This window comes from Pseudomonas moraviensis subsp. stanleyae, from assembly GCF_036283065.1.
In the GTDB taxonomy this organism is placed as follows: Bacteria; Pseudomonadota; Gammaproteobacteria; order Pseudomonadales; family Pseudomonadaceae; genus Aquipseudomonas; species Aquipseudomonas stanleyae.
Genome location: NZ_JAADJI010000014.1, coordinates 1 through 51,846, shown reverse-complemented (window position 1 = coordinate 51,846; position 51,846 = coordinate 1). Strand labels below are relative to the sequence as shown.

Here is a 51,846-nt window from a genome sequence, read left to right as displayed (position 1 = left end):
GTCATCCGGTTTGAGGTAAGGGCCGCGCATGACTTCGTCGTGATCGCAGTACCAGGTTTCTCGAACCCAAAGGCGATCGCCTCGCCGCCCGTAAGGGCAACCACCGTACATAGCCAGCTCCGCCGCGCACTCCTCCTCAGTCGCACCGAAAGCAGCGAACCCCCAGCGCGGATGGTCTTGAACCACTGCGATCCACTGATGTTCCGGTGAGTCAGATTTGCTGCGGCTCGGGATCTGATTGCCTTTGACTAGCCGGCGCGTGACCGTCTTCTGCCCGGACAAGATCGAGCGAACCATCGCTCCGTTGAAAAGGATAGGGCGCTCTTTGTGGAAGGGTTCCGGCGCCGGGCGGGGCTTGGCCATTTTCGCCTGGCATCGCTTGCAACTGACAAGATCGCGGTTGTGGGTACCGTCCCACTCGACTTCGGATTCTTCATTCAGGCCGCAGGCCGATAGCGACCAGCGCTCGTTGTCCTGCGTGCAGCCGGAGTCGACTATGAGGTGGTTTTTCCTGGGCATGCCGGTTCCTTGCCGCTATAGCGGCTGACTTTGAAGGGGGAGGGAGTTAAGGCTTGGCGTGAATTTCGAGGAGGTGTTCGACTTGGTTCGACATCTGGCCGCCGTCCTGCGCGGCTTCGACAAGTTCGAGCGACCAGTCTTCCAGCCAGTTGCGCGGTACGCCGATGATCTGGGTGTCAGGCACGTCGGGGCAGTCCAGCGGCCACGCCGTGAGAACCTTGTCCCCTTTGTACGTCAGCAGGGGCTCGCCGGTTTCTTTATCCGTCCATTTGCCGTCGGCGTCCAGCATGGCGAAGGCCAGCACTACATCGCGCTCACCGTCCCAGTTGTCGATGTGACGCACGGCGTAGAGACCGGGCTTGTAGTGCGGCGGTTCAGTATTCGCGCCGACCTGCTGGATAGCGGTCAGCTCATCAATCCGCTGATCAGCTGCGCTTCGCCCTTCGAGCGCTGCAGCGATGCGCTCGCGGTAGGCGTCGGTGAACCGGTAAGGGTTGTCGACCAGCGCCTGCAGCATTCCTGACAACTCTTCGTTCCGCTGCTCCGCCGCCCGTCCATTGTCGAATTCAGCACGGCGTGACTGCTCAAGGCTGTGCAGTCGTTCGTCGCGATCGTTCAGCAGCAGTTGCAGGGCGTCACGCGCGGCGGTGACCCGGTCGAAGTCTTTCAACAGTTCCTGCGCAATATTGTGAAACTGTGCCCGCGACATCGCGCTGGCCATGGATATGGCGATCGGCGCTTGAATCACGTTTCTCGTTATTTCGCTCATCCTGCAATCTCCATCGATACCAGATCATGGGCATTCAAAACCTTCATGCCGAGCTCCTTGCCGATATGAACCTCAAGGCTGGCGCCTCGGGAATCCTGCCAGCCGGGCAGGGTGGCCACGGTGTCGCATTCCATGAGGGCGGCGATGTCTCGGCGCATGCATTCGCTCCAGGTCCCGGGGTCTGGGTTCAACTCGGCGGGGTTGATGACGCTGTGTCCGGCGGCGCGCAGGGTGGCGGCCGTGGAGTGGAACAGCGGGAAGTTCAGGTCCAGCATGTTGGTCATGGGACCGCTGAGGTAGATGCGCTTCATGCTGCCACCTTCGGCGTGTAGGTCAGCGTGCCGTCGAGGATCGCTTCCTTGATGGCTTCGAACTCCCAGGCGTAGTACTGGGATTCGACGTAGACGCGCATTTCGCCGTAGTCGTGCTGCTTGCGCTGGATGAACGCTTCGGCGGCATCGCGAGTGAAGTGGCTGTTCACGATTTCCCAGTGCTTGTTCCAGCCGGTCACGGTGTGGTCATCGCACTCGGCGAGGTATTCCCACTGGTCGTACTCGTCCATATCTATAAAGCTGCATTCCCGATCAGCCATCAGTGCTTGGTCGATCTCTGCGCGCTCTTCGTCGTCGAGGTCGTCCCAGTATGCTTTCGGGCTGAACCACGACCGATCCTCAAGGCAGACAACCCGACCTTCGGCGTAGTCGATCTCGTAGCCGTAATCGATTCGCTTGGTCTGCACGGTGAAGATGGCGGCCGCAGTGTGGTGCCATTTAACGCCGCAGCCGTTGCAGTGATAACGAAGGCGTTCGACGAAGTCGTTCCAGGTCGAAGCATCAAGCGCGGCGCCGGTCGCCAATGTCGGCAGCGGCTCGGCGTTTTGGTTTTCTGTGGGCATGGGGCGTCCTATGCCGGGGCATGCCCGGGCGGTGGAGGGTGGGTTATGCGGCTTCTGCTTGTCGCTCGGCGGCTCGCCATGGGTCGTTGGCCCGTGCCAGTGCGGCCATCGGCGGAGGGCTGACGCTGTTGCCGCACATGTGAACCTGCTGGGTCTTGGTGAACGGCTTGCCGTCGGCGCCGTGGCTGATGATGTAGTCGGCGGGAAAGCCCTGAGCCTTGTACAGCTCGGCCGGTTGCAGCATCCGTAGGCAGATGTCGACGATCACGTAAGGCGTGCCCTTGATGGTCACGGTGACCAGTCCCAGCCGATCCTTGGTGGTGATGGTTGGCGCTGGCGCGTCGGCGGCGCTCATGTTCTCGGTGCCGTAGTAGCTGATCAGGAATGCAGCGACCCGCAGCGCACCGGCTTCAACCTCTGGCGAGAGCTGCAGCTCGACCAACGAGCTCTTGCCGCCACCGCCTGCTGTGATGGTTGGCGCGGGTTCGTTCACACCCTGGCCTACGCTGGCGCCGAACTGGCGTTCCATGAAGGCAGTGACCAGTCCGTGATGAGTGCCGCCGGCGCTGATGGTGTGCAGCGGATCGGCGGTGTCCCGCGCATCGCAGTTGCCGCGCAGGTGCACCAGGTTCGCCGTCACCAGCTGCTGCTGGCTTCCGGTGTTGGTAACCGTGGTCATCGGATCCTCGATGCTCTTTGCCGCCGTGGTGTTGAAGCCGCCATTCATCTGGGCCATGAACACCGTTGAGATTCCCATTGCGTGGGCAGCGCCGGCGGGACGCTTGTAGTCGCCGCCGCTGGTGATGGTCGGCAGCGGCTCGTCGAGCGCTTTGCCTTCATCCGAGAACCGGAATTTCACCAGGTGAGCCGCGGCGAGCGCGCGGTGGCCACGCGTCATCAAGGTGCCGAGAGGCTTGTCCGCCGCTACTGGGTTTCCGGCATATACCGGGCCACCGGCGCCGACGAGCACCGGACTGATCAGCGTCAGCTCGCCGCGATTCGCGCACGTCACAGTCGGCAGCGGGGCATGTGGATCGTTTACGCGGTCGCTGCCTTGATGCGTTGCTGGCGCGATGATCGGACTGGCCATGGCGAACGATCCGCCACGCGGCCAGGACGTTACAGTGCGCAGCGGTTCATGGGCAGACTGGACACTTTCGCCGGACCAGTTCGCGATCGGCACGATGAATGGGTCAGCGGCATCGATGACGAATTTCTTCATGCCTTTGGCGATCCGGCGCAGGGTGGCGGGCGCCAGCGGCTTTGCCCGGTCGAAAATGCTTTTGCTCGGGATGGTCCAGTCGATGCACTCGGCGGCGGTGCGCCACTTCTGCTGTCCTTTGACCGGATGCTTTGCGTGGGTCGGCTCAGGCCAGACAATCGGCTGACCGTCGCGGCGGGCGATCATGAACAGCCGCTCCCGGCTGGTCGGCGCACCGAAGTCGCAAGCCTTGATGACCCGCCATTCAACGACGTAGCCCAGACGCTGCAGCTCGGCGACGAACACAGCCCAGGTCTGCCCGCGACGCTTCGGGTCAGGCACCAGGAACTGCTGGTGAACCGGTACGACTTCGCCAGGCTCGGCAATGGCGCCGCCCAACTTCATCACGCGGCCGGTCGACTTGCAGCGCTTGGCGATCAGTGGCCCCCACTGAAGGATCTGTTTCACGTTCTCCAGGCTGATGACGCGAGGCTTCTTCTTGCCAGCCCACTTCAACCCGATCCACGACAGGTTCCGGATCTCACGCTTGCGTGGCTGGCCGCCGGCGGCCTGGCTGTGGTGCGTGCAGTCCGGCGACATGTGGAACCAGCCTACGGCCTTGCCGCCGCATTCGGTGTCGGGGTCACCGTCAAACACGTCGGTGGTGAAGTGCACGGCGCCCGGGTGATTCACGGTGTGCATGCTGATCGCTTGCGGGCTGTGGTTTTTCGCGACGTTCACCGCGCGGCCCAGCCCCATCTCCAGCCCGGTACCGGCACCGCCGCCACCGCAGAAGAAGTCGACAACGATCTCATCGTCCTGAGTGCTGAAGCCGAGTCCGTATTGAGTTTTGAAATCGAAGGGGTGTTTCTTCTGTTGTGCGGACATAGGGGATCCTCGCCGGCTGGCGTGATTCGTAGAAGTGGGGTATTTGTGTTGGGTCCCGGCATGGGGCCGGATTAAGGAGTCGCGATGGGGTTGTACAAGTACGTAACCGCCGACACGGCAAAAAAAATCCTGAAAGGAAGCATCCGATTCACCCAGCCTAAGGCTTTCAACGACCCATTTGAATTACTTCCACAGTTTATTGTTCCTGAAAGTACGCAAGAACATGTCGGGAGTTTTAAGTTTTGTGTAATCAGCCCTAGAAGAAAAGGGTTGGATCGCAGCCATACGCCGGGGGATGATCAATTTAGAAGCGATATCAACGCAAGAGATATAGCGGCTAAACTAAATTCAACGCTAGGGATTCTATGCCTAAGCCGTAATATTGATAGTTTGCTGATGTGGGGGCATTACGCCGGTGAGTATTCCGGTGCTGTTATAGAGTTTGATGAGGGGCACGATTTTTTCACTGGATTGAATCCAGTAAAATACCAGAAGCGAAGACCGATATTTAATCTTTCGGATTTTTACGATCAACCAGTCCCAATCGCAGATCTTTGCGTGAAATCCAATTCATGGTCGTATGAAAAGGAGGTTCGTTTGGTGAGGTCTGCTGAGGATCTAACAGACACTGGTAAGGCTGTGAATGGCTATCCAGTGCTAACCTTGGGCATACCTTTGGAATGCATTAAGGCTGTATATATCGGTGAGAGGATGAGTCTCGAGAATCAAAAAGAATTGTGGGGTCTAGTAAGAAATACAAATATTTCGCTTAGCTTGGCAGCGGTGGCAAACTGGGATTATTCCTTTAGATATGAATTAATTAAATATCCGGGGCCTCTGACCACTTCGCCAATAATAAGCCCAAGAACTGCGCATATCTTTAAAGATGACCCCAGCCAGTTTGGTGAGATGGCTAGATGGATAATCGAGAATCATAAAATGTCTGCGTTTGTTAACAAAATTTGTTGATTCCTGCATTATGCTTCGACGCCCGTTTTGGCAAAGCTTTCAAGCTGTCGCGACTGCTTGTCGGTGATGAGAAATTCAGGTCGCGACAGGGTGGCGAAGCGGGCGGACTCTGCGGAAGGTGCGCCGGCGAGATTGATCAGAAAGGTCGACACCGTCTCCTGCCATTCCTCAAAACCGTGGCGCTCGCCGAGAACCTTAAGCGCGTCATCCAACGCCTTCGAAACAATCAGCGTCCGCTTCTCGGCGCCGATCCGATCGAGCAGCGCCTTCTCCTTTGCTCGCTTGTCCTTCTGTAATTGCGCATTGCTCTTGGCCATGGCCTACCTCTTCAATTCCGCTGGCCGGCAAGTCCAGCCAGGTCTGTCGTTTGCGTTGTTGGATGCGAAAACGTCTCACGCTGCTACCTTCACCTGATGCCAGGCGCCGGCGGCGTAGAACAGCTTCGCGGCTTGGGCTTCGTCCATCGATATCTCGTCGGGAATGGCGATCCAGCCCGATGCGACCAGATGGTTCGGGTTCGCGCTGTTGCGCAGCTCCAGGTAGTAATGCTCGATGGCATCGGTCAGGCGCTCTACCTTGTAGATGCCCTCCGGCGAGATCTCCACCGACTTGATGTACTCGGCGCCGCGCTCGTCTCGACACATGGCGGCGATGTAGATCGTCCAGCGGTAGGAGAAATCGAAAATCGCGTTGGCGATCGCCAAGCTGCGGATCTGCTTGCAGCTCTTCCAGTTCGCCATGATCTGGCTGCCGCTGGGGTCGATGTTCACCACCGCGACGTGGTTGGTGCGCAGCAGCGCCCGGCAGCTGCGCTCAGCCCGGGCGAAACCGTTGTTGGGTTTGCGTTTCGACTTCATAGCGAGTCCGCCATTTTGCGCAGCGCTTTTCGTTCCGCCGCTGATATTGGCTTCGGCCGCCGCTTGAGGACCGTTTCAGGGTCTATTTTCTTCGAGCGGGGCGGTGGGAGCGGATTGCGGGGCGGGCTTTTCAGTTGGTCGATCCGCCCGCCGGCGGCAAGATACTGCGCGATTCGCTCAGCGATCGACTCGGCATCCGGTCGGTGCTGCTCGACGAGGTTGAGGTGGTTGCTGATCATGCTGCAATCCCCAGTACTTGGTTCATGCGATCCTCAAGGATCTCGTAGAAGGTTTTCACCCGCTCCGAGAGCTTGCGGATCATTGCTTCGTCGCGGTAGGCGCGCTTGATGAAAAGCGGCATGCCCGGCCAGTAGCAGACGAAGTCGATCCACTCGCGTTCTGAGACCCACAAGCCGCCCTGGCACTGGGCGACGTGTTCCTTCGGAATCTCGCCGGACAGAATCACTTCCACCTGAAACTTCGGCAGTTTGGTTTTGATTTCCGTCAGACCTGTAGGCCCGACAAGCGAATCGGGCGAGTAACCGGCGCCGTGGTTGAGGATAATCGCCACCTGCTTGGTTTCAACTTCCTCGCGCTGCTCATAGAGCTTCCGGGCGACACGTTCCAGCTCATGGCCGCGCTCAGTGTGGCGATTCCCTTGGAAAGGATCGGCAGCCTCGCCGGTGATGCGCTCACCGATAAGCGTGTTCATGTAGGTGAAGGCACCGGCGCCGAAGCCGGCTTCGCCTTTGCCGTTGACCAGCAGGCATTCCAGCTCAGAGCAGGTGACGATGCCCAGTCGCAGAGCCAGCCATTCCTGCGAGCCCTGCTCGACTTCTGTGATGATTTGCATGGCCGTTACCCCGCTTGCTGGGCCGCTTTGGCCGCTCTTGAGATTGAGTTGTTCAGACCTGCCACGACGCCATCGAATGCGGACTTAGCTATCTGTCCGGGGTCGCCATACATTTTCTCGAAGTTGGCATGGACAGCCTCGCTGCATTTATCCAGCAGCGCCTGAATCTGCCGCGCCTGGGCAGGCGTGACCAGTTGTTCAGATGACTCGACATATCCGTCGTTGTCGTTGTCGTCTCCGCTGGTGATGTTCAGCAGGGCGCACATCACATACCGCTTTCCATACGTTGTGGTCGAACCAACCGACTGAACAGCACTGCGCCCGGCGCCAGTATCAAGGGGCAGGATCATTGTCGTTTCTTCGCGGTGCCCGGCCTTGTGCATCAGGATTCCGGTGACGCTCACACCGTTGGCCTGGTTCACAATCTTGAAGGAAACGCCAAAGCCGAACTTAGCCATGACCGGACGAACCGCGTAATTGATGTCGTCGAGGTCGGCGTACATCTTTTTCGTGTGGGTGTTCTCGGTGCGCTTTTCGACAGAAGGCATTTCACACTGCATTTCAGCGAATGCTGCGTTGAAGGCTTCGAGCGCACTTTTGGCTTCCATTCGGTCTTGAAGCTTGATCAGGCGTTCCAGCTTGTCCATGTCGCACCGTGGGTCGAGAGCAAGCCGACTGATGGTTGCCAGCATGCTGATCTCTTGGGGCGGATGGGCGAGCATTTGGCTTTCACGCTCTGGAGGCATGATGATTTCGGTAGACATAGCAACCTCAGTAGCTGATTGAAATGGCGGGGATCTTGCGCTGGGCGATCAGGGTGATTGCCTGCTTGGCGCATTCCTCGGTCATGCCGCCTTCGATGAAGGCGTCCAAGGCGGCGCGGTTGATCTGCTTTTTGTGTTCCAGGTCGGCCTCGCGCGCCTGCTGCTGGCGGAGGATTTCGGCAGCCGCTGCATCGGCGCGGCGGCGCTCGTCGGCACGCGCTTGCTCTGCGGCCTGTTCGGCGCGTTTTGCTGCGGCTTGGCGCTCCTGCTCGGCACGTTGCTCGGCGGCGATGCGATTCGCTTCCGCCTGCTCTGCCGCCAGTCGAGCCTGCTCGGCCTGCTGCTCAAGCTGGAGGCGCTGACGCTCGGCCTGTGCCTCTGCTTCGCGGGAAGCTTGCTCGGCAGCACGTTGCGCGGCGGCAGCCTGATCAAGCAACTCTTGCTCGCGTCGGGCGGCGGCTTCTCGTTCGGCCTGTGCGCGCTGCTCAGCTTCACGACGGGTACGCTCTTCAGCTTCCCGGGCGATCTGTGCATCCCGATCGCGCTGAGCCTGTGCTTCGGCTTCGGCGCGCAACCGGATCAATTCGGCCTGCTCGGCTTCGTACCGCGCTCGCTCGGCGTGCAGGGTGCGCAGCTTGATCAGCGTCTGGTCTTTCACCTGAGCGGCTTCGGCCAAAAACTCTTCCCAGCTATCGCCGATTTCCAGCAGTTCGAGGTCGGCGATGAGGCTGGCCAGGTGGTCGGACGTTGGCGCCGTTTCGAAGATGGCGAGATCCTTGATGCGCTGGATCGCGTCGACGTGAGCGTCAGTCCGGGCAATCTCGGCCTGCTCCCAGTCCGTCAGCGGCTGGCGAGTTGCGTCACGCAGCGCGTCCATCTTGTTCACGAATTCGCGCAGCTCAGCTTCGACGACCTTTGGCATTTCTTTCAGGCGTTTGAGGTAATCGCGGCCCGGCTTTTCCACGGCTGTCTTCGACTTGCTGACCTTTGCTGCCAGAGAGGCGATACGCTCGCGGCCCTTACGAGTGGTCAGGTCTGGAACCTCGGCGGCGACCTCAGCGGCTACCGCGTCGAAGAACTGGCCAAGGCCGCCAGCAACATAGATGGCCGGTGCGTTTTCTTCGCTGATGTCGTCGATCTTGATGACTTGCTGTTGTGCGGACACGGGGAATCCTTGCCGCGACGTGCGCAGCGCTTGAAGTTGAAAGTCAGGAGGTGATGCGATCGGCGAGGGCGCCGAGCAGCATCAGGAAGGTGTAAATCGCGAGAACTCGAAACGACCCGCGCCGAATCAGCAGGCGGCGCGCCCGCTGAAGGCTGGTCATCGGAACACGTTGTAGGTGGTGGAGCGCGGCACCTGGCAAGTGCCCGAGCCGTCTTTCACGATGCCGTAGGCGCCTGCACCGGCAACCAGAAGCACAACGAGAATCCAGTAGACGAGATTCATGGTCGAGCCCTCACCGCGATGCGTCCGCCTTTCATGGTTACCGACAGGCGCTGCGGGAGGCTGTCGACCAGATCCTCGCGCTTACGGCCGATCACCTCATTGAAGGGCAGGCCGAAGCCGAGTATCGCGATGCGGCGCTCGATATCGTCGAGCTGCTCATCGACCAGCGTTTTCACCAGAGGGGTTGTCATGCCGAAACTCCTTTCAGATGCGTGTTGCGCTCGACGAACTTGGCGTCCAGCGCATCCCGATAACGATTGGCGGTGCGGGCGTCGATGATCTCGGCGAACTCCGCCATTTCAATCATGCCCATGACGAAGGTGCGATCCGGCATCGGAGTGCAGGACTTGCGCATCTTCGCGATCTCGAGGTCCAGCCGGGCCAGTGCTACCTGATTGCTCATAGCTCGTTGTCCTCGGCCTGGGCGATCAGCGCGTCATCGACAAGGGGTCGAAGTAGGCCCTCCGCGATTTCGCCGAGCTTGCCCAGTGGGTGGTCGCTGGGGCCGAGCAGCTCGGAGGCGGCGACCTTGTCAGCGTGGCCGCGCTCGGCGGCGATCAGCAGGTAGCCAAGCGAAGCCGTGGTGACCTCGCAGTCGGCAAGCCGTCCATTTGCATACTCATCAACTGCCAGAGCGAACTGGGCCAGCGTGACGCCCTGAGCCGGACGCATGCGGCGCTGCACCTTCGCGTCGCAGCCATGCCGAACCATTTGTTCTACGGCGTTGTAAAGCCACTCAGCCCGAGCAACTTCGCGAGGGCTTTCGCTCACCGGAGGCGGCAGGCGGTTATCGAATTTACTTTGTGCGAGCGCGGTTGCGTTCATGGTTGCCTCCAGAGTGGCGGTAGATCAGGAGTCTGCTGCGATATCGGCGAGGATTTGCGCCTTGCGCTTCTCGAAGCGGGAGCTCCAAGTTGGTCTGCCATCTACGCGCCAGATGGTCGCACCACGCTTGCGGAGCTTCCGGGCCCGAGCCGGAGAAATTCGATTCCCCCATTTCTCGGTGCGGTAGATGGCTTCCCAGTACTCGACCGTCTCGCGCTTGTCGTACTTGTAGTACCGGCTGCTCGGCTTGTTTTTCGAGAGCCATTCGTTCACCAGCGATATGTCGACTGTGGCCGAACTGAAGACGTAGCAGTTCGCAAGAGACTCAAGAGTTCCGACGCCGACCTGTGCGGTTGGTACGCCAACATCAGCGCCGCATGACCAGACCTGACCCTTGCATTCAAGCGTCGACCCATCGGTAAGCTTGATTGTGAACGCCCGACCGGCGAACGCATCACGTGATCCAGGCTCAATCTTCAGGAAGTCGTAGAAGCCGCCGTCGTTCGATATCAAAAGGTTTCCGGTGCGCTCGTAAACGCAGCGGGGCAACTCGTCGAGGAGCAGAAACGTCTGCCCCTGCTTCGTCCTGATCACATCAATGATCTTCGGCATTACGGAAACCTCTGTGATTGATCCAACAAAACTCGGATGCACTCATCCGCTCCGCTGGTTGCCGTTGGGCGCGGAGGGGAGTGCATTCGGGTGGTGTCGGGGATTAGTGGGAGCCGCTTACGGCGGCAAGTCGGCTTGCTCATGGCTTACTGCAAGCAGGTAGTTGAGATCCCCGGTGAGACGAGGCTGCCTTTCCTTGCTACCGATACCCGGCAAGGCAGGTTACGGAGTTACCTGTCAGCTGTTGGAGCGGCTGACTAGCAGATCGGCTCTGCTGAGTTGATGCAGGTGGGCGGTTATAGGCCGCAGTTTCGTCCGCATCGGGGTGTGATCTGGCCGGGGCTCAACCGGCATTCGGCGGAAGGGGTAGCCCTGAAGGCGACCGGTTGGCACATCCGCTGCCCGAGGCTTCGCCTCAGATCACACCCCGATGCGCTCTCATAGAGAGGATCGGGCAGTTAACGACAGGCTGTCGTGGCGCTGGTTGTTCAGCCGCTGATTGGGTGCCTCAGCGAATGGTCAAGGGCGTCGGATTGCGCTTTTTCACTGTCGAGAAAACGAATCGCCCAAGGCATCAATGTCTGGATCTTGCCATCAGCCATTTCGACGATTGCCACGCTGTAGTTGCCGGGACCGTTTTCGAACTCTTCGTACTCAACACCCCAGCCGTGAAACCTGCCTTCGGCTGCATCTTTGAGCCCTGTACGGCGGCCGCGATCGTCGTGTACGGCCTTCATTGTCATAACAGTTCGCATCGTCGTGTCCTCTAGGATGGTTGATTTCCCGTATGGCCCTGTCGCCAAGGCCAGCCAGTGAAATCTGTGTTTCTCCGCACCCGCTTACCAGGTCATTCACTCAGTTCGGTCAACACCTCGTCCGCCGTCGCAGTGGGCTGCGCGTTGGCAGGCTTTCGGGCCTGTCGGATCGCCGGTCGCCGGTAGAGGCAAGTGCGGTTTTGTTCATCGGTTTACTGACCTCCCACCGATGGAGCCGGGAGTGACCTAACCGGACTGGCCGGGTAGTCGTTCATGGCGCTGGTTGTTAAAGAGCGGCGGGTCTGTTGAGTCCCTGTCGAGCTGCTGTTCCGCTGCTCGATGGATTGAAATATAGGGCAGCCTTTATTTTGAGTCAACAGGTTTACCTTTATTTTTTTAGCGAGCGTAAAAAACCCGCACTTGGCGGGTTTGGGGTTGAGCAGATTGAGCGCTTAAAGCTTGCTCGCGGCGCTGTTCGTTTTCGCCTCGCGCTCTTCAGCTTTTTTGAGGGCAGCCGCGATGTCACTAATGGTGGCGGCAGAGGTGTTGATGTCGCCTGCAAATTTCTGAAGGGTGATGCTGACCTTCGAGCCTCGCCAAGAAAGCGTTTCATTGGTAAATGAGGCGCCTCCCTTGGTTTTGACTACCTCACTCGTACTGCTCTGCGGGGCGCCGTATTTAGTGGTGAAGAGCGCTGCAAGTTGCGAAAAATTATCGCTGTTGGTGCTCAGGTAAAACGACTCGACACCCGAACCACCGGCGAACACGGAAAGCGAATAGCCGAAGCCTACAGAAGGGCCCCCATTGACCGTGTAGAGATTGGTGTAGGGCGGCTCATGGCACATTTGCTTATGTATGCCGACGCCGCGAGGGCAGGCCGGCAGTGCTGCATCCACTTTCTGGTCGAAGCGCAGACCCATGAAGCTGTCGGGCTCTTGTGTCCATGTGGTTGCGGCCGGCTTTTTTGCAGCTAACGCAGGCGCAGCGACGACAGCGGAAAGCAAAATAAAAGCGAGTACGGATTTCATCGGGTCCCTCCATTGATTGAAGGGCAACTGTACCATCACGGTGGTGGCACAGCCATTCGAGGTGGAGGCAGAGAAGGGCTCTAGTAGAGCACAGAAGACCAAAAGACCTTTCCGAGCACCACGATGCCTTTTTCTGTGAGCTCTTGCGCTGTGTACTCTTCGTCCTTGTGCTCGTCGATATTGAAGCTGCGCATCCTTATCCCGCCACCAGGTATGCGGTAGAGCGTTTTCACACGGAGCTCGCCATCATGGTTTACAGCGTACATTTTGCCATCTTTGACCGTGGTTGCAGATAGGTCCACCCCGACAGTGCTTCCATCTGGGAGCACAGGCTCCATGCTGTTCCCATGTACCGTTACGCAGACCGCCTGATCCGGCTGAACTCCCTGGTTCCTGAGGGTTAGCTTTCCGAAGCGGAGCTTCCTCGTCACTGATTTCTGAACGGCCGTTCTGCCAGATCCCGCCGACAGCTCTACTTCCTTGAGAAAAGGGATTTCAACCTCGTCATCATCCAGTGGGGTTTCGTCGTCCCATACATCAATTGGGCCGATCATCGTTGCGTTCGAGGTAATGGGTGGCGGCTCCAGCATGGGCTGCGGCTCTGACATGATCGTTCGCCACTGATCAGCCGGGAATTTCGTTCCCTCTGACAGCCAGACAGGGTCCACACCACATATCTGCGCGAGCCTTACCAAGTGACCGCTGGAGCGAGTAAGGCCTCGCTCTATTTCTGAAATCGATGCTTGTTTAATGCCAGCGCGCTCAGCGAGTTCAACCTGAGTGAGTCCGGCTTTTTTGCGTGCGTATTTGAGGCGATCTTTAAGTTCCATGGGCATGGAATTTAAAGGTTGTCCTTTGAAGTTGCAAAAAGGTATACCTTTGCCATAAGATAAAGGCATCCCTTTATATGGGCGGAGAATCATGAACAATCCCTTTGAAAAGCTGGTCGAGCATTTCGGCTCGCAAAACGCTACGGCGGCAGCTCTCGGCGTAAAGCAGGGAACCGTTAGCGGCTGGGTGCGCGGCCTACACGGTTGCGCTGCTGAGGTCGCTATGCGAGCGGAGATCGTCACCAACGGTGCGATCAAGGCGCGCGATCTTCGCCCGAGCATTCCTCAACAAGCTGCCTAACCACTTCCAACCACACAAGGAACCACAGATGTCGTACTTCGAACCTGACCACCTCCACGACAAGCCGACCAAGGTTCGCCTGGACGAGGCGGCTGACGACCTGCTGACAGCGATGGCCCGCTTTCAGCGGACTCAAAAAGCTGTGCTCGCTCGCGAAATCCTGGAGCGCGGCCTGAACCAAATGATGGAAGAGCTTAACGCGAAAACAGACGTGGCCTGAAGTAGCCGAGGAGGCCCTGTGCCTGAAAGAAAGCCGCTGGAAATCCAGCTCGACTGGCAGGGACTCGCTGATCTGGAGCTATTAGCCAGACGCAACGGGGTAACGCCAGAAGAGATGGCCGCAACAATCATGAACCGGGCGCTGGATCGAATGACCCGGCCACCAAAGAGCCGGAGCAACGTCGCTTCCATAGGACGGAAGGGCTGATAAGCCCCTCAGGGACTCATGAGGAACTGCCAATGAAACAACCATTCACCAAATCGCAGGCACAAAAAAGCCGGGGCGCAATCCCGGCTCTTTTTACTGCATACAACAAAACGTTCTGGAGCTGATTATGCACAGTTCACCCAATACCGGCAATACCCTCAGTGTCGCGACACGTTTTTCTAATTCTGAAAACGTGTCGCGAACCGTTTCTATGTCCAGCTTGGAGCTGGTTCAATTCATCAATTCAAATCGCGAAGAGGGCGACCCTGTCCTCACCCATAAAAACCTGATGGCCAAAGTCCCCCGCGTTTTGGGTGCAGATCAATCGGCTAAATTTTCAGCCGATTACATGGACAGCCGAAGCCGGTCCCAAAAATGCTTCGTCTTCCCAAAGCGTGAAGCATGCCTGATCGCTATGTCCTATAGCTATGAGCTCCAGGCTCTCGTTTTCGACCGAATGACAGCACTCGAGGATCGAGAACGAGCTCGTTCGAATCCATCCAATCCGAAGATCGTCGGCGAGCTGGCAATTCTCGAATGCTTTGATCGCCTGCTCAAGCCGGCGGCTTCGAGCAAGATGATGATGCTTGCCCAGATAGCCGCAAATAACGGGCTCGATGCGAAGTTCCTTCCGGGTTACGCCATAGATGCAGCGCCTGACGCCACCGGCGGCTCTTCGATGCCAACCAAGGCCGTTACCGCCCTGATCAAAGAGCACGCCATCAGCAGTACGGCGGCAGCCTTCAATCGAGCTCTCGCCGAGCATGGCTATCTCAAATCCCTGCAGCGCCGTAACTCCAAAGGCGAAACAGTCGACTTCTGGTCCGTGACTGAAAAAGGCCTCAAGTACGGCAAGAACCTCACCAGCCCTCAATGTCCGCGCGAGACGCAACCTCACTGGTACGTCGATCGCTTCCTTGAGCTTGCCGTGCTTATCGGCAAAGGACGCCCATGATGGCCAGATCCAGAAATATAAAACCGGGGTTCTTCTCGAACGAACACCTGGCTGAAGTAGATTTTGCAACGCGCCTCCTTTTCATTGGCATGTGGACCGAGGCTGATCGGGAAGGGCGCCTGGAAGATCGCCCGCGCCGCCTGAAAATGGCTTTGTTCCCGGCTGACAACGTCGACATCGAAAAGATGCTCGCCGACTTGGATCATTTGGGGTTCATCACGCGGTACACCGTCGGATCATTCAAGGCCATCCAGATCGTGAACTGGTCGAAGCACCAGAACCCTCACGTGAAAGAGGCAAAGAGTGTCATCCCTGAAATGCCCGGTTTAGAGGCTTCGGAGGGGGAGCATGGTGCAAGCCCGGTGCAAGCACCAGACAAGAACAGTTCCTTCCCGGCTGATTCCCTCTCTCTTGATTCCGGATTCCTGATTCCTGATTCCCTCTCTCCGTCGCCTGCTCCGGTGGTGACCGAGGACCTGTTCCCGAACTTCTGGAAGCTCTACCCGCGCAAGGTCGGAAAGGACAAGGCCGAGAAGGCGTGGGCGAAGCTCAAGGTCACTCAGGGGCTTTACGACCTGATGGTCGCAGCTCTGGCCAAGCAGGTTCTGACGCCTGACTGGACCAAGGAGCGGGGCCAGTTCATCCCGCACCCTGCGACGTGGCTCAACGGCAAGCGCTGGCAGGACGAGATCCCTGAGCTCGCCAGCAACGTGCACCCGTTCCCGCAATCCCGTCACACCGGCTTCGCTGATCGCGATTACACCTCCGGCCTGAAGCAGCGGGAGGACGGCAGCTATGCGCTCTGAGCCAGTCCAAGCAACTCCAGAACTGCCGCCTGGCACTCGCATCCAGCCTGCTGAGTGCGAAACCCACGGCGCCTACGAGCAGAAGGTCTATGCCGTGCTGGGCCGTGAGCTCAGAAGCAATTGCCCCGAGTGCAGCCGTATCGCCCGCGAGAAGTCCGAAGCCGCCGAGCAAGCGAACAAGGCGATGGAACTGCGCATGTCCCTCGCTCGCAAGCTGGGCGACGCGCTGATCCCGAAGCGCTTTACCACTCGCACCTTGGGTAACTACCAGGCCGAGAACGACGGCCAGCGCAAAGCCCTCCGGTTCTGCCAGCACTACGTGCAGATCTTTGACGAGATCCTGAAGACCGGTCGCTGCATGGTGCTGATCGGCAAGCCCGGTACCGGGAAAACGCACCTCGGCGCCGGCATGGCCAATGAGCTGCTGCACAACACGTCTCGGACGGCCGTGTACCGCACTGTCGGCGCAATCCTTCAGGCGATCCGCTCCACGTACGACAAGCACAGCGAACGCAGTGAGGCCGAGATTCTCTCGAGCCTGATCGATCCTGATCTGCTGGTGCTGGACGAGGTGGGCGTGAGCAAGGAGCAGCCGAGCGACTTCGAGCTGACGACCCTGTTCGCAATCATCAACGGCCGGTACGAGCAGGAGCGCCCGACTGTGGTGATCTCCAACCTCGAAGCCAGCCAGTTGCCGGCCGCAATGGGCGATCGCTGCGTCGACCGCCTGCGCGAGGGCGGAATGATCGTGGTCCCGTTCGACTGGGAATCTCAGCGCGGCAAGGAAGGGTTTTGACATGACCATCGACAAACAAAAACTGCAGAAGCTGCTGTGGGCCGAGGCAGCGTCATTCCGTGCTGACTGCGCAGACTGGAAACGCAACACCGAGGCGCTGCAGGAATTCCTTGGGGAGAAGACCGTGGAGGAGGTTGCGCTTGAGCTGTTGGCCGAGAATGAGAGGCTCACTGCATTCGAAGAGGCATATGCAACGGCCTGCAACGTCCGCAACCGACTGATCGAAGAGAACGAGGCGCTTCGCAAAGACGCAGGGATCGGTCGGTTGGTTTTCCAGTTCTTTGACCGAATGGATGATCCGGCTGATTGCGATCCACTGGAGAAAAGCACGGGCGATTTTTTGCGGGCCGTTTCCGCCGCTATGGCCAAGGCGGTGCAGCCATGAACGAATTCGCCATCCGCAGTCAGCGCGACATCAGCCGCCTGATGGGCATCCTGCACGCCACCGACTTCACCAAACCCAAGATCGTAGTCATCAAGGACGAGAAGCGCCCGGACATCTGCAACCGAAAGATGTGGGCAATGCTCAAGGACGTTTCCGAGCAGGTCATCTGGCACGGCAAAAAGCTGAGCAGTGAAGACTGGAAGTGCCTCTTCAGTGCCTCGCTGGAGAAGCAGCGCGCAGAGCCTGGTCTCGACGGTGGCTTTGTCGTGATGGCCGTATCGACCCGCAAGCAATCGCAGAAATGGTTCAGCGATCTATTCGAGCTGATGCATGCCTTCGGCGCCGAGCATGACGTGCGCTGGACTGAATCCGACAAATGGGGAGGGCGGTATTGATGAGCCATATCGAATGGTACGTCTACTGGGTCCTCGGCTGCGGAGTCGTGTTTAACGGCTGGTTGGTTTGGCAGTTCGCAAAAGTCTGCGGACATGTGATCTACACCGCTGTCGCGGCAGCTTCGTTCACTCGTTTCTGCTGGGCGTGCGGAAAGGTCCATGGTTTCAGGGCGCGAAAGTTCCCGCACTGGATTTACGCGCCTCAGGTTTGGTTTGGGTTCTTCGCTGTTTCCCTTGGTTGCAGCCCGGGCTCGATCAATCACCTGGGCGGATCTGGCGTTTGGAATGGCATCGGCAACTGGACGGTATACCCCGCCAAGGAGGCCCAGCCATGCGCGTAGCCCTCAAGGAGAAGAAGGCTCCGAAGCCGAAGAAGTGCAAGAACCCAGCGTGCGGCATTAGCTTTCCACCTCAACGCTTGGGGCAGGCGGTGTGCAGCCCGAAGTGCGCGCTGGCCATGGCGCCGGCGAACACCGAGAAAGCCCGCAAGGCCATCGCCCAGCGTGACCGCCGAGAAATTCAGGTTCGCAAGGAGAAGCTGAAGAGCAGGGCGGATCACCTGCGCGAAGCCCAGGCCGCCGTGAACGAGTACGTCCGCCTGCGTGACGCGCACCTGCCATGCATCAGCTGCGATTCGATGCCAAACGACAACGACCTCATGACCGGCAGCCGCTGGGACGCTGGGCACTACCGTTCCGTCGGGGCTTGTCCGGAGCTGCGCTTCGAGCCTCTGAACATTCACCGCCAGTGCGTGAAGTGCAACCGCAACCTGTCCGGTAATGCGGTCGAGTACCGCATCAGGTTGGTGCTGCGCATCGGCGCCGAAACCGTTGCATGGCTGGAAGGGCCTCATGAGCCCCGTAAGTACACCGTCGAAGAAATCAAAACCATCAAGGCCGACTACCGGGCCAAGACCCGCGAACTGAAGAGGGCTGCAGCATGATCTATCCAAGTGTTCTGAACGCAGTTGTCTCGGCCCTCGCGGCTGAGGCGATCGACAACACCAGCAAGCAGGCGTGGCAGAAGCTCTACAACTCTGCCGACGAGGAGGAGGGCGGCGATCTGGCGACACTGGTCCGCTCCCCTGGCGCTGACACCATCGACCGCACCCAAGTTGACTGCTGGGTGTCTGCCCGCTTGCACAGTGCGCTTGAGCAAAAGCACTGGGATGCGCTGGTGGCGAAGTACAGCACCCACAAGGGGCGCAAGGTACAAGCCATCGCAGCGCTGCAAACCCAGATCAACACGCCGGCGCCGAAGCTTTTCCTGTTCAAGGCGAGCACCGCATGGGCTATTCCGCAACTGAAGGGTGCGCGCCCCAAGGTGGCGACCTCAGTGTCAGTCGAGATCCCAATCGATGCGCCTGAGTGGCGCCGTGAGGCTGTGGTGAAGGCTGCGTTGGCCGCCGGTCAGGCGAAGGTGAAGCGTGACAGCTCCCGATCCGCCGACATGATCGTGCTCAAGGACAGCTTTTACGACATGAACACCTGGGACAACGACGGCACGCCGGAGTCAACTCGCCGCCGCTGGCGTCAGGATATCGGAAAGGCTGCTGATGACCTGGTAAACGAGGCGCTGGCACACGCCGCCGACATTCTCGGAGGCGAAGGCTTGCTGATTGAACAAGCTGCGTGATTGCCTGTTGACATCAGTGAGCGAATGAGCGAAATTAATCCCATCCTGTCATTCCTGCGCGTATCGAGGAGTGACAAACGAAACCCGGCCACCGCGCCGGGTTTTTTATTGCCTCGAATTTACCTGTAGCCAGGACAGCCCTTGGGAAGGCCTGGACGTCGATAGCCGGATAGTGCGACGCACGGATCAACGCCGGCAGCCCGTGCACTCTGACCTCACAATGCTTTCAGGGTGGCGCGAGACAGGAACAGCGAGATCGATGCAAAGGGGCGTCGACGCTGTGATAGCCTTCGGCGGACAGGAGGGGAAAGACCCTCGCATTATGCGGATGAATGCGCAGGCTGATGCGTAAAGGTAACGGGCCTTGGCCCTGTGGTAATCGGAACCACACTGTACGGTCGTGCAACTCGACCAGCCCGAAAGCAGGAGATCAGCACCTGCCATCCGCACCTATTCAGGGCCTCTGCATTCGCAGGGGCTTTTTTCGTTTTCGGCTCCCCACACCCATTGCCCCGAGCTGGGAGTGCAGCGGACGCCGGATTTATCAATCTCCCCAAGGGGGAGGCAACCCGGATGCCAAACATGCCTGACAAGCCAGACACATGGGCCAAGATCTGGCTGGCGTTGAGCAATCCGCTCTGGCAGGGCGTGATCATGTCCATCACCGTATCGTTGCTTCGAGTCATGTACGACGCGAAGGAAACCAGTAAGCGCCGCATCGTTTTCGAGGCGCTGATCTGCGGATCGCTGAGCTTGGTCGCGTCCAGCATTATCGAGTGGATGGCCTGGCCTTCCAGTCTGTCGGTCGCTGCCGGTGGCACGATCGGCTTCCTTGGTGTGACAGCCATTCGCGAACTGGTGACCCGATTCCTCGGTCGCAAGGCGGATGCCGCATGAAGGCCTTCGCTGCAGCAATCATCATCGCCCTGGTCGGCCTACTCCTCATTGGGATCCAGCAGTCGCGCGTCGTCGCCCTTCGCGGGGAGGTGGCATTCGAGGCCAGCGAGAAGAAGAAGGCGGTCGACGCCAACCTCGAAAGTCAGGCCACGATCACCACCCTGCGCGCCGAAGCCCAGCGCAACGTCGATTACCAAAAAGACCTGAACAAGCGGTTACAGGCCAGCCAGGCCAAAGCCAGAAAGGCGGAGAAGAACTTTGAAGAACTCAAGCGCAACAGCAAGCCTGTTCGTGATTGGGCTGCTCAGCCTCTGCCTGACGGCCTGCGCGGGAAAGCCGGCGGTGGTAACAAAGACAGCGGCGGTAAGAGTCGAGCCCCCTGAGCTGGTGCCCTGTGAGCGGGTAGCGGATGAAGACCTCGCCGACAACGGCCAGCTGTGGGAGCTGAAGAACCAAGCCATCAACCTGCTCGACACCTGTGCAGATCAGGTGGACGCGCAGATCAAGCGCAGTCAGAGCAAGTAGGTCGCGACACGTTTCGCGAGAGTGCAAATTGTGTCGCGACACTGTTCAAGAGACATTATCGCGTTTGTATTGGCCATGAAGCTGCTTGAGCGCTCCCTGATATTCGGAAGCTGTGAGCTTGGACTTAAGCCTGACCATGACGTCCTGAGCGGTTGAGCTTACCGTCTCGGTGTTCCTCCCGGTTCGCTCCGCCCATTCTGATGCGGCCTTCAGCACAGCTGTTTCATCAATGCGATGGCTCACTTACGGATTTCCCTGGTTGAGTGCAACTGATCTTAGTTGAGTGGGCGGATGGAGATGAAATGAATCGACCAATGCCGCCTGAATCACTACTCAACCTGTCTGAGCTGTCCAGCTTCGGTATTCGCCTGATCCCCGCGCCTGAGGTGTGGGAATGGCTCCAATCCGAGATTCTCGCCGACACCGGCAGCATCCACAACGAAGACCATGCCCATCTGATCGATGCGGACGTGAGAGTCATGTGGGCGTCTGCCGCCTTCACGAAGCAGGGGCGCACGGTAGTAGGCCAAGCCGATCAGGTAGCGTTTCGTGCAGGGGGCTGGCAGAAGGCCCGGATGGAACAGCAGATGCTGGATTGGTTCGGTGATGTGCCGGCCTACATCATCACGCTGGCTGCTGATTACTGCGCCGACTGCTCCGACGCTGAATTCTGCGCACTGGTCGAACATGAGCTGTATCACATCGCTCAAGCGACCGATCAGTACGGCGCACCCAAGTTCACCCAAGAAGGGTTGCCCAAGCTTGAGATGCGCGGACACGACGTTGAAGAGTTCGTCGGTGTGGTGCGTCGCTATGGGGCAAGCCCTCAAGTGCAAGAACTGGTGGACGCTGCAAACAATCCTGCTGAGGTGGGGGGATTGAACATTTCGAGGGCCTGCGGAACCTGTCTGCTCAAGTCGGCCTGAGGTTAGACAGCAATAGACGGAACCCAATCCTATGGCAGCCCTGAGCAGCGAGGTGAAGGCCTTCATCGTTCAGGCGTTGGCCTGCTTCGACACACCCTCCCAGGTGGCAGAGGCCGTCAAGCGCGAATTCAACATCGATGTGACTCGCCAGCAGGTGGAGACACACGACCCGACCAAACGATGCAGCAAGACACTCGCCAAGCGGTGGGTGGAGATGTTTCACGATGCCCGTAAGCGATTCCGGGAGGAGACGGTAGACATCCCGATCGCCAATCGTGCCTTTCGACTGCGCGCAATGAGCAGGTACGTCGAGAAGGCTGAGTCGATGAAAAACATCGGTCTCGCTATGCAGATCCTTGAGCAGGCGGCGAAGGAAGTCGGGGACGCTTACGTCAATCGCCGAGTCGAGCCAGACAAGTCGCTGGACGACGAGATCAAGCGGCTCAACATCCAAAAGCTGCAGCGAGAACTGGAAGACCCAAATAAGGGCCTGCCCGAGCCCAAGCAAGTAATCATCGGGGTAGAAGATGCAAGCGACCCTGAAGCTGAATAAGCCGCAGTTCGAGTTCATCAGTCATCCCAAGAAGTTTTCAGCGTTCGTCGGAGGCTATCGAAGCGGTAAAACGTTCGTTGGCTGCGTCCGGATGTGCATCAACGCACTTGAGCACCCAGGCATTCCGCAGGGCTACTTCGCACCGACCTATCCGCAGATTGCGGACATCTTCTACGACACCATGCCGGTGGTGGCCGAGGCATTCGGCCTGTTCGCCGACATCGTGCCGAGCAAGAAGCGCGTGTACCTGCGTGACAACCGGGGCCGCTGCCTCTCGACGATCGTCTGCAAGAGCATGGAGCACCCGCACCGCATCGTCGGCTTCAACATCGCTCATGCGTTGGTCGACGAGATCGACTGCATGGCGATCAAGAAGGCTGACAGCGCGTGGAAGAAGATCATCGCGCGGATGTCCACGGTGTGGCCGACGCGAGCCATGAACACCATCGACGTCACCACGACGCCGGAGGGCTTCAACTGGGTCTATCGCAAGTTCGTCAAGGAGCTTGCCGCCAACCCGAGCCAGCGCCCGCTGTACGGCATCGTGCACGCTTCGACGCGGCAGAACGCGAAGAACCTGCCGAAGGACTACATCAAGTCACTGCGTGAGTCATACCCGGCCAACCTGGTGGACGCGTACATCGACGGCCTGTTCGTCAACCTGACGTCGGGCAGCGTGTACCCGAACTTCTGTCGCAAGCAGAACCACACAGACGCGACGATCCGCCCGGGCGAGCAGTTGCACATCGGCATGGACTTCAACATCAACCGGATGGCCGCGACGGTGCATGTCATTCGTGACGGCCTGCCGCTGCTGCTGGAGGAGGCCACGCACCTGTTCGACACGCCCGCGATGATCGTCGAGCTCAAACGGCGGTACCCGGGCCACAGCATCACCGTTTACCCGGACGCCAGCGGCAAGAACCGCAAGAGCGTCAGCGGCAGCGAGTCAGACCACAGCCTGCTCCGCGCCGCCGGCTTCATGGTCATGGTTAACCCGTCGAACCCAGCGGTTCGCGATCGGGTACTGGCGGTGAACGCCATGTTCCTCAACATCGATCAGAAACGCCGCTACCTGGTGAACACCGACAACTGTCCGGTGAGTACACAGGTGCTTGAGCAGCAGGCCTACGACGAAAAAGGCGAACCCAACAAGGACGGCACTGAAGACCCGGTCGACGCACTCGGCTACTTCATTGTCCAGCGCTTCCCGATTGCGGGCAGCTACACACTCGCGAACGTGAGCGACCAATGAGCGCATTCACTTATCTGAAAGACAGCCTGCAGAACCTGGTCGCAGGACTGGGCACCGCGCGCGACAAGGCATCGCACTCGCACTATGCACTCCCGGTGATGGACGATCAGCAGCTGCTGAACGCCTTCCGGGGGTCGTGGACGGCGCAGAAGGGCGTGAGCATTCCGGCCGTTGATGCGTGCCGCAACTGGCGCAACTGGCAGGCAGACAAGGCCCAGATCGAGCTGATCGAAGCCGAAGAGGATCGCCTGAACGTCAAGGGCAAGATTCTGGAGGCCCTATTGAAGGCCCGGCTGTTCGGTGGTGCTGCTGTGTTCATCGGCACCGGTGAGCGTGACACTGCTTCAGAGCTGAAGCCGGATCGAGTCGGGAAGGGCGGCATCAAGTACCTGACGGTGATGACCCGCCGGCAACTCAGCGCCACGGAGATCGAGCAGGATCCGCAAAGCCCGCGCTTCGGCAAGCCCAAGGCTTACAGGCTGCCCGGCTCGACGGTGGAGATTCACCCGTCCCGACTGGTGATATTCGTCGGCGTGCCGCATCCAGACTCTGAGCTCGCCGTAGGCACTGGCTTCGGCTGGGGCGACTCGGTGCTGCTGTCGGCCATGCCGGCCGTGCGTCACTACGACGAGACGGTCGCCAACGTGGTCAGCCTGGTCTACGAGGCCAAGATCGACGTCATCAACATTCCAAACCTGATGTCGAGCATGCAGGACAAGAATTACGAGCGCTTGCTGCTGGAGCGATTGCGTCTTGCCGCAACGGCAAAGGGCATCAACGGAACGCTGATCCTCGACGGGCAAGAGACGCACAGTTCCAAGTCGGCCAGCTTCGGCAACCTGCCGGAGGTGATCGCCAAGACAGAGCAGGGCGTCGCCGGCGCGTTCGATATCCCCGGCACCCGCATGTTCGGTCAGTCCTCGACGGGGCTCGGCGCCAATGGCGAAGAGAACACCCGCAACTACTACGACAACGTCGCCTCACGCCAGAAGCTGGAGATCAAGCCAGCGATGAGCGTGTTGGATGAAGGCTTGATCCGCTCCGCGCTCGGCAGTCGGCCGAAAGAGGTGCACTACACCTGGGCGCCACTCTGGCAGGCCACGGCGAAAGAGCGGGCCGATATCGGCAAGACCACGGCAGATACGATCAAGGCGCTGAAAGACTCCGGACTGTTCCCTGAGGATGCGCTTTCGACTGCCGCGGTGAACCTACTGGTCGAGCTGAGCGTAATGCCGGGCCTGGAAGCTGCGATCGAGAAGTTCGGCCGCGAGCTGCCAGATGACGACGATGACGACGCCGATCTGCCGGGCACCGCTGCGGATCAGGCGGTGGCGAAGAAAGCGATCACTGACGCCGCTCCTCGCTCGCTGTATGTGTCCCGCAAGGTCATCAACGGCGGCGAGATTATCGAGTGGGCCAAGTCGCAGGGCTTCGAATCAACTGTCCCTGCTGCTGACCTGCACGTCACCGTCGCCTACAGCCGCAACCCGGTGGATTGGATGAAGGTCGGCGAGTCGTGGTCGGGCGATGGCAAGGGTCAGCTCAAGATTGCACCAGGTGGTGCAAGGCTGATCGACAAGTTCGGCGAAGGCGCGGTGGTGCTGCTGTTCAACAGCTCCGAACTGGCTTGGCGGCACGTCTCCATCGTTGAGGCTGGCGCCTCTTGGGACTGGCCGGACTATCAGCCCCACATCACCTTCACCTACGAACCCGGCAGCGTCGATATCGACAAGGTCGAGCCATACCGTGGCGCGATTGAGCTGGGTCCAGAGATCTTCGAGGAGCTCGCCCCATGATCTTCACCGACTCCGTGCCAGTCACGGGAGTGCGGCGCACCGAGGACGGCTATCTGGTGGCCGAGGCCCGAGTCGCGCGCACCGGTATTCAGGATTATCTGGGTACCGAGATCGACCCGGACAACGAACACGGCCTGCGGGATAAGCCAATCGTTCGTGTGTACCGGCCAGAGAGCGCGGTCTTCCACGCTGACGCCATGCACTCGTATGCCTACCGGCCAATGACCAACGGCCACCCGGGCGGGGACGGCGTCAACTCCAAGAACTGGAAAGACGTCGCGATCGGCCAAACCGGTGGCGAGGTTGTCCGCGACGGGCAGTTCGTCAAGGTGCCGCTGGTGCTGATGGACGCCAAGGCGATCGAGGACTACGAGTCCGGCAAGCGCGAGCTGTCCATGGGCTACGGCGCCGAGGTCGTGTTTCAGGATGGCGTTTCCCCCGAGGGCGAGCAGTACGACTGCTTCCTCGGCCCCATGAAAATGAATCACCTCAGCCTTGAGCATCGAGCTCGGGGTGGCGAGCACCTTCGCATCGGTGACCAAAAACCACACACCCCCAAAGGAGGCCATGACATGGCTGATTCACTGCGGAAACTCCTTGTCGATGGCATCTCCATTGATGTCACCGAGCAAGGCGCCCAGGCCATCGAGAAGCTGAACACCAAGCTTGCCGATGCTGCCACCGCCACCAAGACGCTGACCGATGCGCACGCTACGGCGATCGCGCTGAAGGATGGCGAGCTCGCCAAGAAAGACGCCGAGATCGACGACCTGAAAGCCAAGCTGCTCAGCGATGCCGATATCGATAAGCGCGTCACCGCCCGCGCTGACCTGATCAGCAAGGCCAAGTCGATCGCCGACGCGGACTACACCGGCAAGACCGACGCTGACATCCGCAAGGCTGTCGTGGTCGCCAAGCTGGGTGATGCGGCCGTGGCCGGCAAGGCTGATGCCTACATCGACGCGCGCTTCGAGATCCTGGTCGAGGACGCTGCCAAGAACCCGGCCAATGACCCGTTCCGGCAGCACATGATCCATCAGGACAGTAAGCCAGGCGAAAACCCGGCTGAAGCCGCCCGCGCGAAGATGCTGGCCGACTTCAACTCCACTCAGCCCGCCAAGTAAGGAGCCATCATGGCCGCTTATCAAACGACTTACCCTGATCGTCCAGCCAAGGGCCTTCATGGCGCCTCGGCGAACGAAGAGATCAAGAACGACATCAGCCGCACCATCGAAAACGCTGCCGGTGTTCGCTTCGGCGAGCCGGTCCAGCGCGGCGCCGGCGACCATGGCGTTGTTCCATTCGCAGCCGGCGGCAAGTTCGTCGGCATTGCCAAGCTGACCCCGGCCGTCCCGGCAGTGAAAGCAGGCTCGACTCTGGTCGACGGCTACCCGCAGTACTTCACCGCGTCCATTCGTGAGCGCGGCCAGATGTACGTGACGGTCAGCACGCCGGTGGTTGATGGCGATCCGGTCTACTACGTGACCGCCACCAACACCTACACCAACGCTGCCGGCGCCGGCATTGTTGGCCCGATCCCGAGCGCGTTCTTCGACACCACTGGTGCCGCCGGCGACATCGTGGAAATTTCCCTCAAGAACCGGAGCGCATAACATGCGACAAGCATTCGCAGACGCTCAAGCAGCGTTGCCATTCGTTGTAGCCCAGGGCCGCAACATCGAAACCGCGATCTATGAAGCTCGCTACCCGGAATACAGCTATCGCGACCTGATGCCTGTCGTCACTGAAGGCAACCAGTGGGCGATCGGCACCCAGTTCTACAGCATGCAACTCGCGGGCGAAGCCAAGTTCCTGTCCGGCGCCGCCAATGACATGCCGTTCAACAACGTTTCGTGGGGCGAAGGCTCGCACGACTACGCCATGATCGGCTCCGGCTGGGAGTGGAATCTGGAAGAGGTCAACCAGGCCGCTCTGTATGGCCGCAACCTGAATGACCTGAAAGCCATGTCGGCAAGTCGCTCCACCGAGCGCCTGCTCTACGACATCGCCACCACCGGTAGCACCGAGAAAAACTGGCGTGGCTTTGTCAACCAGTCCAACGTGCAGACCATCACCGCTGCGGCCACCGGCACTGGCAGCTCCACGCTCTTCGTCGACAAGACACCGCAACAGGTTCTGAACGACCTCAACACCTTGCTCAAGGTGGTGCCGCAGGCGTCGAACAACGTAGAGCTGGCCGATACCCTGGCCTTGCCTCTCGAGGTGATGGACTACATCTCGACGGTCTTCGTCGGTACCGAAGCGAACAGCCCGACCATCCTGGAGCGCTTCCGCACTTCCAACGTGTACACCGCGCGCACCGGTCGCCCGCTGACCATCCTGACGGCCGACTCGCTGTCGACCGCAGGTGCTGGTGGCGGTGGTCGTATCGCCGCGTACCGTCGCGCTCTGGACGTGATCCGCTTCCACCTGCCAATGCCTCGCATGGTGCTGCCGGTTCACCAGAAGACCATCATGGGCTTCGAGACCGGCATCATCGCGCGTACCGGCGGTGTTGAAGTTCGCCTGCCAGGCGCCATGGCGTACATGGACGGCGTGTCCGAGCCTGCATAAGGGGGTTGTCATGAAAGTGAAAGTCACGAACAGCGGCACCTGCCCGCGCGGCCTATGGTCCATGGGTGCGATCAAGATGATCGGCATCGGTGCAAGCCGGGAACTGACCCTGACCGAGGCAGAGCTCGATCAGGCCAAGAAAATCGATGTCCTCAGTTTTGAGGCTGTCGAGGCTCCGTCCGGCGACGAAAAGGCCGAACTGCTCGCCAAGCTGAAGGCGCTGGGCATCGATGCCGCTGGCAACAGCAAAGTCGAAACCCTGCGCAAGAAGCTGGAAGAAGCCGAGGCTGCTGCCGCTGCCGAAAAGCAGAAGGTCATCGACGAGCTGAAGGCGCTGAACGTTGAGTTCGACGCCGAAGCAAATCTGGAAGCCCTGCAGGCCGCACTGGCCGCCGTCAAGGCGTAACACCCCGCAAAACCGGAGCGCATGACGCTCCACCTATTCGAGATATCCCGATGCCAGACTTTTACGGAACCGTCGCAGCTGCCGACGCCTATCACGCTGCGCGCGCGAATGCCGCGTGGACCGGCGATGACGTGGCGAAGCAGGCTGCGTTGCTCCGGGCATCGGTCTACATCGACGGCCGCTATCGGAAGCTGCTGGCTTCTGGTGTGTGGCAGTCATTGTTCCCCGGCGTGAAGACCGAGGGCAGAGGGCAAGCCAGGGAATGGCCGCGCACCGGTGCTGAGGATTACGAGGGGCATGCAATCCCATCCGATCAAGTGCCCGTTGAGGTTGAGCAGGCAACGTACGAAGCCGCACTGCGTGAACTTGTCGAGCCGGGAAGCCTGAGTCCTGACTTCGTGGCCGCGTCCACGGTGAAACGTCAGAAGGTCGGCCCGATTGAGGAGGAATTCTCTGTCGCGGCGGGCGCAGATGGCGCGGCGTCGGTCAGGCCGGTGATCAGCATCATCGACGAGATGATCGCTCCTGTGCTGGTGGCTCGCTACACGCTGCCTGCGGTGTTCGTGGTATGACCCCGGCGCAGATCATCCAGGCCATCGAGGGAATGGAGCCTGCGATGCAGAAGGCCTACCTGGACCAGATCAAGCTGGTGGTAGGCGCGGCAAAGGTGGCTGAAGTTGAGCGGCTGATAGCCGAAGAGGACGAAAACGGGCTGGCAGCGCTGCTGAGCCTGGGCGCGCTGGCGGCTTTCCTCGAGCTGGCTCGAAATGTGTACCTCGCAGGCGCCAAGTTCGAGATCAAGGCGATCGCAATCCCCAAGGATCTGGGGCGATTTGAATTCGACGTCCGCAAGCCTGAGCCAGAACAGTGGCTGGTGGAAAAAGCCGCCGAGATTCGACGCGACGCCGATGTGAATGTGCGCGAGGCCATTCGGGCGGTTATGGGTTCGCGCAGCCGCGCTGTCGCTACGCCGTCGCTGCAGGTCGAAGTAGGCGCCACGCCGATGACCCGCAGCCCACGGCAGGCGGCGCTCGATTTACTTGGACGAGTTAGCGCGCAAACAGGATCCCGCTCAGGTGGCGTGATTGGCCTGCCCGGCAACTACGCGCAATACGTCATCAATGCCCGCCAGCAGTTGCTGAGTGGAAACCCCGACGAGATGCGCAATTATTTGCAGCGCAAGCGCCGGGATCGCCGTTTCGATGGCATCGTGAATCGCGCCATCAGTGCAGGCAAGCCCGTTGCCCAAGCTGACGTCGACAAGATCGCTGGCCGGTATGCTGATCGGCTGATGAAGACCTACGCCGAGATGCTTTCCAAGGCTGAGGCGCTGGAATCCTTCGGCGCCGGTCGGGATCAGGTTTACGAGCAGTTGATTGCTCAGGGGCTTGATCGCGATTCAGTGACCAAGACATGGCGCGATCGGGCCGACAAGAAGGTCCGGCACACGCATTCGGTCATGGGCGGGCAGGAAGTGCAGAAGGATCAGCCTTTTCAAAGCCCGAACGGCGCGCTGCTTCGTTACCCGGGCGATTCTGCGCTGGGTGCTGGCTGGAGTGAACGCGCGAACTGTCGCTGCTCGGCGATCTACAAGATAAGGCGGAAGTGATGCCAGACATTTATGACCGCGCCAAGGCTACGGCAACCCGCATGCTGGCGCCGCGCAGCAAGGGCGGAAAAGGACTCGAACTGGTCTTGCGCCGCGAGATCATCGGCGAATACGACCCAGACGCGCCGCCTGCACCCAGCGAGCTGGTCGTGAACGGCTCCGGATTCCGCGAGGAGTACGACAACCAGTACATCGATGGGACGCTGATCGTTCGCGGCGACGTGAAGCTGCTGGTGTCGCCGGTTCAATTGACTGGCGAAGACATGCCGGCACCGCAGAGCAACGACAAGATCACATTCGACGGCACGGTGTACACGGTGATAGCCGTTGCTCCGTGGAACTTCGCCGGTCTCGCGGTCGGCTTCGAGCTTCAGGTGCGCAAGTAATGGCGAATCACATGACCAGCCGCTACGGCGGCCAGCAGGGAAGTTTTGCTGAAAGCCTGGCGCAATTCGCCGAGCAGGCGAAAGACGCAATCGACGAGGTGTTTCGCGAAGTCGTTATCGAACTTGGAACCTCTGTCATTCGCCTCTCGCCCGTCGACACAGGCCGATTCAAAGGCAACTGGCACCTCTCGATCGACAACATCGAGAGCGTAACCTTCGAAGAGGTCGATCCGACCGGCCAGGATGCGATCGCCTCACTGATCGCTTCTGCCAGTGACCTCACGGCGGGGCAGGCGGCATACATTTTGAACAATCTGCCGTATGCGATTCCACTGGAATATGGGCACTCTGCCAAGGCCCCGGCCGGAATGGTGCAGATAACGCTGGCTCGCTTCCAGCAGATCGTCGAAGAAGCCATCAGGAACAACCAGGTATGAGCCACAACATCATTGCTGCGGCCTTCGAGTCGCGCCTGCTGACTTGGGCCAAGGCTCGCGCCAAGCCGATCAAGGTTGTGGTCGAGAACGAAACCTTCACACCAGCGACGGGCGAGACGTACCTGCGAGCCTTCACTCTGCCAGCGGTCACGGGCAGCAATACGCTGAGCGGCGATCACCGGGTCTACACCGGTGTATTTCAGGTCAACATTGTGACGGCCTCCGGCAAGTACCGCACCGAGGCGAGCGGTATTGTTGATGAACTGGCGGCGCTGTTCCCGCTCAATCTGCGTATTCCCCGCGCCGGACTTGTCGCACTGGTGATGACGCCGGTTGCGCCCGGGCCGGGAATTCCAGACAGCAACACCTTCACGATACCGGCCTCGTTCCAATACCGATCCGACACCAACTAATCCGCCCGTTGGGCAAACCCAGAACCCGCCACTGAGCGGGTTTTGTCATTTCTGCACAGAGGAAACACAACCATGGGCTTTCGACTCCCCAACGGCGCCACGCTCGAAATCGCATCTGCATTCGGCCCTGCCATTCCTGTCACAGCGCTGAGCAATGCCAACCCAGCCGTGGCGACCGCAGCAGCGCACGGCCTGTCTGATGGCGACATTATCGCTGTGACCTCGGGCTGGACTCGCTTGAATGATCGGGCTGCCCGCATTGCGAACAGTCTGACCGGTACTTTTGCGCTGGAAGGCATCAACACCACCAACCTCCAACCGTACCCGGCGGGCTCCGGCGCTGGCTCCGTGCGCGAAGTCACCGGCTTTACCGAGATCTCGCAGATCACCGACTTGAACTCCAGCGGCGGCGATCAGCAGTTCCTCACCTTCGGCTTTCTCGCAGATGACGATGATCGCCAGCTTCCAACGACCAAGAACCCAATCAGCATGGCGGTCACTGTCGCCGACGATCCTGACCTGCCTTACGTGGCCATTGTCGAAGCGGCTGACGAAGACAAGCAGACCCGTGTGCTTCGCCTGAACCTGCCAGGCGGTAGCAGCATCGTCTACAACTGCTACGTGTCGATCACGTCGACCCCAGCGCTCAGCCGCAACAACCTGATGACCCGAGTCATCACTCTGTCGCTCGCTGGCCGCCCAACCCGCTACGCAGCGGCGGTGTAACCCATGGCCAAGATCAAGATCTCCCAGAACCCAACCTTCAAGGCGAAGGTCGCGATTCCACGCGTTGGCGCTGAGCCGGTCAGCGTTGAGTTCGAATTCAAGTACATGGATCGGCTGGCCCTGGCCGCACACTTCGATAAGTGGAATGCGGCGCGCGACGAGCATGCCAAGAAGGTGCAGGAAGACGAGCTGAACTGGCAGGAAGCGACCGGCGCCGAAATCGCGCTGCAGGTCGGCCAACTCAAGGACATCATCGAGGGCTGGGGCTTTGACGAGAAACTGTCGGATGAATCTCTGACGGCGTTGGTCACCACCTGCATTGGCGCACCCCAGGCTGTGCTTTCCGCGTACCAGAGCGCCTATCAACCGGCCCGCCTGGGAAACTGACCGGCGCCGCCCGCGTCCTGTACGAGCCCGGGCCGTCCGAAGCTGATTTGGCAGCCTTCGGCATGACGCTCGCCGACATCCCTGAAGAAGAGTACGAGGTCTGGCCAGACAACTGGCCGGCCTTTCTGCTGTTCGAGGCGATGTCCACGCAGTGGCGCGTAGGTATGGGCGGGGCTACCGGGCTGGACTACAACGCCTTGCCGCCGGTGGCTTCGATGCTGGGCATGAAGCGGCGCGAAATCCCTGAAGTCTTCCACGACATTCGCGTCATGGAAGCAGAAGCCATGCTCGTGATGAGCGAATCGAAATAACGGAGCCCGCATGACTTCTATTGCTGAACTCGGCATCAAGGTCGATTCGACCGATGCTGCGCAGGCGAGCTCCGACCTCGACAAGCTCACGGCGGCTGGCGACCGCGTCGAAAAATCGGCTGAGCGAGTCGCCAAGGGCACGAAAAAGGCTTCCGCTGCGATAAAAGAGCAGAAAGACGAGCTTGCTGAATTGCTCGGCGAGATTGACCCCACTGTCAAAGCGTTGGGTCGTCTGGATGATCTTGAAACAAAGCTGGCGAAGCAGAAAAAACTGGGCGCGCTCGATGCATCGACGTTCAGCGATTACCAAGCGAAGATCGATCAGTCCCGGGCAAATCTGACCCGTTTTGACGACAGCCTGACCCGCACTGGCAACACCGCCAAGCAGACAGCCGCTGCACTTCGTGGCGTGCCTGCGCAGTTCACTGATATCGCGGTGTCGCTGCAAGGTGGCCAGGCTCCGCTGACTGTGCTGCTCCAACAGGGCGGACAGCTCAAAGATATGTTCGGCGGCATCGGCCCAGCTGCGAAAGCACTGGGCGGTTACGTGCTCGGCTTGATCAATCCATTTACTGTCGCTGCTGCGGCCGTTGGCGCGCTGACCCTTGCCTATTACAAAGGCAGCCAAGAGGCCGACGAGTACAACAAGGCGATCATCTTCACCGGCAACTCCGCCGGAACAAGCGCTACTCAGTTGGCATCAATGGCGCAGCAGGTAAGCGCAACGGTCGGCACTACCGGCGCTGCTGCCGAGGTTTTGGCAAAGCTGGCAGGCAATGGAAAGATCGCCAGCGGCAGCTTCGAAGAGATCACCGAAGCTGCTCTGCAGATGGAAAAGGCCACCGGCAAGTCTATCGACGAGACGATTGCCGAGTTCGCGAAGATTGCCAAGGACCCCGTCTCTGCTGCCAAGGAACTCAACGACCAGTACCATTTTCTGACAGCCAGCACGTACGCCCAAATCGTTGCCCTCAAGGATCAAGGCGACACCATTGGCGCTACGAAGCTGCTCACTGACACCTATGCCAACACCATTCAAGAACGAACCGGTCAGGTCACCCAAAACCTTGGCCTGATCGAGAGCGCGTGGAACAAGATCAAAGCCGCCGCTTCTGGTGCGCTGGATGCCGCAAAGGATATCGGCCGGATCCAGACCCTGGAGCAACAAGCAGAGGTCATTCGCCAAAGGCTTCAAACGAATCAAGGACGCGGCGGGAGGGCGGCGGCTCTGGGTTTGGAAACCCGCGATACTGCCAAAGATCGTGGAGACCTTGCATTTCTCGAGCTACAAATCGATGCAGAACGCGAGCGCACGAAGTGGGTAGGCGAGGCGCGGAAAGAAAATGACCTTTCGGTTAACTCGCAGGCTGCGCTCAATGCCCAGTTGGCGGCATCCGAAAGCAACGCCAAAAAGCTCAAAAATCGTCTTGAGGAGATCAATAAGCTCGCTAGGGACGCAAAAGGCGGAACCGGCGGTAGGGTTTATACCGAGGCCGAGCTTGAGCAGCTCCGCGAGGCAGCGCGCAAGCAATTTGCGGATAAGAAGACGCCGGCCGGCGCAGTCAACCTGACCGAGTTCAACGACTCGAAAAACCAGCTGTCGCTGATTCTCGGCGAATACAAGAGCGCCCAGAAGGAACTGGAAGCCGCGCAGAAGGCTGGGCTGGTCACGCAGGAAGATTACCTGCTCAAGCGCCAAGCGCTGATCGGCAACGAGCGCGACGAGGTAACCGCCGCTTATCAGGCTGAAATCAGTTCGCTGGAGGCGGCGAAAGGCAAGGCCAGCACCACAGCCGCGCAACGCATTCAGCTCGACCAAAAGATCGCTGATGCCAGGGCCAACATGGTCAAGGCTCAGAAGGAAGCCGACAGTGAGCTCGAAGTCATCGCGACGAACGAGCAGGGCAGGCTCGCCAAGCAGGCTCAGGCGATCAAGGTCTACACCGATGCCCTCGACCAGCAGAACGTCGCCCTGCGGCGCGCTGGCGGCCGTGCAGCGGATGGCGTGGGTCGTGGCGACCGGGAGAACGCCATCAATGGCGAACTGAACGGCATTGCCGATCGAGCCAACCAGCAGCGTCTGGATCTGGCGCGCGACCGAGCCGACAAGGCGCGCAACATGAGCGCCGAGGAGTACCAGGCCAAGCTCGACGCGATCAACAGAAGCGAGACGGACCTGAGCGAAACAGTGCTCAGCAACTACGAGCAGATGTCGGCAGCCCAGAGCGATTGGCGCAATGGTGCAACCTCGGCGTTCAGCAACTATCTGGAAAGCGCGCGCAACATCGCCGGCCAGACTCGCGACCTGTTCAGTAACGCCTTCAGCTCGATGGAGGACGCAGTCGTCAACTTCGCCATGACCGGGAAGTTATCGTTTGCTGACTTCACCAAGTCGATTCTGGCGGACATGGCTCGGATCGCGACCCGTCAGGCCAGTTCGGCGTTGCTGAGCAGTCTGGTTGGTGCGGCCACCAGCTACTTCACTGGCGGAGGCGGTGGTAACGGGCTGGCGGCTGGATCTGCCGGTGCGACATCTTCGAATCTCGGCGCCTCTTCGGCAGGGTACTCCAGCAGCTACTTTCCTCAGGCGCTCGGCGGTGCCTGGTCGTCGGGTGTGCAGATGTTCGCCAATGGCGCTGCGTTCACCAACTCCGTGGTGAGCAAGCCGACAGCGTTCGGGATGGCAGGCGGGCAGACTGGCGTCATGGGCGAGGCGGGGCCAGAGGCGATCATGCCTTTGACCCGTACCGCTGGCGGCCAGTTGGGGGTGCGCGCGATCGGCGGCGGAAGTGGTGGCAGCAACGTTTACAACTTCCCCGTCGCGGTGTCGGTGCAAACCCAGGGCAATGGTGGCACAGCCAGCACGGAAGACACCACGCAGCTTGGAAAGGGCATTCAGCAGGCAGCGAAAGCCGAAGCTGAAACCGCGATCGCCCGAGCGCTGCAACCCGGCGGCTCAATCTGGAAACTCACGAACGGGAGGGGCTGATGGCCATCGAGAAGTTCATCTGGCCGACCCAGCACGGTGACGCGCCCGAGATATTGTATCGGGTGCGCACCGCGCAGTTCGGCGACGGCTACAAACAGGAAGTTGGCGACGGGCCGAACAACAAGGAAGACGCATACCCGATTACCTACAGCGGCCCACAGGCCAAGGTTCTGGAGATCATGGCGTTCCTCGATAGGCACGCCGGGGCAAAAGCGTTTCTCTGGACCACACCCTTGGGCCAGCTTGGCCTGTTCACCTGCAAGAACCCCGTGCCCACTCCGGTGGGCGGCGGCGTTTTCAAGCTCACCGCCACGTTCGAGCGGGCATTCCATCCATAAGGGGCAATCATGCCGCTGATCAGTGACATCCAAGTGCTTGAACCTGGCAGCGAAGTGCTGCTCTTTGAATTGGACGGCACGGACTACGGGGCGGACGTTCTGCGCTTCCACGGGCACGCGATACCGCACACGCCGGCCGAGTTGATTGCCGTCGGCGCCGATGCTGATCAGCTGCCGGCGAAGGCGATCTACTGGCAAGGCAACGAGTACAGCGCCTGGCCGATGCAGATTGACGGCATCGAGGCGAACGGTGACGGCACGGCGGTCCGGCCGACATTGTCGGTGGGCAACGTCAACGGGCGCATCACTGCGCTCTGTCTGGCGTTCGAGGATCTCCTCGAGTTCAAGCTGACGATGCGGCACACGCTCGGCAGCTACCTCGACGCGGCGAACTTCCCGGCCGGCAACCCAACGGCAGACCCTACCCAAGAGACGATCGAGGTCTGGTACATCGACCAGAAGACGAACGAGGACGGCGAAACGGTCAGCTGGGAGCTGGCCAGCCCTGGCGATGTCGGTAATGAGTCGATCGGGCGGCAGGCCACAACCCTGTGCCATTGGTGCCTCACCGGCGGATATCGCGGGCCGAACTGCGGCTACACCGGTCCGTACGTCACAAAGGACGGCGTCATCACCGACAACCCTGAACTGGACCAATGCGACGCCACGTTGGGCAAGGGTTGCATTCCGCGCTTCGGCGAGGGCAACCCGCTGCCGTTCGGTGGCTTCCCCGCTGTATCCCTGATCGCAAGGAGCTGACATGCGAAAGCACATCTTGAATGCGATCCAGGCTCACGCGGCGGCCGAGTACCCGAAAGAGTGCTGTGGGCTGCTGCTGGCGATCGGCCGCAAGCAACAATACTTTCCCTGCATCAATGTCTCGACCGAGCCGAACGAAGAGTTCCGGATCGATCCCGAACAGTACGCAGCGGCCGAAGACGAAGGCGAAGTAATCGGCGTAATTCATTCACATCCGGACGCCACCAGCAGGCCGTCACCGCGTGACCTCGCCATGTGCGAAGCGACGGCTATGCCCTGGCACATCCTGAGCTGGCCAGAGGGGGATCTGCGGACCATCGTTCCGACCGGCGAAGTTCCGCTACTGAAACGACCGTTCGTGCACGGGGCCTGGGACTGCTGGCAGGTCTGCGCAGATTGGTACAAGCGTGAGTGGGGGCTGGAGTTCGAAACATTCAAGCGTGCCGATGGCTGGTGGGAGAGCAAGGAAAACACCAGCCTGTACGAGGCGAACTACGAGGCCGCCGGCTTCTACCGAGTCGACCAGCCGCAGCGCGGTGACATGATCGTGATGGAAGTAGGGCGCACGGTTTACCCAAACCACGCCGGGATCTTTCTCGGCGCTGATCCTGGGCTGCCAGGTGAAGATGCCGCTACGTTTGGCCCCGGGCCGTTCCTGCTGCACCATCTGTACGGCAGGCCATCAGAGGTCATTGTCTTCGGAGGACCATGGCTCGATCGCACTCGACTGGTGCTGCGTCATAAAAATTCGTCTCTGACGAGCGCGACAGCGCTTGAAAATTGACTATTCTCAGCAAAGTAGTTTACCGCCTGTCGCGTCGTGATCGCTTATGGATCGGCGAACGCCGCGTGAGACGGGCACTTGAGAACTGAGCAGCGCGGGGCTCCTCACACAAATATTGACAATGTTTTGTTGCGCACTAGTATTGCGCAACCTATAAATATTATAGGTTCATATGAGCACTAATTCACCGTTGTGGACGCCGCGGCAGCTTGAGGATCTTGTGCATGTGCTTGCACGAGACTCTTCAAAAGTGGTTTTTACTGATCATTTTCTCCTGAGGTTGGCTCAACGAGGGGTGACAGTCGGTGAGGCGCTGAGGTGCTTGCAACGCGGGGCCATAATCAAAGGTCCAACGTATAGCGCAGAACATAAAAGCTTTGAGTTCAGAATGTGCGAGCCTCCGCCGAGGGATATCGTCTGCGTGGTTGCGGCGGTCAAGCCTGTTCTTGATCCTGGCGAGGTGTTCGCCGTCACCGTATGGGAGGTGAACTAATGTACGAATATACAGGGAGCGGCCTGGAGGGCATCTACCTGAAAAACGGCTATACGATCGTTGAATCATCGTATGGCAAGGGTGTGAAAATCCAGGACGTGGAAGGTCTGCATCGCGCGATTGCAGTCGACATTGTTAAGCAAAAAAAACCCATGACGGGGCACCAGTTCCGGTTTCTACGGAAAGAACAGGATTTGGTGCAGGAAGAAGCGGCAGCGCTTTTTCGTGTTGACGTGCAAACGATCGCGAACTGGGAAAAGAAGGGCAGCGAGCCGGTGCCTGGTGCATCGGATATCGCGATGCGCGCGTGGTACTCGGCATATATTCATGCCAATTACGGTCCGGTCAAAGTGGAAGCCGGTGCGGCGCCTGATGAGGGCGGCACATTTCAGCACTGCAAAGACCAATGGATCGAGGCTCACGCCGCTTGATTAAGTCAGTGAACAAAATTTCTGAAGCCCGGCCCAGCGCCGGGCTTTTTCTTTTCCGCTTGCGCCAGTGATATCGTTCACCCTTTCCCACAGGAGTGACCTGCATGAAATTGATCGTAGGAGCGCTGGCGGTAGCGCTGTTGGCGGGGTGTGCGACTTCGCCAACGCCTTCCAGTGAAGCTAAGCAGGCGCCGGCCAGTCAGTTGTCGGCCTACCAGTCGAAGCCTTCAGGGGCATACGGGACACTGCAAGTGATCCGCGACTCTGGACAGACCGGAAGCCTTTGTTCAATGGCCGTTTTTATCGATGGCAAGCAAGCCGCCAAGCTCGACCCGGGTCAGAAGGCATCTTTCTATCTGCCGCCTGATTCGGTTTCAGTTGGCGCCGCGTACACCGGCTCTGGCATCTGCTCCATGGGTGCAGCCCGAGTGGAGCGGGAAGCGATCGTGAAAGACGGCGCGATCAAGAAATACCGAGTTTTTACCGGGGGCGATGGGCAGATCGACATACTGCCCACGACTCTCTGAACAGACCGCCTCCGGGCGGTTTTTTATTGCCTGGAGAATGGCATGTGCTCAGCAATCACCTACACGCCAATGACGAAAGTCATGTTGTCCGGCTCGCTTGCGAAGAAGTTTTTTCGAAGCAAGCCATTCCTTCTCGACGGCGGATCGGCCGTGGAGGTGTTCCGTGCGCTCAATGCGACCATTGATGGGTTCGCCGAGGAAATTAAACGACTGGAGCGCCTTGGACTGAAGTTTGCGATCTTCCGCAATCGCGCAAACATCGGAATGGACGGATTCGATCTCGGCGGTACACGGGAAATCCGCATTGTTCCAGTGATTGGTGGCAGCAAGCGCGCTGGCGGGTTACAGACCATTATCGGCACAGTGATGATCGCCGCAGCCTATGTGCTGTCATTCACTCCGTTTGCAGCCGCATCGCCGTTTTTATATGCGGCCGGCGCGTCGATGGCGATCGGCGGTGTGATCCAAATGCTCAGCCCGCAAGCTTCTGGCTTGAAGCAAAGCGCATCCCCCGAGAACTCTCCGTCCTACGCCTTCGGCAGCGCCAAGAACACCACTGCCAGCGGCAACCCGGTACCGATCTGCATCGGTGAACGCCGGTGGGGCGGGATGATCATCTCAGCCTCGATTCTGGCTGAAGACAAAGCGTAACCTTCAGGGCCTATGCATTAGGATATGCTCAGGAAAATTGGGAGGTGATCACATGGCTTATGGCGTGCGGCTTGTTACTGCAGATGGCGAAGAATTGAAGATGCCAGGCTGGTCGTTGAACCTGGAAACTAATCCTCCATGCGTGTTTAAGGGCAGTCGCAAAATAGATCTGCCGTGGAAGGGCCTTGAAGTAAAGATCACCAACGAGGAGCTTGCTGAGATCCGCAGGCAATTTGAGCTTGCCGAATCACCATAAATTTATCGGATACACGAAAACCCGCCATTGAGCGGGTTTTTTTATGCCTGGAGGAAAGCATGGGCGCAGCAGCACAGATCGATATCCACGGCGAGAAGGGCGGCAGCAGTAAGCCGAAGTCGCCGACCGAAGCCAGCGACAGCCTGCGCTCGACCAACCTGGCCAAGCTGCTGATCGCCGTGGGCGAGGGTGAGTTCGACAGCGTCCCTACCGATTACGACATCTACTTGGACAACACGCCGATCCGCGATGCCAGCGGCAACTACAACTTCCCGAACGTGAAGTGGGATTGGCGCCCTGGCTCGGTAGATCAGACGTACATCCCCGGCATTCCGTCCGTTGAGAACGAGACCTCGCTGAACATTGAGCTGCGCAGCGATTCGCCTTGGGTGCGCTCGATCACCAATACCCAGCTTTCCGCCGTGCGCATGCGTTTGGCCTGGCCGGCGCTGCAACGATCTGATGATCAGGGTAACGTTGGCGGCTACCGCATTGAATACGCAATCGACGTGGCCACCGACGGCGGCGCCTATCAGCAGGTGCTGGTGGACGCGGTCGACGGCAAGACCACCACGCGCTACGAGCGCTCGCGCCGCATCGATTTGCCAGACGCCACCACAGGCTGGCAGATCCGCGTGCGCCGCTTGACGCCTAATCAGAACACCAACAAGATCGCCGACACCATGCTGGTCGCCGGTTACACCGAAGTTATCGACGCCAAGCTGCGATACCCGAACACCGCGCTGCTCTACATCGAATTCGACGCTGAACAGTTCACCAACATCCCGGCCGTCACCGTGAAGTGCAAGGCGCGCCGCTGGATGGTGCCGAGCAACTACGACCCAATCCTGCGCACCTACACCGGGACGTGGGATGGTTCGATGAAATCGGCCTGGACCAATAACCCGGCGTGGATCACCTACGGGATCTGCACCGAAGACCGGTTCGGCCTGGGCAAGCGCATCAAGCCGTTCATGGTCGACAAGTGGGAGCTGTACCGGATCGCTCAGTATTGCGATCAGTTGGTGCCGAATGGGCTGGGCGGGCAGGAGCCGCGCTTCCTCTGCGACATGAACTTGCAGGGCAAGGCGGATGCGTGGTCGCTGCTGCGCGACATCTCGGCCATTTACCGGGGCATGACGTACTGGGCGCAGGGCCAGCTGGTGATGCAGGCGGACATGCCGCGCGCGCAGGACTTCGACTATGTGTTCACACGGTCGAACGTGATCGACGGAAAGTTCTCCTATGGCAGTGCCTCGGCGAAGACCCGTTACACCCGGGCGCTGGTCAGCTACGACAACCCGGCGAACAACTACGACACCGACGTCATCCCGTTCGCCGATCTGGATCTGCAACGCCGCTATGGCGACCGGCCGACCGAGCTGAGCGCCATTGGCTGCACCCGTGCTTCCGAGGCCCAGCGCCGTGGCAAGTGGGCGATCCTCAGCAACAACCAAGACCGCACCGTCTCGTTCAAGACCGGTATGGAAGGCGTTATCCCGCTGCCCGGGCACATCATCCCAGTGGCGGATTCGCTGCTGGCTGGCCGTGAAGTGGGCGGCCGGATCTCGGCGGTGGCGGGGCGGGTCATCACGCTCGATCGCGATACCCAGGCCAAGGCCGGTGATCGACTGATCATCAACCTGCCGGGCGGCCGCGCCGAAGGTCGGACCGTGCAGAGCGTCAACGGCCGCGCCGTGACCGTCACGGTTGCCTACAGCGAACCGCCGGTGGCGCAGTTGCAGTGGGCGCTCGACGCTGATGACTTGGCGATTCCGCTATACCGAGTGCTGCGCACCAAGCGCACGACCGAGGGCGATTACGAAATCAGCGCGCTCCAGTTCGAACCGAGCAAGTTCGCATTCATCGACACCGGTGCACGCCTGGAAGAGCGCCCAATCAGCGTGATTCCGATCACCGTTGTTCCGGCGCCGGCGAGCGTTACGCTGTCGTCGGCCTCATCGGTTGTGCAGGGGCTGGCCGTGGCCACCATGACGATCACCTGGCCATCCGTGGACGGCGCGGTCGGCTACGACGTGGAGTGGCGCAAGGACAGCGGCAACTGGATCAAGCTGCAGCGTACCGGGATGACCAACGTGGACGTGGTCGGCATCTACGCCGGTGCTTATGTGGCGCGGGTGCGCGCGGTGAGCGCATTCGACATCACGTCGCCTTGGCGCAACTCGATTCTGACCAACCTCAGCGGGAAGCAGGGATTGCCGCCGGCGCTGGCGTTCCTGACTGCCACGCCGCTGCTGTTCGGCATTTACCTCAAGTGGGGATTCCCTGCTGGCGCCGAGGACAGCCAGCGCACCGAGATCTGGTACGGGCCGACGACCGATCTTGAGGCCGCGACCAAGCTGACAGACCTGGCCTATCCGCAGAGCGACTTCTCCATGCTCGGCCTGCGAGGCGGTGTGACCTTCTATTTCTGGGGGCGCATCGTCGACAAGATCGGCAACATCGGTCCGTGGTATCCGATCGGGCTAGGCGTACAGGGGCAGTCGAGCTCTGATGCATCTGCTGTTTTGGAGTTGATCGCCCATCAAGTGGGTGAGACACAGCTTGGCCAGGATATCGTCGACAAGATCAATTTGATTCCGGGGCTACAGGACCAAATCGACGCGCTCGATGGACTCTCTGCTTACAAGCCCGATCAGGTGTATGAGCGTGGGCAAATGGTGGTCGAAGATGGGCGCATTTACCAAGCGACCCAGCAGGTGCCGATCAACACTCCGCCGCCCAATGTTGGGTACTGGCAGGATGTGGGCCAATCGATCGAAGCGGCGAACGGCCTCGCTCAACAAGTAGCAACTCATACAGTCGAGATCAGCGAACTTGACGGCGTTGTTACTGCGCAAGCCACAGCCTTCGAAGCCCTTCGCGCCTCCTACCGAGACGATGACGGCGCTGGCGATCTCGCAGACGCGATCAAGAGCTACACCAGCACCGCGGCGATCGCTTCCGAATCGAAGGTTCGCGCCTCCGAAAACGAGGCAATGGCAAGGCGCGTGACGACCTTTGACGCGAAAATCGGAGAGAACGCCGCAAACATCACCGAGCTTGAAGAGGTGGTGGTCACGAACCAGCAGGCAACCGCTCAGCAGCTAACTCAGCTCAGCACCACTGTCGGCAGCCAGCAAACGGCGATTCAGCAAAACACTTCGATCATCAATGACGTGAACGGCAAGGTCACTGCGAGCTGGTCCGTAAAAATGCAATACAACTCTGGGACAGGGCAGTACATCGCCGCCGGTGTTGGCCTTGGAATCGAAAACGGACCGGCCGGGCTGCAAAGCCAGTTCCTGGTGAGCGCGGACCGGTTCGCCATCGTCAACACCATTGCCGGCGGCGCGATCGCGGTACCGTTCGCAGTGCAGGGCGGGCAGGTGTTCATGAACTCCGCGTTCATCATGGACGGCTCGATCACCAACGCAAAGATCGGCAACTACATCAGCTCTTCCAACTACATCGCCGGCCAGCAAGGCTGGATCCTGAACAAAGACGGCACGCTTGAAATAAACGGCATCGTTCCAGGGCAGGGGCGTCTGGTGATCAACTCACTGAACGTTTCGGTCTACGACGCCAACAACGTGCTGCGCGTTCGTCTCGGCTATCTGGGGTAATCAATGGCGCTTTTTGGACTGCGTGTCTTTAACGAGAGCGGTCAGCTCGCTATGGACACCAACAGTTTCACCTATCAGGTGTTATGGCAGGGCGTGATCGATTTCAGTGGAACCGTACCCAGCTACACGCTGAATATCCCTGGCTTCAATCCAGCCAATTGCGTGTTCATGATCATCCCGACGAGGGCACAGGACGTGCAATCGTCGGAAGCGGAGGGATCAGTTAACAGCAAGTCCTATCCCTACGTGACGGTGGCGGTGGGGCAGGTTGTCGTTAGTTTCAGAAATCCTTCAGCTTCAGCGGGGACAATTGGATCAAGAGTTGTCGCCAAGGGCTACGCAATCAGGTACGCAGCATGAGCTACGGATTTCAGAGCATCAACGATAACGCGTTTGTACAGATCGATTCCGAAGCCCCTCGGCTGTGCCTACTTGCTAAGGGTTCGTATGCGGGAGTCGCTACCGCAACCGGCACGTTTACTCGCGCTGTAACTAGCCAGGATCCGCCACTTGTTTTCATTCGACCAGACCAGACCGGAGTTATTCAGGTTCCGTATTCAGTGTGGTTTACCGGTGGGCCCGGTAACTGGACCGGTTTCGCAATGAACGCTTCAAAGGTTAACGAAACCTTGAGCGGTCAGTATTTCGTTGCAGCCTGGGCGTCCATGGGAACAGCTATGTACGGTATGCGCCTTTGGGATCAAAACGGTGGTTTGGTCTATGACAGCGGTGCGCCGGCTGTGGTTGTAACGTTCGCTGCAGGTAATTGGACGTACCTCGGAACAGAGCAGCTCAGCGTGGGGCGGCGTTATTACTGGGGAATTAATAAAGCCCTCGGGCCGGGGGAATATATCTCTCTTAACCCTTTCACAATGAGCTGTCACAGCGAAGGCTCTGGTGGTTATTGCGCACTCGGCGTCGATTACGCAAATAACCGCGTCTTGATGTACAGCCTCGCATTCACCGCCTGGACCGACCAAGGGCACCGCCCATTCCTCTGCGCCAAGTTGCTGGCCTGACCCTTTCATTTTTGGAGATACACAATGCCCTGGTACAAGACGGGAACGGTCTCTGTTACCCAAAATTCCAATGCGGTGATCGGCGCTGGCACTGCGTTCATTGCCAACAGCCGGGTCGGCGATGGTTTTCGCGGGCCGGACGGTCGTTGGTACGAGGTGACCAACATCGCCAGCAACACCGCTCTGTCGATCTCGCCGAACTACGAAGGTCCGACAGCGGGTGGCGGCTTCTACTCGATCATGCCGGTGCAGGGTTATCAGAAAGATCTAGGTGACCAGGTCAAAGCCATCCTCAACGACTACGGCGAAAAGCTGGCTTTGCTCGGCACAACTGGCAACTACGATGTCTTGCCACCGTCCAAGGGCGGTACCGGCATCGTTGACCTCTCTGTCTTCATGCAGGGGTTGCTGAATGATGGAGACGCGCCCGCCGCTCGAACCACGCTTGGCGCTGCGAAATCTGGCGCGAACAATGACATCACGTCGTTATCGGCCATGACAACAGCACTTTCTATCTCGCAGGGCGGCCATGGCGGCGTAACCGCTGCCGAAGCGCGGACCAACCTTGGCATCGTACTACTTGGAACCGTGAGCCAGACCGCTGGCGTTCCGACTGGCGCGATCATGAGCCGGTCGCTTGATCCTACCAGCGGTGATTTGACCACCAAGTACGCGAATGGGCAAATGATCGTTTACGGCACACGGCAAGTTAATCAGACCGTTGCTGCGGGTGGCTTCGCCGCTCCATCCATCGCCAAGTCCGCTGATTTCATCGGTGGGGTTTCGGTCTTTTCTGACTTGGCGTTTTTCACGGGGGCAAACACTGGTGGCAATCAGCTCTACGCATCCCGTCAGTCGGTCACTCCCGCAGGGGCTTTCCTCTATGCCGGTGCATTCATAAACATGGGCCGCACGCCCAACTCTGAAGGCCCAAACGTGGCACTCGGCACGGCTGCTGCCGCGAGTTATTTTTTCTGGTTCACAGCCATAGGTCGATGGTTCTGATGGAGAAGACGATGCCATACGCAAGCGAGAACTGCATAAGCACCGGGCCACTTGAGGGTGGGATCGAGATTACCGAGGAGCAATATCAATCTGTGATTGATTCGCTTGCTCGAGGTGAATTCCTTTATGTCTCGATAGAAGGAGGGATCTTTTCGACAAGGCCCGCTCCGCCACCAATTCCCGACCAAACAGATGAAGAGCGGACGATTGCCGAGCAGCAGATCAAGGTCGGAACTGAAGAGGCTTGGCGCGGCAAAGAGATTGCGTTTATCTCTGATCAGCTGATCGCCATGGAAGATGGCGACCCATTGGCTCTGCCTGGTACTGAGCAACAGTGGCGTGAATATCGCACCGCGGTGCGCGGCTGGAAAAGCGGCGCGGCTGGATTTCCTGAAGAGTCATCCAGGCCGGCCCGCCCGGCGTAAACAACTAAACACTATCAACCCGCCATCGAGCGGGATTTTTTTTGCCTGGAGAAAAGTGATGCCTGTTACCGAAAAAGACCGCGACATCCTCGCCCGCACGATTTGGGGTGAGGCGCGAGGCGAAGGCACGGCCGGCCAGATTGCCGTGGCCTGGACGATCCGCAACCGCGTGTTCGATGGCAAGGAGAAGTCGTGGTGGGGAGAGGGCTACGCCGGCGTCTGCCAAAAGCCATGGCAGTTCAGCTGCTGGAACAAGACCGACCCGAACTACCAGTTCCTGATCGGCGTGAAGGAAATCCCGTTCCGCGAGCTGGCGCAATGCCGGATCGCTGCTGACCAGGTGATCGATGGCAAGGTGCCTGATCCTACCGGCGGCGCCACCCACTATTACGCCACCAGCATCAAGGCGCCGGCTTGGACTGCGAAGGCCAAGCAGACGCTGAAGCTCGGGCACCACGTCTTCTTCAAGGACGTGCCGTAGCTTGGTTCACTCTTCCTCATCACGATCGCGGAGCTCCCTGAGCAGGCGCTGATTTTCTTGGAAGAGGTGTTCTCTCTGGTGCTCGACGGTCGCAAATCTGCGCCTTTCGATCAGTAAATCGCTTTCGGTGTGCTGAAGCTTCGCCCTGAGAGAGTTTCGATCCTCCGTGAGTCCGTCATTGTCTCGGACCAAACCCCGAATATTTTCCAGTGACCGCTCCAGCTGGAGGGTCAGCGCTTCGAATTCGTTCTCGTACATCCGCAGCTGGTGCCGGCAGGTTTCGAGCGGGGTCGGGTTGCCGAGCCAATCGTCGGTGTCTTCTATATAGAGGGGGTTCACGGAGATGCCTTGCTGAGTACTGTTTGCATATACAGTAATCGAGGCGCTGCCAGGGGGCGAGGTTTAGCCGACGGGATGCAGTCCTGCAATCATTTCGGGGTAACTAGATCGGCCCATTCCTGCATCATGGCTCTGCGTTGCTCCAAGTATGCTGCGTGGTTGTACACATCGCGGATGAAGCTGCTGTCGGCGTGGGCCAGCTGGCGTTCGATCCAGTCCCGGTTATGCCCTCGGCCATTCATCTCAGTGGAAAACAGGTGGCGGAACCCGTGAGGTGATTGCTTGCCAGTCAAGCCGCAGGCGTCCAAAACGTTGTTGGCGTAGTTGGTTCCGATCGGAAGCGTCGAGTCGCTTCGGTTAACGAATACGTACCGCAGATGGCCCGTGATGGGTAGCATGCTCTTCAGCACGTCGACTGCCTGAGTCGATAGGGGAACGGAATGATCTCGACGCATCTTCATTTTTGAGGCCGGTGTTGTCCAGGTAGCTGCGTCGAGGTCGATCTCCGACCACTCAGCGCGCCGAACTTCTCCCGGCCGGGAAGCGGTGTAGATCATCAGCATGAGCGCTGCGCGAAGCTGGTGCCCGGATGATGATGCTTGAATTGCCGCCATGGTCTTTGGCATTTCGCTGAAAGGGAGGAAAGGGTGCGGCTTGTGCTGGCCCATCTTTTCCGTGACGGCATGCATCTCGGCGGTAGGATTGACCTCGATCAGGCCGATGGCGATGGCGTAGCTAAACACCTGGCCGGTGCGCTGCCGAACTTTCACTGCAGTGGCAACCGAGCCGCGCTTCTCAATCTTGCGGATCAGACTGATGACGTCGGCGCGCTTGATAGAATCGATCTGCCTTGTGCCAAAAACTGGCAAAACATCCAACTCCATCAAGTTGCTGATGATCCGGAACGTGCCAGGCGAAATACTTCCCTTCCTGAATGCCAGCCACTCGTCGTACACGCGACGGAAGGTTCGGCCTCCGGCCTCGATCATTTCGGCCTTCTTCTCCCTCCTTGAGTTGCGCGGGTCAATCCCGTTGGCAATGTCTTCCCGTGCGGCGTCTCGACGCGCGCGCGCTTCCTTTAGGCCCGTATCCGGGTAAGTCCCGAATGAAATCCGCGCCTGTTTACCAAGCCAAGTGAATCGAAAGTGCCAGCTTTTTATGCCGCTGGTGGCTATATAGAGGGAAAGCCCAAGGGAGTCGGCGATCGTGTATGCCTTGTCCTTCGGCTTGGCCTGCCTGGCCGCAGTGTCCGAGATTGCCACTAGTACATCCTCTGCTTTCTGATCTCAATGTACTGGATGATGTACTAAGTCTTTGCCACTGGGAAGGTATCGCACGGTACAGCTTGGTACTTGATCGGCTTATGTATCAGCGGTTACGTGGGGGGTTGTGAAGCGGAGGGGTTTTAGGCGGGAGGCTACCGTGGAATCTTTGAAGATTTCCACGGTATTTTCGGCTCTGTTCAGATGGCGTTCGCCGCAGCGATTCGGGCAGGCGGCGAGTTTATCAGCTTGTCTTTGGCCGTGCTGACTAAAGGGTCAGCAAGCGGTCGGCGAGGCGACCGCTGGCCGTCAGTTCGAGGAATTCATCGCCCAGTCGGCGGCTCTCGTCCATCGCCGCGTGCCAGTATTTCTGCCGGCTCGGCGCGTCGCCCATGAAGCGTTTGAAGTCGTTACGGTCGGGCAGTTTGCCGTAGGGCAGACGCGCCAGATATTCCTTCGACGGCGCGATCAGCACCACGTCCTGCAAACGCTGCACCGAGGCGCGGCGCCACGGCAGGGTCTTGTCGAACCAGCCGGGAATCACCCGGTCGGTGAAGTGGGGGTAGAGCACGATGCCGTCGCCGCTGTAGGGCAGGTCGAGGTGATAGTCGAGCAGGCCGCCGTCGCGGAACGTACCGGCGCCGGCGCCGGGCAGGTCGCGCACGCCTTCCATGACCATCGGGATCGATCCGGAAGCGAGCAGGGCCTGACGCAGATTGCCGGCATTGAGCGCAACGAAACGCGAGGGGAAATCGGTCAGGGCATCGAGCGGCGGAGCCAGGCGCGGGTCGTGGATGATCAGCCGTTCGAAGTGCCGCGACAGCCGCGCGCGGCCGCGCAGGTTGTCGGCAATCACTGAACCCAGTGCCAGACCGAGGCGCCCGCGGTGGTCTTCGGCGAGGCGGCCCTGGCTTTTCACCACCATGATGTTGAGGCGGTAATCGGGATTTTCGAGGATGCTCGCGTCGCGGCCGTCGAGCAGATCATTGAGCATGCGCTGCGAGCTCTGACTGATCTCGGCCATGGTCACGCCCTTGTTGAAATTCTGCTCGGCGTACAGCTGGCCGAGACGGCGGATGCCCTCGGCGGCGTCCGGCAGGCAGGCGCTGGCGAAGCGCCAGGAACCCACCGAGGCGCCGATCAGCGAACGCTCGCGCGGCGCACTCGGCAGCCACTCGCCGAACAACGCCAGATCGAGCCCCTGAATCCCCAGCGCCTTCGGCCCACCGGCCGCGCCGGGCAGGGTGCTTACATCAGCGGCATGCAAACCCTGCGCACGAATCCGCGCCATGGCCCGTGGGCCAGCCTTGAGGGTGAGGGCAGGGAACTTGATGTGGATGGCGGTCATACCGGTCTCGATCGTTAGCAAGCTGGCGATTATAAGCGCATGTTGCAGGCCCATGTAGGAGTGAGCCTGCCCCACAACCGGGGCAGACGCAAAACCAGTGTGGGAGCGAGCCTGCTCGCGAAAGCGGCGGGTCAGAAACATCGTTGCAGCTGACACTCCGCCTTCGCGAGCAGGCTCGCTCCCACAGGGAACCTTGCCAGCAATGGAGCACAATGATGGCCATTCAGTTTCAGTTAAGTTGATCCCGCTAATGTGCCCACCGTAAGCAACATACAAGAATTCGGAGACACCCATGAAAACCCTGACTGCCCTGACCACTGCCTCGATCATCGGCCTCATTGCCAGCACCGCGCAGGCGCGCGATCTCGGACCTGACGAAGCGCTTCGTTTGCGCGACGCTGGTACTATCGTCTCCTTCGAGAAGCTCAACGCCAACGCGCTGGAAAAACACCCCGGTTCGCAAATCACCGAAACCGAGCTGGAGGAGGAGTACGGCAAGTACATCTACCAGATCGAGTTGCGTGATCCGCAGGGCCTCAACTGGGATCTGGAACTGGATGCGGTGACTGGGCAGGTTCTCAAGGATCATCAGGATACGTAATGAAGCTGAATATTTGCGCCACCCGCCTGACGGCGCTGGCGCTGGTTTTGTCATGCAGCAGTGCCATCGCTCGCGACCTCGATCAGGACGAGGCGCTGACCCTGCGTCGCGAGGGCGTGATCCTGCCGCTGGAGCAAGTGCTGCAGCAGGCCATGGATCGCTACCCCGGCGCCAAGCTGCTGGAAGTCGAGCTGGAAGAAAAACACGACGTGTACATTTACGAAGTCGAATTGCTGACGGTCGAAGGCGTGGCGCGTGAACTGCACTTGAAGGCTGATACCGGCGAGTTAGTCAAAGACAAGGAAGATTGATCGATGCGTTTGCTTCTGGTGGAAGACCACGTACCGCTGGCCGACGAATTGCTCGCCGGCCTGCAACGCCAAGGTTACGCGGTTGATTGGCTGGCCGATGGCCGTGACGCGGTGTATCAGGGCGGCAGCGAGCCCTATGACCTGATCATCCTCGATCTTGGCCTGCCCGGCGTACCGGGGCTGGACGTGCTGGCGCAGTGGCGTGCAGCCGGTCTGGCGATTCCGGTGCTGATCCTTACCGCGCGTGATTCCTGGGCCGAGCGCATCGAAGGGCTGAAGGCCGGCGCGGACGATTACCTGACCAAACCGTTCCACCCGGAAGAGCTGTATCTGCGCATTCAGTCGCTGTTGCGCCGCTCCAAGGGCCAGTCCAACCAGCCGACCCTGCAAGCCGCCGGCCTGCATCTGGACGAGGGCCGCCAGTGCGTGGTTCGCGACGGCGCCGACATCCAGTTGACCGCCGCTGAATTTCGCCTGTTGCGTTATTTCATGCTGCACCCCGAACAGATCCTCTCGAAAAGCCACCTCGCCGAACACCTCTACGACGGTGAAACCGAGCGTGACTTCAACGTGCTCGAAGTCCACGTCAATCACCTGCGGCGCAAGCTCGGCAAAAGCGTCATCGAAACCCGTCGCGGTCAGGGATACCTGTTCGGCGGGCAAGCTTCATGAGATCAATCCAGCGCCGTTTGAGCCTGGGTTTGATCAGCGTGATGGTGGTCGTCGGTCTGGTCCTGGCGCAAACCAGCCTGTGGTTGTTCGAAGTCGGTTTGCAGCGCTATCTCGAAGCCGGCCTGCGCAACGACAGTGAAAGCCTGCTGGTGGCGCTGGTGCGCGGCCCGCAAGGTCTGCAACTGGATGAGAGGCATCTGTCGCCGGCCTATCAGCGGCCGTTTTCCGGGCACTACTTTCGCATTGATTTTTCCGACAGCCATTGGCGGTCGCGCTCGCTGTGGGACCAGGAACTGCCGCTGCTGCAACATCCGGGGCTGCACAGCAACCTGCAACTGGGCCCGGGCGGGCAACGCCTGCTGATACTGCGCTCGGACTATCGGCGGCTGGGTCAGTCGATCTCGATCAGCGTTGCCCAGGATTACACGCCGGTCAGTGACAGTTTCCAGCGCATGCGCCAGATCGGCCTCGGTCTGGGGCTGGCGGCGTTGCTGCTGATCCTGTTCCTGCAACGCCTGACCGTGCGCCGCGCGCTGAAACCGCTGGAACGCGCGCGCGAGCAGATCGCTCAATTGCAGCAGGGCCAGCGCTCGCAACTCGACGACCACGTGCCGGTGGAACTGGAACCGCTGGTGGCGCAGATCAACCACTTGCTCGCCCACACCGAAGACAGCCTCAAGCGCTCGCGCAATGCCTTGGGCAACCTTGGCCACGCGCTGAAAACCCCGTTGGCGGTGCTGCTCAGCCTGGCCTCCAGTGACAAGCTCGATGACCATCCCGAGCTGCGCAGGATTCTCAAGGAACAACTGGAACAGGTGCAGCAGCGCCTCAATCGCGAGCTCAACCGCGCGCGGTTATCCGGTGATGCACTGCCGGGTGCGTTGTTCGATTGCGATGCCGAGCTGCCGGGGTTGCTGGCGACGCTGAACATGATTCATGGCGAGCACCTGGCCTTGAGTTACGTCGCACCGCCCGGGCTGCAACTGCCGTGGGATCGCGAGGACTTGCTGGAACTGCTCGGCAACCTGCTCGACAACGCCTGCAAGTGGGCCGATGCCGAAGTGCGCTTGAGCGTGATCGAGCGGTCGGACGGCTTCGCCCTGAGCGTGGAAGATGACGGCCCGGGGATTCCCGAAGAGCAGCGCGCTCAAGTGTTCAGCCGTGGTACGCGGCTGGATGAGCAGACCCATGGCCATGGGCTGGGCCTTGGCATCGTGCGCGATATCGTCGATACCTGGGGCGGCTTGCTGGTGCTGGGCGAGAGCGAGTCGGGCGGGTTGAAAGTGGTGATTGAACTGCCTAAGCGGTGAGCCCTTGAAAAGCCCCTCACCCTAACCCTCTCCCAGAGGGAGAGGGGACTGACCGTGGTGATTGGACGAGATACGTCGACCTGAAATACCGAGCCGAACTCAGGAT

General features: G+C 59.7%; 71 protein-coding genes (1 of these 71 only partly in view). 48 read left to right on the top strand and 23 right to left on the bottom strand.

From position 1 onward, the window contains the following. The 5 genes in view from GXB78_RS24020 to GXB78_RS24000 are tightly spaced (at most 46 nt apart) and all read right to left on the bottom strand, a layout consistent with a single transcriptional unit that may run on beyond the window. Positions 1–519: the 5' portion of an ASCH domain-containing protein gene (locus GXB78_RS24020; RefSeq protein WP_329517282.1), read on the bottom strand. It extends 354 nt beyond the left edge of the window; 519 of the gene's 873 nt are visible here — the first part of the coding sequence; it begins with the start codon at positions 517–519; the stop codon falls past the left edge of the window. A 46-nt stretch (positions 520–565) separates the two neighbouring features. Beyond that, positions 566–1,288 (bottom strand): hypothetical protein, encoded by a 723-nt coding sequence (locus GXB78_RS24015; RefSeq protein WP_329517281.1) that lies wholly within the window; start codon positions 1,286–1,288, stop codon positions 566–568. Continuing rightward, positions 1,285–1,599 carry a DUF4406 domain-containing protein gene (locus tag GXB78_RS24010; protein ID WP_329517280.1) on the bottom strand — a complete coding sequence of 105 codons (315 nt, stop codon included), beginning with the start codon at positions 1,597–1,599 and terminating at the stop codon, positions 1,285–1,287. The genes GXB78_RS24015 and GXB78_RS24010 overlap by 4 nt, the downstream gene beginning before the upstream one ends. Further along, positions 1,596–2,183 (bottom strand): hypothetical protein, encoded by a 588-nt coding sequence (locus GXB78_RS24005; RefSeq protein ID WP_329517279.1) that lies wholly within the window; start codon positions 2,181–2,183, stop codon positions 1,596–1,598. Before GXB78_RS24005 ends, GXB78_RS24010 begins: the two co-directional genes overlap by 4 nt. 43 nt (positions 2,184–2,226) lie before the next feature. Then, positions 2,227–4,272: a DNA cytosine methyltransferase gene (locus GXB78_RS24000; protein WP_329517278.1), complete on the bottom strand. Its 2,046-nt coding sequence runs from the start codon at positions 4,270–4,272 to the stop codon at positions 2,227–2,229. Positions 4,273–4,356: 84 nt separating this feature from the next. Here GXB78_RS24000 and GXB78_RS23995 point away from each other — a divergent pair, with 84 nt between their 5' ends. Continuing rightward, on the top strand, positions 4,357–5,241 hold the full coding sequence (locus GXB78_RS23995) for a DUF2971 domain-containing protein (RefSeq protein WP_329517277.1): 885 nt from the start codon (positions 4,357–4,359) through the stop codon (positions 5,239–5,241). A gap of 8 nt (positions 5,242–5,249) precedes the next feature. Here GXB78_RS23995 and GXB78_RS23990 read toward each other — a convergent pair whose 3' ends face one another. From GXB78_RS23990 to GXB78_RS23925, 14 genes are all read right to left on the bottom strand, one after another. Next, positions 5,250–5,558 carry a hypothetical protein gene (locus GXB78_RS23990; RefSeq protein ID WP_329517276.1) on the bottom strand — a complete coding sequence of 103 codons (309 nt, stop codon included), beginning with the start codon at positions 5,556–5,558 and terminating at the stop codon, positions 5,250–5,252. Between the two features lie 75 nt (positions 5,559–5,633). Continuing rightward, complete coding sequence (locus GXB78_RS23985; RefSeq protein ID WP_047301322.1) at positions 5,634–6,098, bottom strand: hypothetical protein; 465 nt, start codon at positions 6,096–6,098, stop codon at positions 5,634–5,636. After that, complete coding sequence (locus GXB78_RS23980) at positions 6,095–6,337, bottom strand: hypothetical protein (RefSeq protein WP_090283103.1); 243 nt, start codon at positions 6,335–6,337, stop codon at positions 6,095–6,097. The genes GXB78_RS23985 and GXB78_RS23980 overlap by 4 nt, the downstream gene beginning before the upstream one ends. After that, positions 6,334–6,951, bottom strand: a complete 618-nt coding sequence (locus tag GXB78_RS23975; protein WP_329517275.1) for a YqaJ viral recombinase family protein — start codon at positions 6,949–6,951, stop codon at positions 6,334–6,336. Before GXB78_RS23975 ends, GXB78_RS23980 begins: the two co-directional genes overlap by 4 nt. A gap of 5 nt (positions 6,952–6,956) precedes the next feature. After that, positions 6,957–7,715, bottom strand: a complete 759-nt coding sequence (locus tag GXB78_RS23970) for an ERF family protein (RefSeq protein ID WP_329517274.1) — start codon at positions 7,713–7,715, stop codon at positions 6,957–6,959. A gap of 7 nt (positions 7,716–7,722) precedes the next feature. Further along, positions 7,723–8,880, bottom strand: a complete 1,158-nt coding sequence (locus GXB78_RS23965; protein ID WP_329517273.1) for a coiled-coil domain-containing protein — start codon at positions 8,878–8,880, stop codon at positions 7,723–7,725. Positions 8,881–9,036: 156 nt separating this feature from the next. Next, complete coding sequence (locus GXB78_RS23960) at positions 9,037–9,162, bottom strand: hypothetical protein (protein WP_256674831.1); 126 nt, start codon at positions 9,160–9,162, stop codon at positions 9,037–9,039. Beyond that, complete coding sequence (locus GXB78_RS23955) at positions 9,159–9,353, bottom strand: hypothetical protein (RefSeq protein WP_090283106.1); 195 nt, start codon at positions 9,351–9,353, stop codon at positions 9,159–9,161. The genes GXB78_RS23960 and GXB78_RS23955 overlap by 4 nt, the downstream gene beginning before the upstream one ends. Then, a complete protein-coding gene (locus GXB78_RS23950; protein ID WP_329517272.1) occupies positions 9,350–9,565 on the bottom strand; it encodes a hypothetical protein in 216 nt (71 codons plus the stop codon). Before GXB78_RS23950 ends, GXB78_RS23955 begins: the two co-directional genes overlap by 4 nt. After that, positions 9,562–9,987 (bottom strand): hypothetical protein, encoded by a 426-nt coding sequence (locus GXB78_RS23945; protein WP_329517271.1) that lies wholly within the window; start codon positions 9,985–9,987, stop codon positions 9,562–9,564. Before GXB78_RS23945 ends, GXB78_RS23950 begins: the two co-directional genes overlap by 4 nt. A gap of 24 nt (positions 9,988–10,011) precedes the next feature. Then, positions 10,012–10,599: a hypothetical protein gene (locus tag GXB78_RS23940; protein WP_329517270.1), complete on the bottom strand. Its 588-nt coding sequence runs from the start codon at positions 10,597–10,599 to the stop codon at positions 10,012–10,014. A gap of 488 nt (positions 10,600–11,087) precedes the next feature. Further along, positions 11,088–11,342, bottom strand: coding sequence for a hypothetical protein (locus GXB78_RS23935; RefSeq protein WP_329517269.1), 255 nt, complete (start codon positions 11,340–11,342; stop codon positions 11,088–11,090). A 464-nt stretch (positions 11,343–11,806) separates the two neighbouring features. Further along, on the bottom strand, positions 11,807–12,382 hold the full coding sequence (locus tag GXB78_RS23930) for a hypothetical protein (protein ID WP_329517268.1): 576 nt from the start codon (positions 12,380–12,382) through the stop codon (positions 11,807–11,809). A gap of 80 nt (positions 12,383–12,462) precedes the next feature. Continuing rightward, positions 12,463–13,212, bottom strand: a complete 750-nt coding sequence (locus tag GXB78_RS23925) for an XRE family transcriptional regulator (protein WP_329517402.1) — start codon at positions 13,210–13,212, stop codon at positions 12,463–12,465. Positions 13,213–13,303: 91 nt separating this feature from the next. Here GXB78_RS23925 and GXB78_RS23920 point away from each other — a divergent pair, with 91 nt between their 5' ends. The 13 genes from GXB78_RS23920 (at position 13,304) to GXB78_RS23860 (ending at position 20,334) form a co-directional block, all read left to right on the top strand. After that, positions 13,304–13,513 carry a transcriptional regulator gene (locus GXB78_RS23920; protein WP_123587636.1) on the top strand — a complete coding sequence of 70 codons (210 nt, stop codon included), beginning with the start codon at positions 13,304–13,306 and terminating at the stop codon, positions 13,511–13,513. A gap of 28 nt (positions 13,514–13,541) precedes the next feature. Then, positions 13,542–13,733 (top strand): hypothetical protein, encoded by a 192-nt coding sequence (locus GXB78_RS23915; protein WP_024013551.1) that lies wholly within the window; start codon positions 13,542–13,544, stop codon positions 13,731–13,733. A 334-nt stretch (positions 13,734–14,067) separates the two neighbouring features. Then, complete coding sequence (locus tag GXB78_RS23910; RefSeq protein WP_329517267.1) at positions 14,068–14,895, top strand: Rha family transcriptional regulator; 828 nt, start codon at positions 14,068–14,070, stop codon at positions 14,893–14,895. Then, entirely contained in the window at positions 14,895–15,701 is an 807-nt protein-coding gene (locus tag GXB78_RS23905) for a hypothetical protein (protein ID WP_329517401.1), read from the top strand. Before GXB78_RS23910 ends, GXB78_RS23905 begins: the two co-directional genes overlap by 1 nt. Continuing rightward, a complete protein-coding gene (locus tag GXB78_RS23900; RefSeq protein WP_329517266.1) occupies positions 15,691–16,497 on the top strand; it encodes an ATP-binding protein in 807 nt (268 codons plus the stop codon). Before GXB78_RS23905 ends, GXB78_RS23900 begins: the two co-directional genes overlap by 11 nt. Before the next feature lies 1 nt (position 16,498). Next, positions 16,499–16,882, top strand: a complete 384-nt coding sequence (locus tag GXB78_RS23895; protein ID WP_329517265.1) for a hypothetical protein — start codon at positions 16,499–16,501, stop codon at positions 16,880–16,882. Continuing rightward, positions 16,879–17,277 (top strand): recombination protein NinB, encoded by a 399-nt coding sequence (locus tag GXB78_RS23890; protein ID WP_329517264.1) that lies wholly within the window; start codon positions 16,879–16,881, stop codon positions 17,275–17,277. Before GXB78_RS23895 ends, GXB78_RS23890 begins: the two co-directional genes overlap by 4 nt. Beyond that, complete coding sequence (locus GXB78_RS23885) at positions 17,277–17,618, top strand: hypothetical protein (protein WP_329517263.1); 342 nt, start codon at positions 17,277–17,279, stop codon at positions 17,616–17,618. Before GXB78_RS23890 ends, GXB78_RS23885 begins: the two co-directional genes overlap by 1 nt. Then, the gene (locus tag GXB78_RS23880) at positions 17,609–18,220 is read left to right on the top strand and encodes a recombination protein NinG (protein ID WP_329517262.1); all 612 of its coding nucleotides are present in this window, start codon (positions 17,609–17,611) and stop codon (positions 18,218–18,220) included. The genes GXB78_RS23885 and GXB78_RS23880 overlap by 10 nt, the downstream gene beginning before the upstream one ends. Continuing rightward, on the top strand, positions 18,217–18,912 hold the full coding sequence (locus tag GXB78_RS23875; RefSeq protein ID WP_329517261.1) for a hypothetical protein: 696 nt from the start codon (positions 18,217–18,219) through the stop codon (positions 18,910–18,912). The genes GXB78_RS23880 and GXB78_RS23875 overlap by 4 nt, the downstream gene beginning before the upstream one ends. A 582-nt stretch (positions 18,913–19,494) precedes the next feature. Further along, entirely contained in the window at positions 19,495–19,809 is a 315-nt protein-coding gene (locus GXB78_RS23870) for a phage holin, lambda family (RefSeq protein ID WP_162276419.1), read from the top strand. Then, positions 19,806–20,192: a hypothetical protein gene (locus GXB78_RS23865; protein WP_329517260.1), complete on the top strand. Its 387-nt coding sequence runs from the start codon at positions 19,806–19,808 to the stop codon at positions 20,190–20,192. Before GXB78_RS23870 ends, GXB78_RS23865 begins: the two co-directional genes overlap by 4 nt. Beyond that, positions 20,152–20,334: a hypothetical protein gene (locus tag GXB78_RS23860; protein ID WP_047297581.1), complete on the top strand. Its 183-nt coding sequence runs from the start codon at positions 20,152–20,154 to the stop codon at positions 20,332–20,334. Before GXB78_RS23865 ends, GXB78_RS23860 begins: the two co-directional genes overlap by 41 nt. A gap of 45 nt (positions 20,335–20,379) precedes the next feature. Here the strand turns inward: GXB78_RS23860 and GXB78_RS23855 are convergent, their stop codons facing one another. Further along, positions 20,380–20,577 carry a hypothetical protein gene (locus GXB78_RS23855; protein WP_016773999.1) on the bottom strand — a complete coding sequence of 66 codons (198 nt, stop codon included), beginning with the start codon at positions 20,575–20,577 and terminating at the stop codon, positions 20,380–20,382. Between the two features lie 59 nt (positions 20,578–20,636). Here GXB78_RS23855 and GXB78_RS23850 point away from each other — a divergent pair, with 59 nt between their 5' ends. The 30 genes from GXB78_RS23850 to GXB78_RS23705 all read left to right on the top strand — a co-directional run bounded on the left by GXB78_RS23850 (position 20,637) and on the right by GXB78_RS23705 (position 45,897). After that, positions 20,637–21,260, top strand: a complete 624-nt coding sequence (locus GXB78_RS23850; protein WP_329517259.1) for a putative metallopeptidase — start codon at positions 20,637–20,639, stop codon at positions 21,258–21,260. A 31-nt stretch (positions 21,261–21,291) separates the two neighbouring features. Then, the gene (locus tag GXB78_RS23845) at positions 21,292–21,813 is read left to right on the top strand and encodes a DUF2280 domain-containing protein (RefSeq protein ID WP_115148299.1); all 522 of its coding nucleotides are present in this window, start codon (positions 21,292–21,294) and stop codon (positions 21,811–21,813) included. Continuing rightward, the gene (locus tag GXB78_RS23840) at positions 21,788–23,068 is read left to right on the top strand and encodes a terminase large subunit domain-containing protein (RefSeq protein ID WP_329517258.1); all 1,281 of its coding nucleotides are present in this window, start codon (positions 21,788–21,790) and stop codon (positions 23,066–23,068) included. Before GXB78_RS23845 ends, GXB78_RS23840 begins: the two co-directional genes overlap by 26 nt. Next, positions 23,065–24,864, top strand: coding sequence for an anti-CBASS protein Acb1 family protein (locus tag GXB78_RS23835; protein ID WP_329517257.1), 1,800 nt, complete (start codon positions 23,065–23,067; stop codon positions 24,862–24,864). Before GXB78_RS23840 ends, GXB78_RS23835 begins: the two co-directional genes overlap by 4 nt. Then, entirely contained in the window at positions 24,861–25,988 is a 1,128-nt protein-coding gene (locus GXB78_RS23830) for a DUF2213 domain-containing protein (protein ID WP_329517256.1), read from the top strand. Before GXB78_RS23835 ends, GXB78_RS23830 begins: the two co-directional genes overlap by 4 nt. Positions 25,989–25,997: 9 nt before the next feature. Further along, positions 25,998–26,477, top strand: a complete 480-nt coding sequence (locus GXB78_RS23825) for a structural cement protein Gp24 (protein WP_130887457.1) — start codon at positions 25,998–26,000, stop codon at positions 26,475–26,477. Between the two features lies 1 nt (position 26,478). Beyond that, on the top strand, positions 26,479–27,438 hold the full coding sequence (locus tag GXB78_RS23820; RefSeq protein WP_122602503.1) for a major capsid family protein: 960 nt from the start codon (positions 26,479–26,481) through the stop codon (positions 27,436–27,438). Between the two features lie 10 nt (positions 27,439–27,448). Further along, complete coding sequence (locus GXB78_RS23815; protein WP_329517255.1) at positions 27,449–27,844, top strand: hypothetical protein; 396 nt, start codon at positions 27,449–27,451, stop codon at positions 27,842–27,844. 50 nt (positions 27,845–27,894) lie between these two features. After that, positions 27,895–28,416 carry a DnaT-like ssDNA-binding protein gene (locus GXB78_RS23810; RefSeq protein WP_329517254.1) on the top strand — a complete coding sequence of 174 codons (522 nt, stop codon included), beginning with the start codon at positions 27,895–27,897 and terminating at the stop codon, positions 28,414–28,416. Next, positions 28,413–29,453 (top strand): structural protein, encoded by a 1,041-nt coding sequence (locus GXB78_RS23805; protein ID WP_329517253.1) that lies wholly within the window; start codon positions 28,413–28,415, stop codon positions 29,451–29,453. The genes GXB78_RS23810 and GXB78_RS23805 overlap by 4 nt, the downstream gene beginning before the upstream one ends. Next, entirely contained in the window at positions 29,453–29,839 is a 387-nt protein-coding gene (locus tag GXB78_RS23800) for a hypothetical protein (RefSeq protein WP_329517252.1), read from the top strand. The genes GXB78_RS23805 and GXB78_RS23800 overlap by 1 nt, the downstream gene beginning before the upstream one ends. 11 nt (positions 29,840–29,850) lie before the next feature. Further along, positions 29,851–30,276 (top strand): HK97 gp10 family phage protein, encoded by a 426-nt coding sequence (locus GXB78_RS23795; protein WP_329517251.1) that lies wholly within the window; start codon positions 29,851–29,853, stop codon positions 30,274–30,276. Beyond that, positions 30,273–30,689 carry a phage tail terminator-like protein gene (locus GXB78_RS23790; protein WP_329517250.1) on the top strand — a complete coding sequence of 139 codons (417 nt, stop codon included), beginning with the start codon at positions 30,273–30,275 and terminating at the stop codon, positions 30,687–30,689. The genes GXB78_RS23795 and GXB78_RS23790 overlap by 4 nt, the downstream gene beginning before the upstream one ends. A gap of 72 nt (positions 30,690–30,761) precedes the next feature. Beyond that, positions 30,762–31,415, top strand: coding sequence for a phage tail protein (locus GXB78_RS23785; RefSeq protein WP_329517249.1), 654 nt, complete (start codon positions 30,762–30,764; stop codon positions 31,413–31,415). 3 nt (positions 31,416–31,418) lie between these two features. Then, positions 31,419–31,802 (top strand): phage tail assembly chaperone, encoded by a 384-nt coding sequence (locus tag GXB78_RS23780; RefSeq protein ID WP_310219791.1) that lies wholly within the window; start codon positions 31,419–31,421, stop codon positions 31,800–31,802. Between the two features lie 62 nt (positions 31,803–31,864). After that, entirely contained in the window at positions 31,865–32,113 is a 249-nt protein-coding gene (locus tag GXB78_RS23775; RefSeq protein WP_150635463.1) for a DUF1799 domain-containing protein, read from the top strand. Positions 32,114–32,123: 10 nt separating this feature from the next. Beyond that, complete coding sequence (locus GXB78_RS23770; protein ID WP_329517248.1) at positions 32,124–35,102, top strand: phage tail tape measure protein; 2,979 nt, start codon at positions 32,124–32,126, stop codon at positions 35,100–35,102. Continuing rightward, on the top strand, positions 35,102–35,440 hold the full coding sequence (locus tag GXB78_RS23765) for a phage tail protein (RefSeq protein WP_329517247.1): 339 nt from the start codon (positions 35,102–35,104) through the stop codon (positions 35,438–35,440). The genes GXB78_RS23770 and GXB78_RS23765 overlap by 1 nt, the downstream gene beginning before the upstream one ends. A gap of 9 nt (positions 35,441–35,449) precedes the next feature. Next, positions 35,450–36,199 carry a phage minor tail protein L gene (locus GXB78_RS23760; protein ID WP_329517246.1) on the top strand — a complete coding sequence of 250 codons (750 nt, stop codon included), beginning with the start codon at positions 35,450–35,452 and terminating at the stop codon, positions 36,197–36,199. Position 36,200: 1 nt separating this feature from the next. After that, complete coding sequence (locus tag GXB78_RS23755) at positions 36,201–36,983, top strand: C40 family peptidase (RefSeq protein ID WP_329517245.1); 783 nt, start codon at positions 36,201–36,203, stop codon at positions 36,981–36,983. Between the two features lie 492 nt (positions 36,984–37,475). Further along, positions 37,476–37,907, top strand: a complete 432-nt coding sequence (locus tag GXB78_RS23750) for a helix-turn-helix domain-containing protein (protein ID WP_241664207.1) — start codon at positions 37,476–37,478, stop codon at positions 37,905–37,907. A 104-nt stretch (positions 37,908–38,011) separates the two neighbouring features. Next, complete coding sequence (locus GXB78_RS23745; protein WP_329517244.1) at positions 38,012–38,434, top strand: hypothetical protein; 423 nt, start codon at positions 38,012–38,014, stop codon at positions 38,432–38,434. Between the two features lie 42 nt (positions 38,435–38,476). Further along, positions 38,477–39,085 (top strand): tail assembly protein, encoded by a 609-nt coding sequence (locus tag GXB78_RS23740; protein WP_150729337.1) that lies wholly within the window; start codon positions 38,477–38,479, stop codon positions 39,083–39,085. Positions 39,086–39,137: 52 nt separating this feature from the next. Further along, positions 39,138–39,341 (top strand): hypothetical protein, encoded by a 204-nt coding sequence (locus tag GXB78_RS23735; RefSeq protein WP_329517243.1) that lies wholly within the window; start codon positions 39,138–39,140, stop codon positions 39,339–39,341. Positions 39,342–39,400: 59 nt separating this feature from the next. Continuing rightward, the gene (locus GXB78_RS23730) at positions 39,401–42,967 is read left to right on the top strand and encodes a phage tail protein (RefSeq protein WP_329517242.1); all 3,567 of its coding nucleotides are present in this window, start codon (positions 39,401–39,403) and stop codon (positions 42,965–42,967) included. Positions 42,968–42,970: 3 nt separating this feature from the next. Next, entirely contained in the window at positions 42,971–43,327 is a 357-nt protein-coding gene (locus GXB78_RS23725; protein WP_329517241.1) for a hypothetical protein, read from the top strand. Continuing rightward, positions 43,324–43,986 (top strand): hypothetical protein, encoded by a 663-nt coding sequence (locus GXB78_RS23720; RefSeq protein WP_329517240.1) that lies wholly within the window; start codon positions 43,324–43,326, stop codon positions 43,984–43,986. Before GXB78_RS23725 ends, GXB78_RS23720 begins: the two co-directional genes overlap by 4 nt. Before the next feature lie 24 nt (positions 43,987–44,010). Continuing rightward, positions 44,011–44,991, top strand: coding sequence for a hypothetical protein (locus GXB78_RS23715; RefSeq protein ID WP_329517239.1), 981 nt, complete (start codon positions 44,011–44,013; stop codon positions 44,989–44,991). A gap of 11 nt (positions 44,992–45,002) precedes the next feature. Beyond that, the gene (locus GXB78_RS23710; protein WP_329517238.1) at positions 45,003–45,416 is read left to right on the top strand and encodes a hypothetical protein; all 414 of its coding nucleotides are present in this window, start codon (positions 45,003–45,005) and stop codon (positions 45,414–45,416) included. 58 nt (positions 45,417–45,474) lie between these two features. Then, positions 45,475–45,897: a cell wall hydrolase gene (locus GXB78_RS23705; protein WP_329517237.1), complete on the top strand. Its 423-nt coding sequence runs from the start codon at positions 45,475–45,477 to the stop codon at positions 45,895–45,897. 6 nt (positions 45,898–45,903) lie between these two features. On the opposite strand, the gene GXB78_RS23700 is transcribed toward GXB78_RS23705, so the two are convergent. The 3 genes from GXB78_RS23700 to GXB78_RS23690 form a co-directional block, all read right to left on the bottom strand. Further along, positions 45,904–46,236 (bottom strand): hypothetical protein, encoded by a 333-nt coding sequence (locus GXB78_RS23700; protein WP_329517236.1) that lies wholly within the window; start codon positions 46,234–46,236, stop codon positions 45,904–45,906. Between the two features lie 89 nt (positions 46,237–46,325). Then, positions 46,326–47,498 carry a tyrosine-type recombinase/integrase gene (locus GXB78_RS23695; RefSeq protein ID WP_329517235.1) on the bottom strand — a complete coding sequence of 391 codons (1,173 nt, stop codon included), beginning with the start codon at positions 47,496–47,498 and terminating at the stop codon, positions 46,326–46,328. Positions 47,499–47,766: 268 nt separating this feature from the next. Then, positions 47,767–48,846 (bottom strand): patatin-like phospholipase family protein, encoded by a 1,080-nt coding sequence (locus tag GXB78_RS23690; RefSeq protein ID WP_329517234.1) that lies wholly within the window; start codon positions 48,844–48,846, stop codon positions 47,767–47,769. Between the two features lie 292 nt (positions 48,847–49,138). Between GXB78_RS23690 and GXB78_RS23685 the strand changes: the two genes are divergently transcribed. Genes GXB78_RS23685 through GXB78_RS23670 form a run of 4 tightly spaced genes read left to right on the top strand, consistent with a single transcriptional unit; the run spans position 49,139 to position 51,740 of the window. Beyond that, positions 49,139–49,447 carry a PepSY domain-containing protein gene (locus GXB78_RS23685; RefSeq protein WP_329517233.1) on the top strand — a complete coding sequence of 103 codons (309 nt, stop codon included), beginning with the start codon at positions 49,139–49,141 and terminating at the stop codon, positions 49,445–49,447. Continuing rightward, on the top strand, positions 49,447–49,758 hold the full coding sequence (locus GXB78_RS23680) for a PepSY domain-containing protein (protein ID WP_329517232.1): 312 nt from the start codon (positions 49,447–49,449) through the stop codon (positions 49,756–49,758). Before GXB78_RS23685 ends, GXB78_RS23680 begins: the two co-directional genes overlap by 1 nt. A 3-nt stretch (positions 49,759–49,761) precedes the next feature. Further along, the gene (locus GXB78_RS23675; RefSeq protein ID WP_329517231.1) at positions 49,762–50,430 is read left to right on the top strand and encodes a response regulator transcription factor; all 669 of its coding nucleotides are present in this window, start codon (positions 49,762–49,764) and stop codon (positions 50,428–50,430) included. Further along, positions 50,427–51,740 carry a sensor histidine kinase gene (locus GXB78_RS23670; RefSeq protein ID WP_329517230.1) on the top strand — a complete coding sequence of 438 codons (1,314 nt, stop codon included), beginning with the start codon at positions 50,427–50,429 and terminating at the stop codon, positions 51,738–51,740. Before GXB78_RS23675 ends, GXB78_RS23670 begins: the two co-directional genes overlap by 4 nt. The last annotated feature ends 106 nt before the right edge of the window (positions 51,741–51,846 follow it).

What these genes read in the sequence shown, in the direction of transcription:
- GXB78_RS23825 (WP_130887457.1), top strand. Translation starts at nt 25,998, where the DNA reads ATGGCCGCTTATCAAACGACTTACCCTGATCGTCCAGCCAAGGGCCTT.
- GXB78_RS23885 (WP_329517263.1), top strand. Translation starts at nt 17,277, where the DNA reads ATGAGCCATATCGAATGGTACGTCTACTGGGTCCTCGGCTGCGGAGTC.
- GXB78_RS23755 (WP_329517245.1), top strand. Translation starts at nt 36,201, where the DNA reads ATGCGAAAGCACATCTTGAATGCGATCCAGGCTCACGCGGCGGCCGAG.
- GXB78_RS23910 (WP_329517267.1), top strand. Translation starts at nt 14,068, where the DNA reads ATGCACAGTTCACCCAATACCGGCAATACCCTCAGTGTCGCGACACGT.
- GXB78_RS23880 (WP_329517262.1), top strand. Translation starts at nt 17,609, where the DNA reads ATGCGCGTAGCCCTCAAGGAGAAGAAGGCTCCGAAGCCGAAGAAGTGC.
- GXB78_RS23850 (WP_329517259.1), top strand. Translation starts at nt 20,637, where the DNA reads ATGAATCGACCAATGCCGCCTGAATCACTACTCAACCTGTCTGAGCTG.
- GXB78_RS23830 (WP_329517256.1), top strand. Translation starts at nt 24,861, where the DNA reads ATGATCTTCACCGACTCCGTGCCAGTCACGGGAGTGCGGCGCACCGAG.
- GXB78_RS23710 (WP_329517238.1), top strand. Translation starts at nt 45,003, where the DNA reads ATGCCATACGCAAGCGAGAACTGCATAAGCACCGGGCCACTTGAGGGT.
- GXB78_RS23840 (WP_329517258.1), top strand. Translation starts at nt 21,788, where the DNA reads ATGCAAGCGACCCTGAAGCTGAATAAGCCGCAGTTCGAGTTCATCAGT.
- GXB78_RS23780 (WP_310219791.1), top strand. Translation starts at nt 31,419, where the DNA reads ATGGCCAAGATCAAGATCTCCCAGAACCCAACCTTCAAGGCGAAGGTC.
- GXB78_RS23720 (WP_329517240.1), top strand. Translation starts at nt 43,324, where the DNA reads ATGAGCTACGGATTTCAGAGCATCAACGATAACGCGTTTGTACAGATC.
- GXB78_RS24000 (WP_329517278.1), bottom strand. Translation starts at nt 4,272, where the DNA reads ATGTCCGCACAACAGAAGAAACACCCCTTCGATTTCAAAACTCAATAC.
- GXB78_RS23725 (WP_329517241.1), top strand. Translation starts at nt 42,971, where the DNA reads ATGGCGCTTTTTGGACTGCGTGTCTTTAACGAGAGCGGTCAGCTCGCT.
- GXB78_RS23740 (WP_150729337.1), top strand. Translation starts at nt 38,477, where the DNA reads ATGTGCTCAGCAATCACCTACACGCCAATGACGAAAGTCATGTTGTCC.
- GXB78_RS23810 (WP_329517254.1), top strand. Translation starts at nt 27,895, where the DNA reads ATGCCAGACTTTTACGGAACCGTCGCAGCTGCCGACGCCTATCACGCT.
- GXB78_RS23815 (WP_329517255.1), top strand. Translation starts at nt 27,449, where the DNA reads ATGAAAGTGAAAGTCACGAACAGCGGCACCTGCCCGCGCGGCCTATGG.
- GXB78_RS23940 (WP_329517270.1), bottom strand. Translation starts at nt 10,599, where the DNA reads ATGCCGAAGATCATTGATGTGATCAGGACGAAGCAGGGGCAGACGTTT.
- GXB78_RS23970 (WP_329517274.1), bottom strand. Translation starts at nt 7,715, where the DNA reads ATGTCTACCGAAATCATCATGCCTCCAGAGCGTGAAAGCCAAATGCTC.
- GXB78_RS23915 (WP_024013551.1), top strand. Translation starts at nt 13,542, where the DNA reads ATGTCGTACTTCGAACCTGACCACCTCCACGACAAGCCGACCAAGGTT.
- GXB78_RS23865 (WP_329517260.1), top strand. Translation starts at nt 19,806, where the DNA reads ATGAAGGCCTTCGCTGCAGCAATCATCATCGCCCTGGTCGGCCTACTC.
- GXB78_RS23920 (WP_123587636.1), top strand. Translation starts at nt 13,304, where the DNA reads ATGAACAATCCCTTTGAAAAGCTGGTCGAGCATTTCGGCTCGCAAAAC.
- GXB78_RS23960 (WP_256674831.1), bottom strand. Translation starts at nt 9,162, where the DNA reads ATGAATCTCGTCTACTGGATTCTCGTTGTGCTTCTGGTTGCCGGTGCA.
- GXB78_RS23945 (WP_329517271.1), bottom strand. Translation starts at nt 9,987, where the DNA reads ATGAACGCAACCGCGCTCGCACAAAGTAAATTCGATAACCGCCTGCCG.
- GXB78_RS23785 (WP_329517249.1), top strand. Translation starts at nt 30,762, where the DNA reads ATGGGCTTTCGACTCCCCAACGGCGCCACGCTCGAAATCGCATCTGCA.
- GXB78_RS23715 (WP_329517239.1), top strand. Translation starts at nt 44,011, where the DNA reads ATGCCCTGGTACAAGACGGGAACGGTCTCTGTTACCCAAAATTCCAAT.
- GXB78_RS23675 (WP_329517231.1), top strand. Translation starts at nt 49,762, where the DNA reads ATGCGTTTGCTTCTGGTGGAAGACCACGTACCGCTGGCCGACGAATTG.
- GXB78_RS23735 (WP_329517243.1), top strand. Translation starts at nt 39,138, where the DNA reads ATGGCTTATGGCGTGCGGCTTGTTACTGCAGATGGCGAAGAATTGAAG.
- GXB78_RS23935 (WP_329517269.1), bottom strand. Translation starts at nt 11,342, where the DNA reads ATGACAATGAAGGCCGTACACGACGATCGCGGCCGCCGTACAGGGCTC.
- GXB78_RS23790 (WP_329517250.1), top strand. Translation starts at nt 30,273, where the DNA reads ATGAGCCACAACATCATTGCTGCGGCCTTCGAGTCGCGCCTGCTGACT.
- GXB78_RS23760 (WP_329517246.1), top strand. Translation starts at nt 35,450, where the DNA reads ATGCCGCTGATCAGTGACATCCAAGTGCTTGAACCTGGCAGCGAAGTG.
- GXB78_RS23820 (WP_122602503.1), top strand. Translation starts at nt 26,479, where the DNA reads ATGCGACAAGCATTCGCAGACGCTCAAGCAGCGTTGCCATTCGTTGTA.
- GXB78_RS24015 (WP_329517281.1), bottom strand. Translation starts at nt 1,288, where the DNA reads ATGAGCGAAATAACGAGAAACGTGATTCAAGCGCCGATCGCCATATCC.
- GXB78_RS23765 (WP_329517247.1), top strand. Translation starts at nt 35,102, where the DNA reads ATGGCCATCGAGAAGTTCATCTGGCCGACCCAGCACGGTGACGCGCCC.
- GXB78_RS23775 (WP_150635463.1), top strand. Translation starts at nt 31,865, where the DNA reads ATGACGCTCGCCGACATCCCTGAAGAAGAGTACGAGGTCTGGCCAGAC.
- GXB78_RS23905 (WP_329517401.1), top strand. Translation starts at nt 14,895, where the DNA reads ATGGCCAGATCCAGAAATATAAAACCGGGGTTCTTCTCGAACGAACAC.
- GXB78_RS23750 (WP_241664207.1), top strand. Translation starts at nt 37,476, where the DNA reads ATGTACGAATATACAGGGAGCGGCCTGGAGGGCATCTACCTGAAAAAC.
- GXB78_RS23680 (WP_329517232.1), top strand. Translation starts at nt 49,447, where the DNA reads ATGAAGCTGAATATTTGCGCCACCCGCCTGACGGCGCTGGCGCTGGTT.
- GXB78_RS23690 (WP_329517234.1), bottom strand. Translation starts at nt 48,846, where the DNA reads ATGACCGCCATCCACATCAAGTTCCCTGCCCTCACCCTCAAGGCTGGC.
- GXB78_RS23730 (WP_329517242.1), top strand. Translation starts at nt 39,401, where the DNA reads ATGGGCGCAGCAGCACAGATCGATATCCACGGCGAGAAGGGCGGCAGC.
- GXB78_RS23835 (WP_329517257.1), top strand. Translation starts at nt 23,065, where the DNA reads ATGAGCGCATTCACTTATCTGAAAGACAGCCTGCAGAACCTGGTCGCA.
- GXB78_RS23670 (WP_329517230.1), top strand. Translation starts at nt 50,427, where the DNA reads ATGAGATCAATCCAGCGCCGTTTGAGCCTGGGTTTGATCAGCGTGATG.
- GXB78_RS23980 (WP_090283103.1), bottom strand. Translation starts at nt 6,337, where the DNA reads ATGATCAGCAACCACCTCAACCTCGTCGAGCAGCACCGACCGGATGCC.
- GXB78_RS23900 (WP_329517266.1), top strand. Translation starts at nt 15,691, where the DNA reads ATGCGCTCTGAGCCAGTCCAAGCAACTCCAGAACTGCCGCCTGGCACT.
- GXB78_RS23795 (WP_329517251.1), top strand. Translation starts at nt 29,851, where the DNA reads ATGACCAGCCGCTACGGCGGCCAGCAGGGAAGTTTTGCTGAAAGCCTG.
- GXB78_RS23925 (WP_329517402.1), bottom strand. Translation starts at nt 13,212, where the DNA reads ATGGAACTTAAAGATCGCCTCAAATACGCACGCAAAAAAGCCGGACTC.
- GXB78_RS23990 (WP_329517276.1), bottom strand. Translation starts at nt 5,558, where the DNA reads ATGGCCAAGAGCAATGCGCAATTACAGAAGGACAAGCGAGCAAAGGAG.
- GXB78_RS24005 (WP_329517279.1), bottom strand. Translation starts at nt 2,183, where the DNA reads ATGCCCACAGAAAACCAAAACGCCGAGCCGCTGCCGACATTGGCGACC.
- GXB78_RS23895 (WP_329517265.1), top strand. Translation starts at nt 16,499, where the DNA reads ATGACCATCGACAAACAAAAACTGCAGAAGCTGCTGTGGGCCGAGGCA.
- GXB78_RS23870 (WP_162276419.1), top strand. Translation starts at nt 19,495, where the DNA reads ATGCCTGACAAGCCAGACACATGGGCCAAGATCTGGCTGGCGTTGAGC.
- GXB78_RS23985 (WP_047301322.1), bottom strand. Translation starts at nt 6,098, where the DNA reads ATGAAGTCGAAACGCAAACCCAACAACGGTTTCGCCCGGGCTGAGCGC.
- GXB78_RS23770 (WP_329517248.1), top strand. Translation starts at nt 32,124, where the DNA reads ATGACTTCTATTGCTGAACTCGGCATCAAGGTCGATTCGACCGATGCT.
- GXB78_RS23805 (WP_329517253.1), top strand. Translation starts at nt 28,413, where the DNA reads ATGACCCCGGCGCAGATCATCCAGGCCATCGAGGGAATGGAGCCTGCG.
- GXB78_RS24010 (WP_329517280.1), bottom strand. Translation starts at nt 1,599, where the DNA reads ATGAAGCGCATCTACCTCAGCGGTCCCATGACCAACATGCTGGACCTG.
- GXB78_RS23705 (WP_329517237.1), top strand. Translation starts at nt 45,475, where the DNA reads ATGCCTGTTACCGAAAAAGACCGCGACATCCTCGCCCGCACGATTTGG.
- GXB78_RS23890 (WP_329517264.1), top strand. Translation starts at nt 16,879, where the DNA reads ATGAACGAATTCGCCATCCGCAGTCAGCGCGACATCAGCCGCCTGATG.
- GXB78_RS23955 (WP_090283106.1), bottom strand. Translation starts at nt 9,353, where the DNA reads ATGACAACCCCTCTGGTGAAAACGCTGGTCGATGAGCAGCTCGACGAT.
- GXB78_RS23875 (WP_329517261.1), top strand. Translation starts at nt 18,217, where the DNA reads ATGATCTATCCAAGTGTTCTGAACGCAGTTGTCTCGGCCCTCGCGGCT.
- GXB78_RS23745 (WP_329517244.1), top strand. Translation starts at nt 38,012, where the DNA reads ATGAAATTGATCGTAGGAGCGCTGGCGGTAGCGCTGTTGGCGGGGTGT.
- GXB78_RS23930 (WP_329517268.1), bottom strand. Translation starts at nt 12,382, where the DNA reads ATGAAATCCGTACTCGCTTTTATTTTGCTTTCCGCTGTCGTCGCTGCG.
- GXB78_RS23845 (WP_115148299.1), top strand. Translation starts at nt 21,292, where the DNA reads ATGGCAGCCCTGAGCAGCGAGGTGAAGGCCTTCATCGTTCAGGCGTTG.
- GXB78_RS23800 (WP_329517252.1), top strand. Translation starts at nt 29,453, where the DNA reads ATGCCAGACATTTATGACCGCGCCAAGGCTACGGCAACCCGCATGCTG.
- GXB78_RS23975 (WP_329517275.1), bottom strand. Translation starts at nt 6,951, where the DNA reads ATGCAAATCATCACAGAAGTCGAGCAGGGCTCGCAGGAATGGCTGGCT.
- GXB78_RS23685 (WP_329517233.1), top strand. Translation starts at nt 49,139, where the DNA reads ATGAAAACCCTGACTGCCCTGACCACTGCCTCGATCATCGGCCTCATT.
- GXB78_RS23995 (WP_329517277.1), top strand. Translation starts at nt 4,357, where the DNA reads ATGGGGTTGTACAAGTACGTAACCGCCGACACGGCAAAAAAAATCCTG.
- GXB78_RS23950 (WP_329517272.1), bottom strand. Translation starts at nt 9,565, where the DNA reads ATGAGCAATCAGGTAGCACTGGCCCGGCTGGACCTCGAGATCGCGAAG.